This window comes from Aeromonas lacus (genome assembly GCF_000764665.1).
GTDB classification, from domain to species: domain Bacteria; phylum Pseudomonadota; class Gammaproteobacteria; order Enterobacterales; family Aeromonadaceae; genus Aeromonas; species Aeromonas lacus.
The window spans coordinates 1-55,844 of sequence record NZ_JRGM01000022.1 but is presented as its reverse complement, the minus strand read 5'-3'; the positions used below and the strand labels follow the sequence as shown (position 1 = coordinate 55,844).

The 55,844-nt window shown below is 60.7% G+C and carries 56 protein-coding genes and 1 tRNA gene; 37 read left to right on the top strand and 20 right to left on the bottom strand.

What is annotated here, in order from left to right; translation table 11 throughout:
- Window positions 1-398: 398 nt before the first annotated feature.
- Together LG31_RS0103900 and LG31_RS0103895 are read right to left on the bottom strand one after the other, a co-directional pair.
- Window positions 399-662 (bottom strand): hypothetical protein, encoded by a 264-nt coding sequence (locus LG31_RS0103900; protein ID WP_033113193.1) that lies wholly within the window; start codon window positions 660-662, stop codon window positions 399-401.
- Between the two features lie 230 nt (window positions 663-892).
- A complete protein-coding gene (locus LG31_RS0103895; RefSeq protein WP_033113192.1) occupies window positions 893-1,930 on the bottom strand; it encodes a Mal regulon transcriptional regulator MalI in 1,038 nt (345 codons plus the stop codon).
- A 281-nt stretch (window positions 1,931-2,211) separates the two neighbouring features.
- Here LG31_RS0103895 and malX point away from each other — a divergent pair, with 281 nt between their 5' ends.
- The gene (gene malX, locus LG31_RS0103890) at window positions 2,212-3,798 is read left to right on the top strand and encodes a maltose/glucose-specific PTS transporter subunit IIBC (protein WP_033113191.1); all 1,587 of its coding nucleotides are present in this window, start codon (window positions 2,212-2,214) and stop codon (window positions 3,796-3,798) included.
- Window positions 3,799-3,884: 86 nt separating this feature from the next.
- Window positions 3,885-5,075: a MalY/PatB family protein gene (locus LG31_RS0103885; protein ID WP_033113190.1), complete on the top strand. Its 1,191-nt coding sequence runs from the start codon at window positions 3,885-3,887 to the stop codon at window positions 5,073-5,075.
- A 13-nt stretch (window positions 5,076-5,088) separates the two neighbouring features.
- On the opposite strand, the gene LG31_RS0103880 is transcribed toward LG31_RS0103885, so the two are convergent.
- The 12 genes from LG31_RS0103880 to ascN all read right to left on the bottom strand — a co-directional run bounded on the left by LG31_RS0103880 (window position 5,089) and on the right by ascN (window position 16,418).
- Window positions 5,089-5,667 carry a DUF3142 domain-containing protein gene (locus LG31_RS0103880; RefSeq protein ID WP_238567467.1) on the bottom strand — a complete coding sequence of 193 codons (579 nt, stop codon included), beginning with the start codon at window positions 5,665-5,667 and terminating at the stop codon, window positions 5,089-5,091.
- 132 nt (window positions 5,668-5,799) lie between these two features.
- Window positions 5,800-7,932, bottom strand: a complete 2,133-nt coding sequence (locus tag LG31_RS0103875) for a PA5441 family protein (RefSeq protein ID WP_033113189.1) — start codon at window positions 7,930-7,932, stop codon at window positions 5,800-5,802.
- 208 nt (window positions 7,933-8,140) lie between these two features.
- Entirely contained in the window at window positions 8,141-9,322 is a 1,182-nt protein-coding gene (locus tag LG31_RS20105; protein WP_050513396.1) for an anthrax toxin lethal factor-related metalloendopeptidase, read from the bottom strand.
- A 3-nt stretch (window positions 9,323-9,325) separates the two neighbouring features.
- Window positions 9,326-9,754 (bottom strand): type III secretion system chaperone, encoded by a 429-nt coding sequence (locus LG31_RS0103865; RefSeq protein ID WP_033113188.1) that lies wholly within the window; start codon window positions 9,752-9,754, stop codon window positions 9,326-9,328.
- A 116-nt stretch (window positions 9,755-9,870) separates the two neighbouring features.
- Entirely contained in the window at window positions 9,871-10,929 is a 1,059-nt protein-coding gene (ascU, locus tag LG31_RS0103860; protein WP_033113187.1) for a SctU family type III secretion system export apparatus subunit AscU, read from the bottom strand.
- Window positions 10,926-11,714: a type III secretion system export apparatus subunit SctT gene (gene sctT / locus LG31_RS0103855; RefSeq protein WP_033113186.1), complete on the bottom strand. Its 789-nt coding sequence runs from the start codon at window positions 11,712-11,714 to the stop codon at window positions 10,926-10,928. The genes ascU and sctT overlap by 4 nt, the downstream gene beginning before the upstream one ends.
- Entirely contained in the window at window positions 11,711-11,977 is a 267-nt protein-coding gene (gene ascS / locus LG31_RS0103850; protein ID WP_033113185.1) for a SctS family type III secretion system export apparatus subunit AscS, read from the bottom strand. Before ascS ends, sctT begins: the two co-directional genes overlap by 4 nt.
- Window position 11,978: 1 nt before the next feature.
- Window positions 11,979-12,632 (bottom strand): SctR family type III secretion system export apparatus subunit AscR, encoded by a 654-nt coding sequence (ascR, locus tag LG31_RS0103845; RefSeq protein WP_033113184.1) that lies wholly within the window; start codon window positions 12,630-12,632, stop codon window positions 11,979-11,981.
- Complete coding sequence (gene sctQ, locus LG31_RS0103840) at window positions 12,629-13,555, bottom strand: type III secretion system cytoplasmic ring protein SctQ (RefSeq protein ID WP_033113183.1); 927 nt, start codon at window positions 13,553-13,555, stop codon at window positions 12,629-12,631. The genes ascR and sctQ overlap by 4 nt, the downstream gene beginning before the upstream one ends.
- On the bottom strand, window positions 13,552-14,631 hold the full coding sequence (locus LG31_RS0103835) for a type III secretion system needle length determinant (RefSeq protein WP_033113182.1): 1,080 nt from the start codon (window positions 14,629-14,631) through the stop codon (window positions 13,552-13,554). Before LG31_RS0103835 ends, sctQ begins: the two co-directional genes overlap by 4 nt.
- Window positions 14,632-14,637: 6 nt before the next feature.
- Window positions 14,638-15,099 carry a type III secretion protein gene (locus LG31_RS0103830; RefSeq protein ID WP_033113181.1) on the bottom strand — a complete coding sequence of 154 codons (462 nt, stop codon included), beginning with the start codon at window positions 15,097-15,099 and terminating at the stop codon, window positions 14,638-14,640.
- Entirely contained in the window at window positions 15,096-16,418 is a 1,323-nt protein-coding gene (gene ascN / locus LG31_RS0103825) for a SctN family type III secretion system ATPase AscN (RefSeq protein WP_033113180.1), read from the bottom strand. Before ascN ends, LG31_RS0103830 begins: the two co-directional genes overlap by 4 nt.
- Before the next feature lie 191 nt (window positions 16,419-16,609).
- Between ascN and sctW the strand changes: the two genes are divergently transcribed.
- The 30 genes from sctW (at window position 16,610) to LG31_RS0103675 (ending at window position 38,145) form a co-directional block, all read left to right on the top strand.
- On the top strand, window positions 16,610-17,488 hold the full coding sequence (sctW, locus tag LG31_RS0103820) for a type III secretion system gatekeeper subunit SctW (protein WP_033113179.1): 879 nt from the start codon (window positions 16,610-16,612) through the stop codon (window positions 17,486-17,488).
- Window positions 17,469-17,750 carry a TyeA family type III secretion system gatekeeper subunit gene (locus LG31_RS0103815; RefSeq protein WP_033113178.1) on the top strand — a complete coding sequence of 94 codons (282 nt, stop codon included), beginning with the start codon at window positions 17,469-17,471 and terminating at the stop codon, window positions 17,748-17,750. Before sctW ends, LG31_RS0103815 begins: the two co-directional genes overlap by 20 nt.
- Window positions 17,747-18,118 (top strand): SycN family type III secretion system chaperone Acr2, encoded by a 372-nt coding sequence (acr2, locus tag LG31_RS0103810; RefSeq protein WP_033113177.1) that lies wholly within the window; start codon window positions 17,747-17,749, stop codon window positions 18,116-18,118. The genes LG31_RS0103815 and acr2 overlap by 4 nt, the downstream gene beginning before the upstream one ends.
- A complete protein-coding gene (gene ascX, locus LG31_RS0103805; RefSeq protein ID WP_033113176.1) occupies window positions 18,115-18,480 on the top strand; it encodes a type III secretion system protein AscX in 366 nt (121 codons plus the stop codon). The genes acr2 and ascX overlap by 4 nt, the downstream gene beginning before the upstream one ends.
- A gap of 2 nt (window positions 18,481-18,482) precedes the next feature.
- On the top strand, window positions 18,483-18,827 hold the full coding sequence (gene ascY / locus LG31_RS0103800; RefSeq protein WP_033113175.1) for a type III secretion system chaperone AscY: 345 nt from the start codon (window positions 18,483-18,485) through the stop codon (window positions 18,825-18,827).
- Window positions 18,760-20,925: a SctV family type III secretion system export apparatus subunit AscV gene (gene ascV, locus LG31_RS0103795; protein WP_274518911.1), complete on the top strand. Its 2,166-nt coding sequence runs from the start codon at window positions 18,760-18,762 to the stop codon at window positions 20,923-20,925. Before ascY ends, ascV begins: the two co-directional genes overlap by 68 nt.
- Entirely contained in the window at window positions 20,922-21,362 is a 441-nt protein-coding gene (locus tag LG31_RS0103790; protein WP_033113173.1) for an LcrR family type III secretion system chaperone, read from the top strand. The genes ascV and LG31_RS0103790 overlap by 4 nt, the downstream gene beginning before the upstream one ends.
- 36 nt (window positions 21,363-21,398) lie before the next feature.
- On the top strand, window positions 21,399-21,686 hold the full coding sequence (locus LG31_RS0103785) for a type III secretion protein (protein WP_274518910.1): 288 nt from the start codon (window positions 21,399-21,401) through the stop codon (window positions 21,684-21,686).
- Between the two features lie 9 nt (window positions 21,687-21,695).
- A complete protein-coding gene (locus LG31_RS0103780) occupies window positions 21,696-22,556 on the top strand; it encodes a virulence-associated V antigen (RefSeq protein WP_033113171.1) in 861 nt (286 codons plus the stop codon).
- A gap of 9 nt (window positions 22,557-22,565) precedes the next feature.
- Entirely contained in the window at window positions 22,566-23,069 is a 504-nt protein-coding gene (locus LG31_RS0103775) for a SycD/LcrH family type III secretion system chaperone (protein WP_033113170.1), read from the top strand.
- Window positions 23,050-24,222, top strand: a complete 1,173-nt coding sequence (gene aopB / locus LG31_RS0103770; RefSeq protein ID WP_033113169.1) for a type III secretion system translocon subunit AopB — start codon at window positions 23,050-23,052, stop codon at window positions 24,220-24,222. Before LG31_RS0103775 ends, aopB begins: the two co-directional genes overlap by 20 nt.
- 12 nt (window positions 24,223-24,234) lie before the next feature.
- Complete coding sequence (locus LG31_RS0103765) at window positions 24,235-25,125, top strand: YopD family type III secretion system translocon subunit (RefSeq protein ID WP_033113168.1); 891 nt, start codon at window positions 24,235-24,237, stop codon at window positions 25,123-25,125.
- 134 nt (window positions 25,126-25,259) lie between these two features.
- Window positions 25,260-25,703 carry a type III secretion system chaperone gene (locus LG31_RS0103760; RefSeq protein ID WP_033113167.1) on the top strand — a complete coding sequence of 148 codons (444 nt, stop codon included), beginning with the start codon at window positions 25,260-25,262 and terminating at the stop codon, window positions 25,701-25,703.
- A gap of 2 nt (window positions 25,704-25,705) precedes the next feature.
- Entirely contained in the window at window positions 25,706-25,939 is a 234-nt protein-coding gene (locus LG31_RS0103755) for a T3SS regulon translocated regulator ExsE family protein (RefSeq protein ID WP_033113166.1), read from the top strand.
- A complete protein-coding gene (locus LG31_RS0103750; RefSeq protein ID WP_033113165.1) occupies window positions 25,936-26,334 on the top strand; it encodes a YscW family type III secretion system pilotin in 399 nt (132 codons plus the stop codon). Before LG31_RS0103755 ends, LG31_RS0103750 begins: the two co-directional genes overlap by 4 nt.
- A 344-nt stretch (window positions 26,335-26,678) precedes the next feature.
- Window positions 26,679-27,494 carry a helix-turn-helix transcriptional regulator gene (locus LG31_RS0103745; protein WP_033113164.1) on the top strand — a complete coding sequence of 272 codons (816 nt, stop codon included), beginning with the start codon at window positions 26,679-26,681 and terminating at the stop codon, window positions 27,492-27,494.
- 120 nt (window positions 27,495-27,614) lie between these two features.
- The gene (locus LG31_RS0103740) at window positions 27,615-28,430 is read left to right on the top strand and encodes a T3SS regulon anti-activator ExsD domain-containing protein (RefSeq protein WP_033113163.1); all 816 of its coding nucleotides are present in this window, start codon (window positions 27,615-27,617) and stop codon (window positions 28,428-28,430) included.
- Window positions 28,431-28,445: 15 nt separating this feature from the next.
- Entirely contained in the window at window positions 28,446-28,871 is a 426-nt protein-coding gene (locus tag LG31_RS0103735; protein ID WP_033113162.1) for a YscB family type III secretion system chaperone, read from the top strand.
- Window positions 28,844-30,697, top strand: coding sequence for a type III secretion system outer membrane ring subunit SctC (gene sctC, locus LG31_RS0103730; RefSeq protein WP_167334750.1), 1,854 nt, complete (start codon window positions 28,844-28,846; stop codon window positions 30,695-30,697). Before LG31_RS0103735 ends, sctC begins: the two co-directional genes overlap by 28 nt.
- Window positions 30,694-31,995 carry a type III secretion system inner membrane ring subunit SctD gene (gene sctD, locus LG31_RS0103725; protein ID WP_033113195.1) on the top strand — a complete coding sequence of 434 codons (1,302 nt, stop codon included), beginning with the start codon at window positions 30,694-30,696 and terminating at the stop codon, window positions 31,993-31,995. The genes sctC and sctD overlap by 4 nt, the downstream gene beginning before the upstream one ends.
- Entirely contained in the window at window positions 31,958-32,161 is a 204-nt protein-coding gene (locus LG31_RS0103720; protein ID WP_033113160.1) for an EscE/YscE/SsaE family type III secretion system needle protein co-chaperone, read from the top strand. Before sctD ends, LG31_RS0103720 begins: the two co-directional genes overlap by 38 nt.
- 3 nt (window positions 32,162-32,164) lie before the next feature.
- Window positions 32,165-32,413, top strand: a complete 249-nt coding sequence (gene sctF, locus LG31_RS0103715) for a type III secretion system needle filament subunit SctF (protein WP_033113159.1) — start codon at window positions 32,165-32,167, stop codon at window positions 32,411-32,413.
- A gap of 2 nt (window positions 32,414-32,415) precedes the next feature.
- A complete protein-coding gene (locus tag LG31_RS0103710; protein ID WP_033113158.1) occupies window positions 32,416-32,766 on the top strand; it encodes a YscG family type III secretion system chaperone in 351 nt (116 codons plus the stop codon).
- The gene (locus LG31_RS0103705) at window positions 32,763-33,314 is read left to right on the top strand and encodes a YopR family T3SS polymerization control protein (protein ID WP_033113157.1); all 552 of its coding nucleotides are present in this window, start codon (window positions 32,763-32,765) and stop codon (window positions 33,312-33,314) included. Before LG31_RS0103710 ends, LG31_RS0103705 begins: the two co-directional genes overlap by 4 nt.
- Window positions 33,314-33,652 carry a type III secretion system inner rod subunit SctI gene (gene sctI, locus LG31_RS0103700; protein WP_033113156.1) on the top strand — a complete coding sequence of 113 codons (339 nt, stop codon included), beginning with the start codon at window positions 33,314-33,316 and terminating at the stop codon, window positions 33,650-33,652. Before LG31_RS0103705 ends, sctI begins: the two co-directional genes overlap by 1 nt.
- 6 nt (window positions 33,653-33,658) lie before the next feature.
- Complete coding sequence (sctJ, locus tag LG31_RS0103695; protein ID WP_181364199.1) at window positions 33,659-34,396, top strand: type III secretion system inner membrane ring lipoprotein SctJ; 738 nt, start codon at window positions 33,659-33,661, stop codon at window positions 34,394-34,396.
- Window positions 34,396-35,022: a SctK family type III secretion system sorting platform protein gene (locus LG31_RS0103690; protein ID WP_033113154.1), complete on the top strand. Its 627-nt coding sequence runs from the start codon at window positions 34,396-34,398 to the stop codon at window positions 35,020-35,022. Before sctJ ends, LG31_RS0103690 begins: the two co-directional genes overlap by 1 nt.
- Entirely contained in the window at window positions 35,001-35,639 is a 639-nt protein-coding gene (locus LG31_RS0103685) for an HrpE/YscL family type III secretion apparatus protein (protein ID WP_033113153.1), read from the top strand. The genes LG31_RS0103690 and LG31_RS0103685 overlap by 22 nt, the downstream gene beginning before the upstream one ends.
- 95 nt (window positions 35,640-35,734) lie before the next feature.
- The gene (locus LG31_RS0103680) at window positions 35,735-37,744 is read left to right on the top strand and encodes a patatin-like phospholipase family protein (RefSeq protein ID WP_084059525.1); all 2,010 of its coding nucleotides are present in this window, start codon (window positions 35,735-35,737) and stop codon (window positions 37,742-37,744) included.
- Between the two features lie 2 nt (window positions 37,745-37,746).
- Window positions 37,747-38,145: a type III secretion system chaperone family protein gene (locus tag LG31_RS0103675; protein ID WP_033113152.1), complete on the top strand. Its 399-nt coding sequence runs from the start codon at window positions 37,747-37,749 to the stop codon at window positions 38,143-38,145.
- A gap of 140 nt (window positions 38,146-38,285) precedes the next feature.
- Here the strand turns inward: LG31_RS0103675 and ruvC are convergent, their stop codons facing one another.
- From ruvC to psrA, 3 genes are all read right to left on the bottom strand, one after another.
- On the bottom strand, window positions 38,286-38,807 hold the full coding sequence (ruvC, locus tag LG31_RS0103670; protein ID WP_033113151.1) for a crossover junction endodeoxyribonuclease RuvC: 522 nt from the start codon (window positions 38,805-38,807) through the stop codon (window positions 38,286-38,288).
- Between the two features lie 145 nt (window positions 38,808-38,952).
- Complete coding sequence (locus tag LG31_RS0103665) at window positions 38,953-41,277, bottom strand: acyl-CoA dehydrogenase (RefSeq protein WP_033113150.1); 2,325 nt, start codon at window positions 41,275-41,277, stop codon at window positions 38,953-38,955.
- 48 nt (window positions 41,278-41,325) lie between these two features.
- The gene (gene psrA / locus LG31_RS0103660) at window positions 41,326-41,979 is read right to left on the bottom strand and encodes a TetR family transcriptional repressor PsrA (RefSeq protein WP_033113149.1); all 654 of its coding nucleotides are present in this window, start codon (window positions 41,977-41,979) and stop codon (window positions 41,326-41,328) included.
- 472 nt (window positions 41,980-42,451) lie between these two features.
- Between psrA and LG31_RS0103655 the strand changes: the two genes are divergently transcribed.
- Window positions 42,452-43,192, top strand: coding sequence for a phosphatase (locus LG31_RS0103655; RefSeq protein ID WP_033113148.1), 741 nt, complete (start codon window positions 42,452-42,454; stop codon window positions 43,190-43,192).
- An 89-nt stretch (window positions 43,193-43,281) separates the two neighbouring features.
- Window positions 43,282-43,357 (top strand) — tRNA-Thr (locus tag LG31_RS0103650).
- Between the two features lie 159 nt (window positions 43,358-43,516).
- Here the strand turns inward: LG31_RS0103650 and fdhF are convergent.
- Together fdhF and LG31_RS0103640 are read right to left on the bottom strand one after the other, a co-directional pair.
- Window positions 43,517-47,707 (bottom strand): formate dehydrogenase subunit alpha, encoded by a 4,191-nt coding sequence (fdhF, locus tag LG31_RS0103645; RefSeq protein WP_033113147.1) that lies wholly within the window; start codon window positions 47,705-47,707, stop codon window positions 43,517-43,519.
- 431 nt (window positions 47,708-48,138) lie between these two features.
- Complete coding sequence (locus LG31_RS0103640) at window positions 48,139-49,347, bottom strand: ROK family transcriptional regulator (RefSeq protein ID WP_033113146.1); 1,209 nt, start codon at window positions 49,345-49,347, stop codon at window positions 48,139-48,141.
- A 119-nt stretch (window positions 49,348-49,466) separates the two neighbouring features.
- On the opposite strand from LG31_RS0103640, the gene LG31_RS0103635 reads away from it, so the two are divergent.
- The 3 genes from LG31_RS0103635 (at window position 49,467) to LG31_RS0103625 (ending at window position 55,165) form a co-directional block, all read left to right on the top strand.
- Window positions 49,467-52,745, top strand: coding sequence for a DUF5107 domain-containing protein (locus tag LG31_RS0103635; protein WP_033113145.1), 3,279 nt, complete (start codon window positions 49,467-49,469; stop codon window positions 52,743-52,745).
- Between the two features lie 99 nt (window positions 52,746-52,844).
- A complete protein-coding gene (locus LG31_RS0103630; RefSeq protein WP_033113144.1) occupies window positions 52,845-54,299 on the top strand; it encodes a sugar porter family MFS transporter in 1,455 nt (484 codons plus the stop codon).
- Window positions 54,296-55,165 carry an aldose 1-epimerase gene (locus LG31_RS0103625; protein WP_033113143.1) on the top strand — a complete coding sequence of 290 codons (870 nt, stop codon included), beginning with the start codon at window positions 54,296-54,298 and terminating at the stop codon, window positions 55,163-55,165. Before LG31_RS0103630 ends, LG31_RS0103625 begins: the two co-directional genes overlap by 4 nt.
- 282 nt (window positions 55,166-55,447) lie before the next feature.
- On the opposite strand, the gene LG31_RS0103620 is transcribed toward LG31_RS0103625, so the two are convergent.
- Window positions 55,448-55,645 (bottom strand): hypothetical protein, encoded by a 198-nt coding sequence (locus tag LG31_RS0103620; protein ID WP_033113142.1) that lies wholly within the window; start codon window positions 55,643-55,645, stop codon window positions 55,448-55,450.
- Window positions 55,646-55,844 lie beyond the last annotated feature (199 nt).

The following is a 55,844-nucleotide window of genomic DNA, read 5'->3' as shown; positions in this document are numbered from 1 at the left end:
TCCATCTTCAATATAATCCGCTTTAATTTTTATTTCGTAAGGCTTAGCTTAAATTAAGGTTAGCATCCTCAGATTGTTGAGAAGGCGCCCTAGTGACAGGGTCTTAAGCTAAACAATGGCTGAAATAAATGAGCCCCACGCTACCGCCCGTGGATTACAGCCTCCAGCCTGCTGCGGTTATCCGGCGATGTGGTGGATGGCGAAACGGCTGCACAGGGTTATCTCTGCAAGAGTGGTTGCCAAGTGGGGCATATTAATCGAGGGAGGGGCGGGGTAAAACCGCAGTCGGGCAAAAACCTGCCAGAGATCAATAAATTGCTCATTAAGTGGGTGTTATCTGTCCGCTTGGCGCTGTGAGTGCAAGCTGAGCTTCACCTCTTGCCTAGTACTATCGCTACTCAATACTCCAGAAACTTCTCCCCGCACCGCTCACAAATAAGATGTTTTACATGGGTGGTCTGGTAGGCCAGTGTTTCACCAAACGCCCAGTTGGTGATGCTGCTGGAAGTAAAGGCTTGCCAGAAGGCTTTGCGCGGATCCTTGGGCATGATGTCCTGGCTGTGATCGCGGGCGACCAGCACCACGATATGGCGGGTGCGCTCGCCACATTTGTCACAGCGATGGATTTCACTCGGCGGATTCTGGTCGTGCGGGTTGCTCATAAAGAGGCTCGTGAAGAGAAGGAGGCACCCATCATATTCCTCTCCACTTGGCTCTCAATCTCTCCTTGCCGGCGCAGTGAGCAGCCTCACACTTTGCCCCCCCTCTTTGCTACTTGGCCATGACTGCCCTTTGCCTGCGTGCCGCAACCGTGTGCCTCAGGCCGATGCCCGCTTCTGCGGTTTGCTGGTGAGCGGTGATGATATGGCGGCTGCAGGCTTGCCCAGCCAGTTCAGGCCGACTCCCGCTTCTGCAAGTTGGGGGTGATGATATGGCGGTTGGGGGCGAGTTCGGGCTGCTGCATCCTGGTCAGCAGTCGTTTTGCTGCCTGACGGCCGATTTCGCGGGCCGGTGAGCTGACAAAGGTGAGGGCGGGGGAGGTGAGTTCGGCCTCCGCCACGTCGTCAAAACCGAGCAGGGCCACCTGCTGGCCGATGTAGTTGTCCTTGCCCACGGTGCGCCCGCTCGCCTCGACGCCATAGATGGCGCCGAGCGCCACCTCGGGGTAGTGGCAGAGCACGGCGGTCACCTTGGGGTGCTGGTGCAGCAGCTGGGCGATGGTGTCGGCAGCGCTGCGCTGGGTGCGCTCGCACTCCAGTACCCACTCCGGTTTGAAGGGGAGGCCATATTGCAGCAGGCTGGCGCAGTAGCCGCCGATGCGCTCGGCGCGGGTGAGGGAGTCGGCCCGCCCGCCGACGTAGGCGATATGGCGGTGGCCCTGCTCGATAAGGTAGGTGGTGGCCTGCTTGGCGGCGTGGGTGTTGTCGGGGCCGATAAAGTCCACGTCATCGCGATAGTAGGAGCGGGCGGCGCACACCACCGGCAGTTCGGAATCGAGCAGGGTCTCCAGGGTTTTGGCCGCCGCGCCGCGCACCGGATTGAAGATGATGCCCGCTACCCCTTGGCGTGACAGGGAGTGAATGCTCTGCTGCAGCCGCTCCGGGCTGTGGCCGCACTGGGTCAGAAACAGCAGATAGCCCTGCTGCTCCAGCACCTCGCTCACCCCGGCGGTCACCTCGGTATAGAAGGGGTCGGTGATGTCGCGCAGGATCAGCCCCACCAGATTGGAGTGCTGGCTGCGCAGGTTGGCAGCGGCGCTGTTGGGCACGTAGTCGAGCTCTTTTATCGCCTGCTGCACCCGCTCGGCGGTGGCGGGGGAGATGCGCCCCTTGCCGTTGAGCACCATGGAGACGGTGGTGACCGACACACCCGCCCGCTGGGCGACATCGGTGATCTTGGTGGCTTTGGCAGAGAGGGATTTGGGCGACATAGGGCGAACGGACGACGGCATGTTGAGAGCGAGGCCCCAGCATACCTGCTCGAGTACTTAAGTGAAACGTTACATCACCATCTGGCCGATCCGGCTCACAAATTTGGATCCTGCTGCCAGCCAGCCCCCTTATTCTGTGATCCTGTCGGCACTTGTAAATTGATAAAACGTTTTATCATCCAGCAAAACCTGATGCTGACCCGCGCCTCTGCGTCGAGATTGCTACGAGCAGCCACGGGGAAAGCCGCAGATATTGCTGTCTATTCACAAGGAGCCGTTTCATGGCCAAGCCTCAAGCCAAATCCACTATCTGGGAGTTCCTGCAGAGCCTCGGCAAGACCTTTATGTTGCCGGTCGCCCTGCTGGCCTTCTCGGGCATTCTGCTCGGTGTCGGCAGCTCGCTCACCAGCGATGCGGTCAAGCAGAGCATGCCCTTCCTCGACAATACCGTGCTGCAACTGCTGTTCCTCTGGATGACCAAGGTGGGGCTGGTGGCCTTTATCTACCTGCCGGTGATGTTCGCGGTGGCCATTCCGCTCGGGCTGGCGCGGGAAGAGAAGGGGGTCGCGGCCTTTGCCGGTTTTGTCGGCTATGCGGCGCTCAACCTCTCCATCAACTTCTACCTCACCGTGGCCAACGTCATCGGTGACGCGGCGGCGGAGAAGGCCTACGGGGTGAAATCGATCCTCGGCATCAGCTCCATCGACACCGGGATTCTGGGGGCCATCATCGTCGGGGTGATCGTCGCCAAGTTGCACGCCCGTTTCTACACCTACAAGATGCCCGATGCGCTCGCCTTCTTCGGCGGTGCCCGCTTCGTACCCATCATCACCGCGCTGGTGCTGGGTGTGGTCGGCTTGGTCGTGCCGTTCGTCTGGCCCTGGTTTGCTGCCGGTATCAACGGTATCGGAGCGCTGATTTCCCACGCCGGTCCCTTCGGCCCCTTCCTGTTTGGTACCGGTGAGCGTCTGCTGCTGCCGCTCGGCCTGCACCACATTCTGGTGGCGCTCATTCGCTTTACCGAAGCGGGCGGCACCCAGCTGGTATGCGGTCACGAGGTGAGCGGCGCCCTCAATATCTTCTACGCCGAGCTCTCCTGCGCCGATACCAGCGGCTTCTCGGTCTCTGCCACCTCCTTCCTCTCGCAGGGCAAGATGCCAGCCTTCCTCGGCGGCCTGCCGGGCGCAGCGCTCGCCATGTATCACTGCGCCCGTCCGGAAAATCGCGGCAAGATCAAGGCGCTGCTGGTCTCCGGTGTGGTGGCCTGCGTTATCGGTGGTATCACAGAGCCGCTCGAGTTCCTGTTCCTGTTCGTGGCGCCGGTGCTCTACGTTATTCACGCCATCCTGACGGGCCTGGGCTTTATGACCATGGGGCTGCTCGGCGTCACCATCGGCAACACCGACGGCAACCTCATCGATTTTCTGGTGTTCGGCGTGCTGCAAGGCACCGCCACCAAGTGGTATCTGGTGCCGGTCGCAGCCGCCATCTGGTTTGCCATCTACTACAGCGTGTTCCGCTTCGCCATCGTGCGCTTTAACCTGAAAACCCCCGGTCGTGAAAAAGAGAGCCGCGAGATTGAAACCAGCGAGGCTGCCCAGCCCGCGGGCAAGAAGGCCGGCAACAGCGGTTACAACGGTGAAATCATCCTCAACGCCCTGGGCGGCGCTGATAACATCCTGGCACTGGACAACTGCATCACCCGCCTGCGGATGTCGGTGCAGGACATGAGCCGGGTCGATGACAAGGTATTGAAGGCGAACGGCGCCATCGGGGTGATCAAGCTCGACGAGCACAACCTGCAGGTGGTGATCGGCCCGCAGGTGCATCTGGTGAAAAACCAGCTGCAGAGCCTGATGGGGGCCTGAATCGGCCAATAAGATCCGAACGGGGGGCGCAAGCCCCCTTGTTTGCCTCTCCCAATATGTCTCCTGTTTATGGAGGGAGAAACTTCATGCACGATATTTATGACTTCGACCATGTGGTCGACCGCCACGGCACCTACTGCACCCAGTGGGACTATGTGGCCGATCGTTTTGGCCATGCTGACCTGCTCCCCTTTACCATCTCCGACATGGATTTCGCGACCGCCCCCTGCATTCGCCAGACCCTGGCAACCCGCCTTGAGCACGGCGTATTTGGCTACAGCCGCTGGAATCACGACGACTTTAAAGGGGCGGTGAGTAACTGGTTTGCCCACCGCTACGGGGCGAGCCTCGATCCCGAGACGCTGGTCTACGGCCCTTCGGTTATCTATGTGATTGCCCAGCTGGTGAGCCTCTGGTCGGCGCCGGGTGAGGGCGTGCTGGTGCATACCCCCGCCTACGACGCCTTCGGCAATATGCTGGCCGCCAACGACAGGGTGCTGCTGCCCTGTCCGCTCAAAAAAGCAGAGGGGAGCTACCAGATCGACTGGGAATGTTTCGAGCAACAGGCAGCCCGCCCCGATTGCCGGATTTTGCTGCTCTGCAGCCCCCACAACCCCACCGGCCGGGTCTGGACGCGGGATGAACTCGGCCGGATGGCCGCCATCTGCCAGCGCCACGGGGTGAAGGTCATCTCGGACGACATCCATATGGATGTGAGCTTTGCCCGCTACCTGCCGTGGAGCGAGGTGGCGCCGGACGATGGCTGGGCGCTGGTGAGCTCGGGCTCCAAATCCTTCAATATCCCCGCCCTTGGCGGCGCCTACGCCTTTATTGCCAACGGTGAGGCGCGGGCCGCCTACCTGCAGCGGCTCAAGGCAGCCCATGGCCTCTCATCTCCGCCCATTCTCGGGGTGCTGGCCCATATCAGCGCCTATCGGGACGGCGCTGGCTGGCTCGATGCGCTCAAATCCTATCTGCACGGCAACCTCGCCCAGGTGGCGGCGCGGCTCAACGCCGCCTTCCCCGCCATCGACTATCGGGTGCCCGAGGGAACCTATCTCGCCTGGATTGACCTGCGCGGCCTTGGCATCGACTCCACCGAGCGGATGGATGCGCTGCAAACCTTGCTGGTGGAGAAATACCGGGTCGCCATCATGCGCGGCGACACCTATGGCCCGGAAGGTACAGGCTATATCCGCCTCAACGTCGGCTGCCCGCGCTCGAAGGTCGATCAGGGGCTCGACGCCCTGATCGGCGCGCTGGGGGAGGTGGGGTAAGGGATATCCTGGACTAGCGATTGAGCAAGAAGACGACCTCCCCCCGGTAGTGGGGGGAGGTCGCAAGTTTTGCCTGCCACGAGGGTTCCCACTCGCCCTCCTGCACCAGACCAACCTTGAATGGAATGGTGAGCTGCATCATGGCGGGTAGATAGGAGCTGTAACCCGGTACCGTATGTTTGCCCTGATAGGTCTGGATCACTATCTCATCGACCGGAAGGCTGTTGAGTTGCGCCACATCTCCCGTCTTGGCCCAGTCGAGCAGGCCTGTCACGCTGAGCTTGCACTCTGCAGGCAACACTTGTCGCAACTGCCGCAAAGAGGTGGCGTAACGATCCAGTTGGCGGGTGGCTGCATCAAAGTCGATCTGAATACCCGTTACCTTGGCTCCGGCCTTGCGCCACTCCTGATACAGCTTGACCAGCAACTTCTTGTGATCGGCAGAGAGCGGCAGCGTATTCACTCTCACCACAAGCCAGAGTTGTTCGGTCTGAAGTGGTGTTGGAGCGCGCCCCAGTTTGATAAAACGGGGGCCGGATGGCCTGTTCAGGATCTCCCCCTGATGCAAATAGAGGGTTGTTGCCTGTGCCAAGACTGGCTGATGCCGGGTGGCAGACCAGAGCCAGAATGCGTGATAGCTGCTGGCATCGACACTTGCCTTAAGTGGCGCAGCAAGTGTCGATAACAGAATTAGCAGGCTAGGCCCGAGGGGTTGCGGCATGGTTTACCAGTAGTATTTGAGTGATTTGGCCCATACCGAGTTGCCATAACGCTGCTTGAGCGTGTTGAACCAGGCTTGCCGCATGCTCTTGGGGATCTCCTGAGCGTCACACCCGTTGTTGCCTGATGGTGCGTAGCAGTTGATGGCTCTGTAAAGGGCATAACTCTTGTCTTCGGGCTCTGCTTTAGGGTTGGCCATGACTGCCTGATATAGCTTGAGCCTGCTTGGCGCGGTGGCTGACTCAGGTTTTGGCAATCCCCAAACCATCTCTTTTCCTTGCCACAAATTGATCTCGGGATCCTTGTTGCGCAGATATTCACCCAGGCAGTTGAGTGCATGTCCATCTCCGGGGCGTTGCAGCAGTGTGCCGAGAGTGGAGGCCAAATCACGGCAGTAATAGTCCTGCGGTGTGCCTTCACCTCCCCACTTGAATGCTGACAGGGGCACATCTCCGTTGGGTACCGGTTGCCACGGCTCATCCTTGGGTGGGGTAGTCTCCTTGTAGTCGGCCGGAATAAGTGTCACGTCTTTCAGGAATGTTGCGTAATCCCCTGCAATCAGGTCTCTCACCAGCAGGGTATGCAGGGCGATTTGTCTTTCCAAGGCGCTTGTGGCCTGCCGGGCCTGCTGACGAAGCAAGTCCGGATCTGCCGACTGTTTTAACACTATGGTGCGGATCCGCAACTGAGTGACAGGGCTCTCTTGGTTGAAAATGGCCGCAGTATTGCCGGTACGCACCCACTGATCAGCCAGCATGTTCTCCACAAATGCCTGTTGGGCTTGAGTGAGAGGTGCCGTTACCAGCGTCATCAGGGCGTGCTCTGCCTGGTCAAAAGCCTTCATTCCTTGCTGCGCCCAGATGCGCAGCAACTGGCGGCTGAACGCCAGGGTTGATGCGTTTTGTCCTTCTGTTTTGGGTAACAGCGCCAGCACAGCGTCAAACTGTTGGTTCTGCAGCAATCGATAAGCTTGCAGATAGGTGGCCTCTTCCGTTTTACCCATCTCTTGCAGCTGTTTGATGGCGTCATCGAGCTGCTCGTTACTCCAGTTGCGTTTCTGGTCATAGCCAGTTCTGAGGCCACGCAGTGCATTGATAAACAGCAGCTCAGGCTGAGTTTTATCCTCGTAGGCGAGTTCATTTCGATAGGCGTCAGCGCTCAGCAAAGAGAGATCTATTTCGTTAACCAGCGCCTCAAGTTCCGGCAGGGAGTGGTCAGCGGCTATCGCTTCACTATAGGTATCGCGTAATGAAGCCTGATCACCCGCCATCCAGTTGATGCGTCTGAACATCCCCTTGGTCGAGCTGACGTAACGTCCTTGCGGATAGGCGGCCAGATACGCCTGCCCCTGCGTCATGGCCTGTTTCAGCGCTTCTTTATCACTCTTGGTGAAATCGGTATCACCATACTCGCTCTGTGCATCTTTCACCGCTGCATTAAGGTGTGCTCGCATCACCATATAGCTTGCGGTTTCGGCAACCCACTGCGCTTTTGCCCCTTGCAGAGCCATAAAGCCGGTCAATGCCTCGGAGAAATGACCTTGGTAGAAGTGGCGTGCCGCATCCAGATAAGCCTGCCACTCTTTGGCTGACTCGCTCATTGCGACTTCGGAAGGCCAGGGGCTATCTTCCTGTTGGCCAAGGAGCTGTAAGCGGGTTTTGAGCAGAAGCGTGCGTTCGGTAGATGACAGGTCACTCTGCTCAAGGGCATCAAGAAATTGACTGACAGATTGCAGCGAGTTGGAAATGGCTCGGCCGTAAAGAGCATCACGACCAGCATAGTGTTCCAGCAAAGCCGGGAGCGAGGCGTCATGGGCGGTGAGCCGACTAACCAGCTGTTCACGCAGTTCCGGGCTTTCCATCTCGTCTGGAAGTGGCAGGCGTTGCAGAGAGAAGAGCTCCATATCGCGTTCGTTGGCCGGGTCGGCCGGAAGCATAAAGGGAAGGGAGAGTCGCTTCTTGTCAGCCAGCAGCATCAGCAAGTTGCTCTTGGTGTCATTTTCGGAAAGGAAAAGCGGATAAGCAGGCAATGGACAGTCTGTCAGCCAAAAACTGCACCCGTCTTGGTCGAATGAGGCAACCGAAGGAAAAGCAGCAAGCGTGAGTGCCAGTGCCGAACAGTATTTCAAGATCTTCATAAGAGGCGGTATCCACTATCTGCCGAGTGACAACTCCTTGAATCACGAGCCAAGAAGCCTGAAGCACAATGGCTGGCAATAGTACGTAAATGGGCCGCAATCGACAACCTTGCAGTGGTTGACGGGGGGTCATCAAGCAGATGACAACAACGGGGCCATCAATGATGGCCCCGTTCTTTTGGCGGGTCTGTTGGACAGGGGAATCCTGTCAGAGCGTCAACAGTTGTGCCTCGATATGGCTCCAGTGAGCGAAGGCATTGTTGTCGCCATAAAGACGTGCCAGACCTTCGGCAAAGCTCTCCTCCAGTCCCGGTTCGTAGTTCCCTTTTGGGCCCGCCTGCTGAAAGTAGGCATCCCCCAGCTTGTGATAGTCGTTGTACCAGGCCGCATAGAAGGAGCTGTCCTGACTCAGGTTGGCACCTGTGGTGCTGGCACCTACCAGACGATCGATGGAGTGGCCAAATTCGTGCAACACCAGATTGGCCGAGCCGTGATGGCTACCCACTTGCCATTTGCCAGAGCGGTCCTGCTCCATGGCTATAACAGTCTCTTTGCTGCCGCCGAAGGCACCGACGCCCGGCAGCTTGTCCCACCCGCCACCACCATGACCACGGGCGCTCGTTCCGGCCAGATGGGTATGGTAGGTGGTCACATTGTCATGGGTGACCCGGATCGTCAGCCCTTCGGCATCGGCCTGCTTGAGCAGGTTCATGGGCAGCTTGGCCAGTTCGATGGCAACGGCGCGGGCTGCCTGACTGTCGACCGGGCTCTTGGCGTTGAGCGTGACCATGGTGATGGCTTGCTGGAAGCGGGCCACTTCGCCGGAGTTGAGCAGTTGGCCTATGGTCTCGATATGGCGCGGAGTCAGCATGCCCTTGCTGTGCATGAAAGAGGGGAGTTTCTCGTCGAGCAGGGCGAGCGTTTGCTCGCCATGTTGCCGGGTGATGGCGCTACGCAACTGCTCATGGGTGCGAATATCGGGGGCGAGCCCCTGAGCGCGGGTGGCTGAGACGAGCTGCTGTTTGCGCAGGTCGGCGACCTGTTGCAGCTCTTGCGAGCGTTCGCTCTGGTGCCGGGCCCCGAGGGTGAGTTCGTTGTGCAGCTGACGCACATCCGCCACCGTCACTTTGCCGCTATCTGCCTGTACGCTACGCAGCAGGCTACCAGCCTCTTCCGTACTCATGCCATATTCCCGGCTCATGGCGGTGATCACCTGAGCAATGGCGGCGTCCCGGTGAGCCAGTCGATGGCTCTCGACGGAGACCAGCCCCTTGCCCTCCTTGAGGTAGAGGTTGCCATTGCTGGCACGCAGCTCCTGCTGGCTGCCGGCGGAGGATAAGTGGAGGTCACGATAGAGTGACGTCAATGAGGTCGCTGAAGTGGTATTCATGAGTTATCCCTTGATGGCAGACAGCATAGTGAGAGAGCCGGGTTCGGGCAGGGTCGGTTGGCACGGCGCAAGCAGTCGCAACTGCCACTCCCGTATCAGTTGCAGGAAGTTGAGGGTCACGCTGGCCAGTGCATCGTCATCAGCGATGGCGACCGGTAACTGCATCAGCAGGCGCTGGTTGTCGGTCAGCCCCATCACCATGCCTCCCGTGGTGGTCAGCAGGCCGTTATAGCTGAGCAGCAGTGGCATCCAGCGGGGTTCAAGCTCCCGGTCGTCGGGGCGGCAAGCCAGCACCATGCCGGTGTCGGTCCGGGTGATTTGCAAGGCGAGGCCATCCGTGGCAAGCAGCAGCCACTCGTCGGCAGAGAGCTGATTGAGCTGGTCGGCATCGAGCTGTCGGGCAAGCCGGGTCAGTAGAGTATCGAGATCCATACACATCTCTGGGTTGATGATTGTGATGCGCAGGATCGCAAAAAGAGGGATCGGCCGGATATTAACCCGGGTCGCGGTTTTTTAGGTGACGCGCTCTGGTGCTCACCTGCAGGCGGTTACCACTGCGGCCCTTCGCTCTGGCGCCACTGCTCCAGCCAGCGCAGTACCTCGGCGGTCGCCTCGATCTGGTCGGCGGGTATGTAGTTGTTGATCAGCGCATCGCGATAGAGGGCGCGGGCCAGCGGGATGCGCTGCAGCACCGGAATACCCTCCTCCTCGGCAATCTTGCGCACCAGCAGCGCCTGAGCATCTGTGAACTTGAGGGTGACCACCGGCAGTGGCGTTTCTCCCCGCTCGTAGCGAATGCCGATGGCGATATGGGTCGGGTTGGCGACGATGACCGAGGAGCGCTTCACATCGGCGCGCATGTTGCTCGATTGCAACTCCTGATGGAACTGGCGGCGCTTGCTTTTGATCTCCGGGCTCCCCTCCATCTCCTTGTACTCCCGCTTCACCTCGTCCTTGCTCATCTTGAGCTGCTTGATGTGCTGGTAGTGCTCGAAGGCGTAGTCGGCGATGGCAATCACCACAAAACCCATGGCGCAGACCGCCATCAGCTGGCCCAGCATGCCCCCCAGTACCGGAGTGATGCAGCTCATGCCGCAGCCGGGCAACTGGAGCATCGCCTGTAGATTGCCCTTTATGGTGACCCACACCAATAGGCTCAGGAGACTCACCTTGAGCAGGGATTTGACGAACTCCATCAGGCTCTTGATGGAGAAGATCTTCTTGGCCCCCTCCACCGGATTGACATGCTTGATGTCGGGCTTGATCGACTCGCCGCTCAGCAGAAAACCGTACTGGGCGATATGGGAGGCAAGCACCACCAGCGCCGAGACCGCCAGGATCGGGATGCAGAGGTAGGCCATCTCCTGCATCAGGTTCTCCACCACATGGTTGAGCGCCTGGGCAAAGGGGAGGTTGAGGTGGGATTCCGGGATCAGCATCAGCTTGCCCAGATGTTCGAGGTAGTAGTCGGACATCGCCATCAGCATGCCCACCAGACTGAGGATGATGGCGGTGGAGACCACCTCCTTGCTCTTGACCACCTGCCCCTTCTTGCGGGCATCGCGCAATTTTTTGGGGGTGGGCTGTTCGGTCTTTTCGCCGCTCATCGCGCCTCCAGAATGGGGGCCAGCAGTTGCAGCGGATCCATCACCGCCAGCACCTGCCGGTAGGCGTGATCCATCATCAGCTTGATGTAGATGACCAGCAGCAGGCTGGCGACGGCACTTTTTATCGGCATCGCCAGCACGAAGACGTTGAGGGAGGGGGCGAAGCGGCTGATGAGGGCCAGCCCGAACTCCGCCAGAAACATGGCGATCAGCAGTGGTGCCGCCAGCAGGGCGCAGAGCAGCAGCATCTGGCTGAACTGGCTGTAGAAAAAGCTCACCCAGAGATCTCCGATAGCGGGAAAAAAACGGGTCACCGGCCAGCTGGCATAGCTCTGGAACAGGGCCGAGAGCAGGGCGAGAAAGGCGCCGCCGGAAAAGAAGAGGGTGATCAGGGTCTGGGTCAGCAGCAGACCGGTGGGGCTGGTCTGGCTGGCGAGGCTCGGGTTGAACAGCGACGCCATGGCCGCGCCGCGCTGGTTATCCACCAGAAAGCCGCTCGCCTCGACGGCCCAGAAGGGGATGGCGGCAACAAAGCCGATCAGCAGGCCGAGCAGCACCTCCTTGGCCACCAGCAGCGCCAGATCGAGGGCATCGATGGCGGGGGGCAGGGTGTCGGCCACCATGGGGTAGGCGAACAGCGCCAGCGAGCAGACCACGCCGTTGCGGATCATCGCGCCCCCCAGCATCTGCTTGCTGAGCACCGGCAGCATGACGAAGCAGCTGATAAAGCGCGGCAGCAGCAGGGTGTAGGCCAGCATCTGGCCCTGCAGGCTCTCGAGGGTCATTGGATCTGCGGCACCTTGAGCAGCACCATGTCGGCAAAGCTGTAGAGCTCGTTGCCAAGCCAGGCGGTGGTGGCAAACAGGGTGATCACCACGGCGATGAGCTTGGCGACAAAGCCCAGGGTCTGCTCCTGGATCTGGGTCAGCGCCTGCAGCAGAGAGACAAGGGTGCCCACCAGTGCCGCCACCAGTACCGGCGGCATCGAGAGGATCAGCACCAGCCAGAGGGTCTGGCTGGTGAAGTGGAGAATATCGGCGTGACTCATCCTAGCCTCCGTAACTGGTGACCAGCCCGTGGGTGAGGCGGGCCCAGCCATCAAGCAGCACGAACAGCAGCAGCTTGAAGGGGAGCGAGATGGTCATGGGGGAGACCATCATCATCCCCATCGCCAGCAGAATGTTGGAGATGATGAGGTCGATGGCGATAAAGGGCAGATAGATGAGAAACCCGATCTCGAAGGCGCGACTCAGCTCGCTCACGGTAAAGGCGGGCAGCAGGATCAGCAGGCTGTCGGGCTCCAGCCGGTCGGCATATTCGCTGGGCCAGAGCTGCTTGGTGCTGTCGATGAAGAAGGCGTGCTCCCGCGGCTTGATCTGCTTTTTCAGAAAGGCGCGGTAGGGGGCCATCCCCTCGTCGAGAAACTTCTCCACCGATTCGGATTTGGCCAGCGACACCTCGTTCTGGCGCAGGTAATCCTGAGTGGCAAAACCGACCGGTGCCATCACATAGATGGTGAGGATGATGGCCAACCCGTACATCGCCATGTTGGGGGGGATCTGCTGCACCCCGAGGGCGTTGCGCAGCAGCGAGAAGACCACCGCCAGCTTGACGAAGGAGGTGGCCATCACGGCGATAAAGGGGAGTAGGGCCAGCAGCGCCAGCCCGACGATAAGGTTTAGCTCGTCCGGCAGCTGGATCATGACGGCGACTCGCTCTTGAGGTTCTCGACCCGCACCCCGAGTCGCCCCTGGATCTCCACCAGCCGACCGTTGCCGAGCAGATGGCCGTTGCTGATGATCCGCACCTCACCATCGATGGGGGCGCCGAGATCGATGAGTGAGCCCGGTTGCAGGGTGGTGAGGGTGTGCCAGTCCAGGGTCTGACGGCCCACTTCAAAGGTGACCTGCACCGGCAGGTGCTCAAGCAAGGTGGCGTCGAGGGCATCATCGGGGGCGGCGTTGTGCATGGCGGTCAGTTCCAGATGTTGTTGATTGGGTTGGCAGTAGGCATAGGGGCATCCCTCGATGCAGACCAGCAACTGCTGGCCGAGCAGAGGGTGGGGCGGTGGCAACAGCACATCACCACAGGTCAGTGTCTCGAGCTCGCTGATGGCAGCGCGCATCGCCCCCCACTGCAGGGAGAGGGTGAGAGGGAGCGCCAGGCGTTGCTGGCTGGGTCGCGCAGGCAACTTGCCAAGCAGTGGCCCTGGCTCGGCCAGCCAGAGGGCGAGGGTTGTATCCTCCCGCTTGAGCAGCAGTTGCAGCGCAGCGTCACCAGCCGCTTCGCAGGTGGCGTTCGGTATCAGCGCCGAGCAGCTGAGGCCGCCAAGGGGTTGCCCGAGGCGCTCGATCAGTGCCAGTTGCAGCGATTCGGGCAGGCTGAACAGGGCTGCCTGTTGCAGGTCTGGCGCAAGCCAGCGAGCCAGTTCGGCGCCATGGCAGAACAGCGGCAGGGAGAGCCCCTGCCACTGCAGTTGCAGCCGGCAGTCGAGGGACGCCGGCAGCGGTGCGATGGCGAGCGTCAGTTCGCCGCCACTCCAGCCATAGTGGTGGCGGCACTGGCTGAGCCGCTGCTGCAGGGTCAGCTCCGCTGCCGAGGCAGAGGGAAAGGCTATCGATGTCATGCGTCGGCATCCCACTCGTCATAGATGGATCGTTTCTGGCGCGACCCCTGTTCACTGTCGCCCCGGGTAAAGAGGTCAAAGGCGATCCGCTCGCCGGGGTAGAGCCGTTGCAGGCGGTCGATCAGCTCGCCGCGTCCCTGATTGAGCAGCTGGGAACCCTGTTCGCTGGCCAGCATTTCTACCTGCAGCGAGCCCTGATGGTGCTCGATGCGGATGGCAAGCTCTCCGAGCGCGGGCAGGGTGAGCTGGAGCATGGGGGGGCGCTCCGGGCGGCCCAGCTCAAGGTGAATATCCACCGCCAGCTGGCTGAGTAGTTGACCCAGCTCGTGATGATCGACGCGGGGGGCAACCCGTGCCAGCAGCAAATCCCCCGGTGTTGCCGCGAGAGGCAAAACCCGGATGGCCGAGCCGGCAAAACTCTCTTGTGCAAGCGGCTCCTCCTCGTTGGCCACAGGTGCCTGTTCGGTGGGCTCGTCTGCTGTTTGCAGTTGTTCCCCCACCTCAAACCGTGCGGCCAGCTCGCCGCTTTCTTGCATGGCATTCTGATCCTGCCCGGTAAGCTCACCGTCTGACGCCATGGAAGCCGACAGGGAAGAAGTGGGGAGGGCAAATATGAGCTCACCATCTTTGTCATGTGAGGCGTGCTCGGTGGCCATTTGCTGTTCGTGATCCTGCTGCGCAGTGGGGGCCTGCATGCCCTCACGTATCTGCGGCAAGGTCACGGGGAGCGTCTGCGATTCCTGCCGATCGTTTCCCTCCGGCTTGTCATGCTGGGCTTTGCTGCGCGGTGCCGGGCGTGTCAGCCTTCTCTCCGCCAGCTCCTTCTCCTTGTCCGCCACTTTGTTGTTGGCAAGGGGGGCATCCGGCTTTGCCCGGCGGTGCTCATCCCGTTTGCCGATGGGGTTGCCGGTCAGCGCTTTGTGGTCCCGTGCTCTCTTCTGTTGTGCGGACTCGAGGCGCAGGGCCTGCTCGAAGCGCTGCTGCTGCGCCAGGTCCGTCTTGAGCGGTTCGCGCGGCAAGCCTTGCTGTTCGTCAGCAACCCGGGGTTCTGCGCGGGGGGCAGTGAGTCGGTTCATCTCTGGTTACATCCTGATCTGCTGGCGGAACTCTTCCTGTTCCTGCTCTTCGTTGTAGTCGCGCAGGGCTTGCTGTGAGGCCAGCTCCTGACGGTGTAGTTCGGCAAATTTCTGTTGCTGCTGGCGGGCGCGGTGTACCGCTTGCTGGCGCTCCTGCAAGCGGATGCGCTCTTCGGCCACCCGCTCGCCCTGTTCGGCGGCCAGTTGCTCAAGGTGGGCCTCTTTCTCCCGCAGCAGGGCGACCTGTTGTTGCCACGCCTTGAGCCCCTTGCGATCGAGTTGCTCCGCCTGACAGATGGCGAATAGTCGATCTTCTTCGGTCAGGCGCCACTGGCGGTAGTCGAGACTCTCCTGCTCCGCTTCGCGCTGGCGGATGCGGGCGAGTTGCAGCCGTGCCTGCTGTGCGGTGAGCTGTTGCTCGGCTCGCTCCAGCCGCAGGTCTTTGATCCGTTGCAGGCGGCCAATCATCGGGTCAGCGCCTCCAGGGTGGCGAGCGCCTCGGGCAGTGAACTCGGCTCATGGGTGCCCTGTTTCAGCCACTGGCGAATGGCCTCGATACGGGTGATCGCCTCGTCGGCCACCTTGTCCTGCCCCTTCTGGTATTCGCCGATCTGCAGCAGCAGTTCGACCTCTTCGTATTTGGCCAGCCAGCTGCGCAGGCGACCGGCCTGCGCCTGATGCCCGGGCGCGATGATCTGGTTCATCACCCGACTGGCAGAGCGCAGCACGTCGATGGCCGGGTAGTGGTTGGCCGCCGCCAGCTTGCGCGAGAGGATGATGTGGCCATCGAGGATCGAGCGGGTCTCGTCGGCTACCGGCTCGGTCATGTCATCCCCCTCCACCAGCACGGTATAGAGGGCGGTGATGGAGCCCTTGTCCGACTGACCGGCCCGCTCCATCAGGCGGGGCAGGGCGGCAAACACCGAGGGCGGATAGCCCCGTCGGGTCGGCGGTTCGCCGGCAGCCAGACCAATCTCGCGCTGGGCACGGGCAAAGCGGGTGACGGAATCCATCAACAGCAATACCCGCTTGCCCTGATCCCGGAAATATTCGGCGATGGAGGTGGCGACAAAGCCCGCTTTGGCGCGCTCCATGGCGGGGCGATCCGAGGTGGCCACCACCAACACCGCTTTCTTGAGCCCCTCTTCCCCCAGATCTGCCTCGATAAACTCCCGCACCTCGCGGCCCCGCTCGCCGATCAGCGCCAGCACGGTGACATCCACCTCGGCGCTGCGAATAAGCGAGGCCAGCAGGGTACTTTTGCCGCCCCCCGCGGCCGCGAAGATCCCCATCCGTTGCCCCTCGCCACAGGTGAGCAGTCCGTCGATGGCACGAATGCCCAGCGAAATGGGCTGCTCAATCCGCTTGCGACTCATGGGGGCGGGGGCATCGCGATAGACCGGATACCAGGCTGCGGGCTCCTGCTGCTGGCCGCCGCCAAAGGGGTTGCCAAGGCCATCCAGCACCTGACCGAGCAGGTGCTCGCCGACCCCGACCTGATGCATGGCACCGGTTGGGCTCACCTCGGTATTGGAGGAGATGCCGAACATCTCCCCCAGCGGGGTGAGCAGCGCCTGATGCTGGGCAAAGCCGATCACCTCCGCCTGCAGGGAGAGGGTGTTGTCGGGGTTGCGCAGATGGCAGAGCTCGCCGATCCGCACGCCGGGCACCACCGCCTTGAGCAGGGTGCCGGTCACCTGGGTGACCCGGCCACGGATCTGGATCAGGCGGCACTCGTCGATGGCGTGACGCAGCTGGCCGGGAATGTGATCGAGGGAGAGGGACATCGGGAGATCTGCACCATTAAAAACGGTGGCCACTATAGGCGATGGGCGCGCGCGGGGATTTCAGCGCGAGTCGGGACTTTTTAGAAAAGCGTTGCGAGCCGGCTAAAAATTCACGGCCGATTTTGGCATAGGCGCCCGAGGACGATTTTTATAATGCCATCCTCGTCAATCCACTCATTACGGGAGCCGCCATGGCCACTATCCAGAGCAATCCCTATCTCCCCACCGCTCAACCTGAAGCCCGTGGCGCCGAGAATGCCCCCCGTCAGGTGCCCCTGCAGGGAGGACAGTTTCAGGGGGAGCAGGTCGTGCTGGCCAGCGCAACCCAGTCGCTGGGCGACATGGCAGAAGAGCTCACCTTTGTCTTTTCCGAGCGATCCGAGCTCTCCCTGGCCAAGCGCAAGCTGAGCGACAGTCAGGCCCGCATCAGCGAGATAGAGGCGCTGGTGGGAGACTACCTCGACAAGGTGCCGGAGCTCGAGCGCCAGCAGAAGATCAAGGAGATGATCAGCCACCTCGGCAGCGGCCGGCTGGCCAACCTCTCCCAGCTGCTGGCCTACCTCGAGAGCTACTCGGGGGAGGTGAGCGAGCAGTTCGAGGCGCTTACCCAGGCACGCAAGGCCCTCGCCGGTCGCCCCGAAATGCGGGGTACGTTGGCACTTGTTGAACAGGCGCTGGCCAAACTGGCCGACGAGCAGGGCAGCGCCATCGTGCTGGGCGCCCGCATTACCGGCCCGGCGCAGGAGGCTGCCCGTGAGGGGCTCGGTCAGGTGCAGGATCTGCGGGATCTCTATCGCGATGCGGTGCAGGACTATCGGGCTCTCTCCACCGCCTGGCGCGATATTCATAGCCGTTTTGGCAACGGTGCGCTGGAGAAGGTGACCGGCTTCATGATGAAGGCCTTAAGCGCCGATCTCGACAGTCAGCAGCGCTGGCTCGACCCGGTCAAGCTGGAGCGGGTAATGAGCGATATGCACAAGCTGCGGTTGCTCAACACCCTCTCGGCGCAAGTGGACGAGTTGTGGCAGCGGGTGAAGGAGGGGGCGGCCCATGGCATACGGGCCTTCTGATCTGATGGGCGATCTCATTGCGCTGGTGGAGAAGCGCTGGTCTTCGGTGCACGACGTGGAGCAGATCGGCGTCGCTCTGGAGCTGACGCAAACACATCAGCAGGTGCAGCTCTATCAGGAGCTCAAGCGGTTGATCCGCCTGCTGCCGGTGGAGCTGTTCAGTGAGGAGGATCAGCGCCAGAACCTGCTGCAGTGCTGTCAGGGGGCGCTCGATAACGCCATCGAGCGGGAAGAGGATGAGTTGTCCGGAGAGTCGTCATGAACTGGATCGAACCCCAGCTGGTGCAGTTTTGCCAGGATCTGGGCATCACCATCGGGGATAACCCCCACTACCTGATCCAGCTTGAGCTGGAGCAGAGCGGAACCTTGCAACTGGAGCGCCATCAGGGGCAACTGACTCTCTGGTTGGCCCGCTCGCTGCCGTGGCACCAGAGCGGCGAGGCCATTCGCCGCGCCATGAGTTTCACCGCAGCCGCCCAGGCGCCCGCCCTGCCGGTGCGCTGCGGTTGGCTCGGGGAGGATCGGCTGATCCTCTTCGTGACCCTCGATGAGCGGGCCGTGACCCTGCCGCTGCTCCATCAGGCGCTACGCACCCTGACCCGACTGCAACAGGACGTGGTGGCGCCATGAGCCGGATCACCGCGGCCCATATCGGGATTGAGCAGCTCAGTGCCATCCGCCTCGACGAGCAGGAGCAGAGCCTGCCGGGGCGCTACGCCCTGCTGCCGGATGGCCAGTCCATCGAACCCCACATCAGCAGGCTCTATCCCGCCAATCTGGCGGAGCGCACCCTGTATGAGTTCGCCACCCCGGATCGCGGCTTTCACGATCTGCTGCGCCCGCGCGATTTTGCGCAGGCGATGGCGGGGCTGCGGGCCGTGCTGGCCGAAGGCGCCACCCCCGAGTTGCAGGCGGCCAGTGCGCTGCTTGAGCAGCTGCACGGGGATGAACAACTGATGCAGATGACCCTCCATCTGCTGCACAAGGTATGACCATGATCCTCTCGTCACAGCAGCAGGATGCGCTGCTGCTCACCGGCTGGCTGCACCTGCAGTATGGCCACCCCGATCGTGCCAGCACCCTGCTGGTGGCGCTGCTGCAACTGCACCCCGCCAATCAGGCGGCCCGCCGCACTCTGCTGGTGGCCCTGCTCAGGCAGGGTTTTGGCGAGGAGGCGCTCGGTCATGCCGATCTGCTGATGGCACAGGGGGAGGCTGACGGCCCGCTCTGGCTCTGCCGCAGCCGCGCCTGCCAGCTGGCAGGCAGGCTGGATGAAGCCCGTTTCGCCTATCAACAATATCTCGAACTGGAAGAGCAGAATGAACCAACGCTCCCTTGAGCTGCTGCGCCGGATTGGCGAGCGCAAGGACATCATGCTGGCGGTGCTGCTGCTGGCCATCGTCTTCATGATGGTCTTGCCGCTGCCGCCGGTGGCCCTCGATATTCTGATCGCCATCAACATGACCATCTCGGTGGTGCTGCTGATGATGGCGGTCTATATCAACTCGCCGCTGCAGTTCTCCGCCTTCCCGGCGGTGCTGCTCATCACCACCCTGTTCCGGCTCGCCCTCTCGGTGAGCACCACCCGGATGATCCTGCTGCAGGCTGATGCCGGCCAGATTGTCTACACCTTCGGCAACTTCGTGGTGGGGGGCAATCTGGTGGTGGGGATCGTCATCTTCCTCATCATCACCATCGTCCAGTTTCTGGTGATCACCAAGGGCTCGGAGCGGGTGGCAGAGGTAAGTGCCCGCTTCTCTCTCGATGCCATGCCCGGCAAGCAGATGAGCATCGATGGCGACATGCGCGCCGGGGTGATCGATGTTAACGAGGCGCGCGAGCGGCGCAGCGTCATCGAGAAGGAGAGCCAGATGTTCGGCTCCATGGATGGCGCCATGAAGTTCGTGAAGGGGGACGCCATCGCGGGTCTCATCATCATCTTCGTCAACATCCTCGGCGGGGTCACCATAGGAGTCACCCAGAAGGGATTGTCGGCGGCCGATGCGCTGCAGCTCTATTCCATCCTGACGGTGGGGGATGGCATGGTCTCCCAGGTCCCGGCCCTGCTGATCGCCATCACCGCGGGCATTATCGTGACCCGGGTGTCGTCCGAAGAGTCCTCCGATCTCGGTTCCGATATCGGCGCTCAGGTGGTGGCCCAGCCCAAGGCGATGCTGATCGGCGGCCTGTTGCTGGTGCTGTTCGGGTTGATCCCGGGCTTCCCGATGGTCACCTTCTTTACCCTGGCTGCCATCGTCACGGCGGGGGGCTACTTTATCGGACTGCGCCAGCGCAAGGCGCAGAGTCAGCAGAGCCAGGATCTGCCCACCATGCTGGCGCAGGGGGCTGGTGCCCCCGCTGCCCGCAGCAAGCCGAAGGCGGGCAGCAAACCACGCGGCAAGCTGGGTGAAAAGGAGGAGTTTGCCATGACGGTGCCCCTCCTGATCGATGTGGATGCCGCCCTGCAGGCCGAGCTGGAGGCCATCGCCCTCAACGACGAGCTGGTGCGGGTGCGCCGTGCCCTCTATCTCGATCTCGGGGTACCTTTCCCGGGCATTCACCTGCGTTTCAACGAGGGGATGGGGCCTGGCGAATACCTGATCCAGCTGCAGGAGGTGCCGGTGGCCCGCGGTCAGCTGCGGCCGGGTCATCTGCTGGTGCAGGAGAGCGCCTCCCAGCTCGATCTGCTGGGACTTGCCTACGAGGAGGGGACGCCGCTGTTGCCGGGGCAGCCCACGCTCTGGGTGGCCAGCGAACATCAGGCTCGGCTCGACACCTCGCGCCTTGCCGCCCTCACCCCGGATCAGGTGATGACCTGGCACCTCTCCCATGTGCTGCGCGAATACGCCGAGGACTTCATCGGTATTCAGGAGACCCGCTATCTGCTGGAGCAGATGGAGGGGAGCTATGGCGAGCTGGTGAAGGAGGCGCAGCGCATCATTCCGCTGCAACGGATGACCGAGATCCTGCAGCGGCTGGTGGGGGAGGATATCTCGATCCGCAACATGCGCGCCATTCTCGAGGCCATGGTGGAGTGGGGCCAGAAGGAGAAGGATGTGGTGCAGCTCACCGAGTACATCCGCAGCAGCCTCAAGCGCTACATCTGCTACAAGTACGCCAACGGCAACAACATCCTGCCCGCTTATCTGCTCGATCAGCAGGTGGAGGAGCAGATCCGTGGCGGCATCCGCCAGACCAGCGCCGGCAGCTATCTTGCCCTCGATCCCGCCGTGACCCAGGGCTTCCTTGATCAGGTGCGTCACACCGTGGGGGATCTGGCCCGAATGCAGAACAAGCCGGTGCTCATCGTCTCCATGGATATCCGCCGCTATGTGCGCAAGCTCATCGAGGGGGATTACCACGCCCTGCCGGTGCTCTCCTATCAGGAGCTGACCCAGCAGATCAATATCCAGCCGCTTGGCAGGGTCTGCCTGTGAACGGCGATCCGCTCACCCCCTGGCTGCAGGCCCGCGGCGTGACAGTGACTCCTCACCATCTGGGGGCGACCCCGATCCAGCTCGGCCATGCCCTGCATTATCGCCACATCTCTCTCGCCTGGCGGGTCGATAGCGACACGCGCCGGGTCTGGATCCTGCTGGTACGCCGTGAGGGCGAGCGGGATGGTCTTGCCAACCCCTTTGCCGCCTTCTATCTGCTGGCGGAGGCGACGTTGGCGGTGCTGGGCGCGGGTTACGAGCTCTATGGCAACGTCGATGTGTTTCGTGGCAGCACCCTTAGCGCTGAGCGGCTGGGGCGCTTCTATCGCCACTGGACCGGCGCCAGCGAAGCCGAACCAGGCTGGTTTGCTCTTGCGGCCGAGCAGGTCTGCTCCCTGCGCGAGATGCGAAAACGACAAAAGGACGGCCTTGCGTGACAGGCATGCCCAAAAGGGCCTCATAGAATAGGAGCCATGATGAAACAACCCCGTTTTGCCCACCATAGCGATGCCATCGAACGAGCCGAACAGGCCATCGCCGACAGCGAGCAGCGCAATGCCCTGCTGCAAGAGATGCTGGCCGGCCTTGCTCTCTCGGAGCAGACTTGCCAGCTGCTGTTCAATGCACCCGGCGAACAGGTCGCCGTGGCCGAACAGGAGTTGCTGGCAGAGTTTCGCCGCAGGCAGGCGATGCTGCCGGAACAGCAGGGGGAGAGCCGCAAGAGCCGGCGTCCCACCATGATGCGTGGACTGATGATTTAAGGAGACGTGATGAGCATTATCTCTGATTACACCCGCAACAAAAATCATATCCAGATTGAGCAGTGGCTAAACAGCGAGCCAGGCACCCTCAATGCAAAACAGCGGGCACTGGTCGACAAGCTGAAAAACAACGTCTCCATCAGCAAGGAGGACTCGACCGGGCTGACCCTGGCACAACTGGAAAGGCTGGTTGCCCGTTACCTGAGCAACGATGACGTGCTTGACGAGGTCAGCAAGCAAGTCGACACGCTGGTGCTACCGGTGGCGCTCCCCGATGTCGTGGCGCAGATCAGTCGCTATACCGATGATCGTATCGATCAGGAGGTCATCGACGCCTTCACCTGGGTGATGTTTACCCAGAACAACAAGCGTACCGGTATCAACGAAGAGCTCAAGGCGCTCACCGCTGAGCTGAAGATCTACGGGGTTATCCAGTCAGAGATCAACAAGGCGCTATCTTCCTCATCCAGCCAGACCTTCAAGACAGATTTCAATCTGATGGATTACAAGCTTTATGGCTATGAAAACGAAGATAAGTTTCGTGCCGGTCCCGAGTTCAAGCTGCTGGATCAGATGCCCAAGGATGCCTCGGGCCATGTGTCGGTCAAAACGTTTCTCGAGAGTGACAAGAAGCAGAGTGGGTCGATGACAGGGGTCGAGAACGAGTACAAGTACGACAAGGACAACAACAAGCTGGGCAACTTCGCCACCAGCGTGAGTGACCGCTCACGTCCGCTCAACGATCAGGTGAGCGAGAAGACCACCCGGCTCAACGATGTCAGCTCCCGCTATAACTCGGCCATCGAAGCCCTCAACCGTTTTATCCAGAAATACGACAGCATCATGCGCGACATTCTTGCCGCCATTTAAGGAGATCACATGCAGACCGATACCACCCTGGCCCCGGAGTATGAAGCCGAACTGGAGTCCTTCCTCGCCGATGGCGGCACCATCGCCATGTTGAAGGATATCTCCGGCGATACCCTGGAGCAGCTCTATGCGCTGGCATACGGGCAGTACCAGGCCGGCAAGTGGCAAGATGCCCACAAGATTTTTCAGGCCCTCTGCATGCTGGATCACTACGAGCCGCGTTATTTCCTCGGGCTCGGTGCCTGCCGTCAGGCGATGGGTGAGTACGAAACGGCAGTTCAGAGCTACAGCTTCGGCGCCATGCTCGATTTGAAAGATCCCCGTTTCCCGTTTCATGCAGCCGAATGCCGGTTGCAACAGGGGGATTTGACAGGGGCCGAGAGTGGCTTCCACTCGGCCCACCTGCTGGCGGGCGGTGACCCGCAGCTGGCTGATCTGGCGGCAAGCGCCAAGGTCATGTTGGAAGCCATCGCAATCAGAAGGGATCAGCAAGATGAACCCGATCAGCAATGAAAGAAGCATTTCCCCGCAGGGAAATATCGGCAATGTGGCGGGCTTGCAGCCAGCTGCCGAGCCGCGCAGTGAAACCCGGCTCGATGCCGCTGTTACACAGGCGGGCGGCGCAGTCCGCACCGCCGGTGTCGCTCTGACCCCGCCGCTGGCGGCCAGCAATGATCGTCCCGGCCAGAAAGTGATGGCAGAGATCAGCCGGCTGGTTCGCGAGACCGTGGAGAACAGCGGCAAGCTGCTGCCCCGTGTTGGCGCTCTGGTGACGGCTGCCTTTACCTCGCCGGCAGCCTTCGAGATTGAGCTGGGCAAGCTCACCAGCGATCTGGAGCGGACCCAGACCAAGCTGAAGCTCGACGATATCAAGCGCGCTCGTGAATTGAACGAGAAGAAGATTGGCGAGAACCAGGAGAAGATCAAAGAGGCTGAGGAGAGTGCCAAGGAGGCCAAGAAAGCGGGCATCTTCGGCAAGATTTTCGGCTGGCTCAGCGCCATCGCCTCCGTCGTTATCGGTGCCATCATGGTAGCGACCGGGGTGGGTGCCGCCGCTGGCGCCCTGATGATCGCCGCCGGCGTGGTCGGCATGGTCAATATGGCAGTGCAGCATGCCGCCGAGGCGGGGCTTATATCCAAAGAGGTGATGAAGCATTTGGGGCCCGCTCTGATGGGGGTAGAGATTGCCCTTGCCGTCATCTCCATGGTGGCTAGCTTCGGCTCCTCCATCGGTAGCCTCATTACCAAAGTGGGGGCGAAGATTGGCGGGACGGCTGCGGAGATGAGCGCCAAGCTGGTGACCAAAGTGGGTGATCTGGCTGGTCGATTTGCGGCCAAGGGGTCGGTCGAGGCGATGAAACTGACAGGCAATACGGCCAAGGTGATGAAGATGGGCACCCAGGGCACCGACGTGTTGCTCGATGTGAGCGGTGGGGTGACCAAATCGGTTCAGTCATCCAAAGAGTCTGCCGCGCTTTATGCCCAGGCCGATTTGCAACAGAGCAAGAGCGAGATGACCCAGCTGCAGGCCGTGATCGACAAGCTCAAGGAGGCCTTATCCCAAATCCTGGAGGCATTCCAGGAGACCATGGAGATGATCTTCCAGATGATCAGCGCAAGGGGCGAGATGATGAGCAATCTTGCCCGCAGACCGGCCGCCATATAAGGAGATGGACCTATGAACATTAACGACAGCACCTTCAATCCGATCCGTGCCAATGCCCTGTTCAGCGAAGGGGTCGAGCAGCCCCTTGCGGCAGGCAATCGTGAAACGACCCATGCTGCCGGTAGCATCACCTCCGGCAGTGAGGTCAAGCGTCAGGGCGGCCCCGAGTTGCCGGCCCCGACCCAGCGGCTGGACGGTGCCAAGCTGGAACAGGCCCGTGCGGTGCTCAACGATACTCTCGATCTGATGTCGCAGCTCTTCCAGCTCGCTCGTCTGGCGCGCCAGATGGGAGTGACCCAGCGCGACATGGAGAACCAGCAGGTGATCGACAGCCAGAAAGCGCAGGTCGCCGAGATGCGCAGCGGCGCCAAGCTGATGATCGTCATGGCGGTGGTATCCGGTGTAATGGCCGGTTTTTCGGCCATTACCGGAGGATTCTCTCTGAGCAAGTCTGCCAAGGCGATCAAGCAGGACAAGGCACTCAATGCCAATATTGCCGGGCGCCAGCAGGAGCTGAAGCAGATAGGGGATATCAAGAAGTCTGCTGGCCTCGAGATGGGGGACGCGGGACACGAACTGACGGCAAGGATCAAAAACGACAAGGCAACTCTCAAGACGCTGAACAAGTCGTTTGATGCCAATAACAGCCGGCAACAGATTGCCAGTACCGTGATCCAGTCCATCGGGCAGATGAGCAACTCGGCGGTGCAGGTTGCCCAGGGCGAGAGCCAGGCGACGGCCAAGGAAGATGAAGTCAAGGCGACCATCAGCCAGACCGAGAAGCAGAAGATTGAAGACAATATGGCCTTCAACGCCAACTTCATGAAGGATGTGCTGCAGCTGATGCAGCAGTACTCCCAGACCCTCAACCAGACGCTCAAGGCAGCCTTCGGGGTTGCTTGACGCGAGCAGGCAGCAAGGCGCCCGACGGGCGCCTTTTTCGTGTGCCGACCACTTTTCTTAAAAGAGCCGCCTCTGAGTGACAGCCGCCATCGGGATGGCGAGCTACCATCCTCTCCTCTCTGCTGGAGGAAATCATGGACGCCACTGTCATCATCAATCGGCTGCTCGCCGAGTTTGCCACCAAATATGGTTTGCCCTCCCTGACCCTGAACCGGGAGGGGGTGGCAGCACTCTGTTTTGACGAGCACTTGCAGCTCTCCCTCATTCTGGTGCCCGAACGGGATCACCTGGTGATGCAGGTCGATGTGGCCGAATTGCATCAGGTGGGTGAGGGGATCTTTCGCCAGCTGGCCAGCTTCAACCGCAACTGGTATCAGTTCAATCTCCACTTTGGTTTCGATGAAGAGAGCCTGACGGTACAGCTCTACCGCCAGATGTCGGCCTCGCGGCTGACCCTGACCCAGCTTGAAGAGAGTCTGGCCAGCATGCTGGAGCATGCCGAATTCTGGCAGGAGCTGTTGCAGCCACGACCTGGCCCGGTCAGCAAGAGTGACGAGGTGATGGGAGTACGGGTGTGACCATGAAGATCCAGGAATCGAGCGCCAGCCAGCTGGCATCTGCGGCAGAACGCTCTGCGACGGGTTGCTTTGCCGGTAGGGCCGTGAGCGGTCGTGATGCGTTGGTTGAACCTGTGCCGCTGGCGGCGGCATTGCGCCGCACTCTTGCGCTGAGCAGAGCGCAGGAGCAGATGCTGGATCGCCTGCAGCAGGGCGAGCACAAGCCGTTGACCGAGAGAAGGATCCGGTTGTTATGAGAACGCTGCTCTTGCTCGCGCTGCTGACTCTCGGTGGTTGCGTCAGTACCACGGTTGTCCCTCCTGTGTCGCAGAGCCTGACAGGGGAAGTGCACCTCAATGCCGATTTACCCCGCCCTGCCACCGTGGAGGTGACAGTTCTGAGCGTGATGGAAGGACGGCTACTGCAGGTGGCCTCAACCCGTTATGAGCTGACCATGTTACCTCTGGTTTTTGATATGCGGCTGACGCCTCTGCAGTGGGGAGAGGGTGAACTCTATGTGCGTACCCGTTTGCGGTTTATTGGCAATGGAGCGATTCAGGCAACGGGTCAGCAAAAAGTTTTTAAGGTTTTAAATAGTCGCCCATTGGTAATTTCATTGCAGCCACGCCCTTGTTATCCATTGTGTCAATAATAAGGCGTATCTAATAAACAAGCTGGAAATCAACTGGTTATTAATTTATCAACTGGGTTGCAGCGTTTCTTTCTGTAACAAACTATTTAATGACGTAAGGAAAAGGCCTGATAAATGCGTTATCAATTGTATCAGTAGTGTCATGACTCTAATTTTTGGCTGGTTTTTATGCTGGTGATTGTTGTAGGATTTCTCTCTCATTTAAGTGTTGATTAAATTAATGATCATCGCTTAATGATGACATTCATAACTAAGAAAAATAAACACCAATAATAAACCACCCGGACGGAGCCTTTTTCTGCCGAGGTGCTACTTGCAATACACGCAGATTCAGGAAAACAAAAATGAAGGGCATTACAACCACAGAGAAGGGCGATATGGCCCTGCTCCAGTGGTGCATGTCTGCTTTCAGCGTCATTGAACACCACCAGGAGGGCATATATGTTCTCCTGGATGGCGCGATGAGCTGGCAGGACTGCACCGATACCTATGAGTTATCTCCCAACGAGTTGATATTCGTGCGCCGTGGCAGTTATGCGGTTACGACAGGTGACGAGCCTTGCCACCTGCTCTGGATCCCCCTTTCCAACACCTTTTTGCAGGGTTTTCTGCAGCGTTTCGGTTCACTGCTGAGCGAGGTCAGCCGGGTTGAGGGGATTGCTCCCAGCCTGCTGCCCTTTCATGCATCCCCTCTGATCAACCAGTCCATTCAGGGCTTGCAGGGGTTGATGGAGCATGAACATCCTCCCGAATTGGCCCGGTTGCGAACCGAAGAGCTGCTTTTTCTGCTCGCTTTTGGCGAACAGGGACCGCAATTGATGTCCATTTTGCGCCAGCTGAGCAATCGCCAGGTCGAGCGGTTGCAGCAGTTCATGGAAAAACATTATCTGATGGAGTGGAAGCTCAGCGAATTTGCCAAAGAGTTCGGCATGGGGCTGACCACATTCAAGGAGTTGTTTGGCGCAATATATGGCGTATCGCCCCGAGCCTGGATCAGCGAACAGCGGATCCTCTACGCTCATCAGTTATTACTCAATAGCGAGATGAGTATCGTCGATATTGCGATGGAGGCGGGATTCTCCAGCCAGTCCTATTTCACCCAGAGTTATCGGCGCCGTTTTGGTTGTACCCCGAGCCGTGCCCGTCATGGCAAAGATTAACGCCGGACTAAAATAATCTGACGTTTTTTATAAGTCGCAGGGCAGAGCCATGGGTAGAATAGCCAGCATACCGAAACATTATTCCATAAATTGCCCGCAGCAAGATGAGCAAGGCATAGCATGAGTCAGCAAGATCACACATCACCCAATCAGGGCCTCTTCGCAGGTCGCCGGGTTGCCGTTGTCCAGCCAGAGAGCCTGAATCTGGCCCAGCTGGTGGGACGACAGTCCGTGCTCCGTTATCAGGACGCCGGCGTGATCAGCTCCCAGCAGATGGCGTTGCTGCAGCGTCTGCTGCCAAGGACCCGTCTGGAGCGCCTTCTCGGGTCTATCTGGTTTCAGCGCCGTCTCGATATTGCGCTGGCCGTCTCCCGTGAGGAGCTGCAACAGCTGCTGCGCCTCGCGGGCAGTGAGCGTGATGACTGGTTGCAACAGCTGGGGGATAGCATAAATCTGGCCGATCCGCAGCGGCTGTGGCACTGGGTGCTTTATCCCCTCCACCGCTGGTGGGTACAGCGTCTGGAGCCGCTTTATGGCGCCTGCCTCAACGAGTTGGATCAGCTGCAGTTGATGCGCCGTCAGCTCCATGCCCAGTCCATCTTCTGGCAAACCGTGGTCGATGTGCCATCCGGCCTCGAGCGCCGGATTGCCGAACAGCTCGCCAGCGTGAGCGAACGCGAGCAGGAGCTGGCGCAGTTGCAGGTGCAGTGTGAAGCGCGGTTGCAACAGGCCTGGCCGGCCTGGTACGCAGAGCAGGGGCAGATGGTCTCCTTTGAACGGCTGCTGCCGGTGCCGCTTGAGCTTGGTACCTGCTGGCAAGCCCTGCAGGCGCTGCCCCACGATGCCGCTGCTGGCGACACACTGCATGAGTGGCTGACGGGCCGGGGCATCGCCCTCGCTCAGGATCACTTCTACTGGCAGCCTCCTGCGCCCTAGATAGCCCGAGGAACTATGCAAACGCTACTGAATCGATTGGCCGCAACACTTGGCCAAGGGCCTTTTGTTGCCGACGCACAGGGTAGGTACCATCTGCGACTCGATGGTTATCCCCTCTTTTTGACCCCCGGAGCGAGCGAATTGCTGCTCAGCACCCCTCTCACCTCGACCCGTCACGGCGAGGGGGAGAGCCATGATCCGGCCCTGCTCAAGCGCCTGTTGCAACAGGTGGTGGCCTGGGGGCGTCACACCCCGCATGCCCTGGTGCTGGATGAGCTGGGCAACCTGCAGCTGGAAGCCCGGTTGGCGCTGGAGTGGCTCGACGAAGCACAACTGGAGCTCAGGATTAGCCAGCACATCACCCTGCTGGAGCGGCTGGAGCCCCAGCTGACCGAGGCCGCGCTGGCCCCTCAATGGAGACAGATGATATGGCACCCTTGAGCGTGCAAAGAGTGATCCGCCCGCTCTGCTGGCTGGTGCTGGTCTGTATGGCCTGGCAGCGTCCGCTGATGGCGCAGGAGCTCGACTGGGTGCCCATGCCCTACAGCTATGTGGCGGAGGGGGAGAGCCTGCGGGATGTGCTGGTCAACTTCGGGGCCAACTACGAGGTCTCCGTGGTAGTCAGCGACAAGGTCAATGATCAGGTCAACGGCCAGTTCGAGCACGATGAACCGCTCGCCTTCCTGCAGCAGCTTGCCTCTCTCTACAACCTGGTTTGGTACTACGACGGCAACGTGCTCTACGTCTTCAAGAACAGTGAAGTACAGTCTCGCCTCATCAATCTGGAACAGACCGGTGCCGCCGAGCTGAAACAGGCGCTGCAGCGGGCCGGTATCTGGGAACCCCGCTTTGGCTGGCGCCCCGATGCCGATAACCGGCTGGTCTATGTCTCGGGCCCGCCGCGCTATCTCGAGCTCATCGAGCAGACCGCGGTGGCACTGGAGCAGCAGTCCCAACTGCGCAGCGAGAAGACCGGGCCACTCGCCATCGAGATTTTCCCGCTCAAATATGCCTCCGCCACCGATCGCTCCATCCAGTATCGCGACACCAGCGTGGATGCCCCCGGCGTGGCGACCATCCTCTCCCGACTGCTCTCCGATGCGGGTGTGCAGATGGTGAATGGCGAGGGGAGCAAAGGGGGGCAAGTTGCCTCCGGTCAGGCCATCGTGCAGGCCGACCCTTCTCTCAACGCCGTGATTGTGCGCGATGCGCCGGAGCGGATGGCGATGTACGGCAAGCTGATTGCGGCGCTCGACAAACCGGCGGCCCGCATCGAAGTGGCCCTCTCCATCATCGACATCAATGCCGAGGATCTCTCCCAGCTGGGGGTGGACTGGCGAGTGGGGATCCGCACCGGCTCTAACCAGCAGGTGATCATCAAGACCACCGGCGATCGCAAGGGCATTGAAGGGGGCGCCGCCCTCGGCAGTCTGGTGGATTCCAAAGGGCTCGACTATCTGCTGGCCCGGGTCAATCTGCTGGAGAACGAGGGCAATGCCCAGGTGGTCTCCCGCCCGACCCTGCTGACTCAGGAGAATACCCAGGCGGTGATCGACCACAGCGAAACCTACTACGTCAAGATCAGTGGGGAGCGAGTGGCAGAACTGAAGGACATTACCTACGGCACCATGTTGCGGATGACGCCACGGGTGATCCAGATGGGCGACAAGCCCGAGATCAGCCTGAGCCTCCATATCGAGGATGGCAATCAGAAGCCAAACAGCTCCGGCATCGACGGCATCCCGACCATCAGCCGTACCGTGGTGGATACCATCGCCCGGGTCGGCCACGGCCAGAGCCTGCTGATCGGTGGTATCTACCGCGACGAGATGAGTGAAAACCTGAGCAAGGTGCCTTTCCTCGGCGACATCCCCTATCTGGGGGCGCTGTTTCGCAGCAAGGAGACCCAGACCCGTCGTTCCGTGCGGCTCTTTATCATTGAGCCTCGTCTGATCGATGACGGTATCGCCCACTATCTGGCGCTGGGCAATGGCCAGGATCTGCGCGCCGGAGTGCTGGGTGTCGACGAGATTTCCAACCAGAGTCTCTCCCTTGGCAAGGTGCTGGGCGGCGCCCAGTGCCAGCCGCTGGCAGCGGCCAGGGACGTGCAGAAACTGCTGCATCAGGGTGGCAAGAGCTCCGCCCTTACCCAGTGCCGGATGGGCAATGAGCTGGGCTGGCGTCTGGTCGAGATGGCGAAGGATCAAAAATGCACCCCGGCGGCCAGCTGGTGCATGCAGGCGACCCCGGCCGGAGCTGGCCGATGAGCTGGAAGTGCCGCGTATATCGCGGGCTTAACCGAGGGGTAGAGGTAGCCCTGCCGGAAGGGCGTCTGGTCATCGGCTCTGATCCGCTGCTGGCCGATCTGGTGCTGGTGGATGAGGGGATGGCCCCCGAGCATCTGGTGCTGCTGGTGTCGGCCGAAGGGATCAACCTGCAGGGGTGGGCAGAGGGCATCACGCCGACTCAGGATAGTGTGGCACTGGAGACCGGCGCCCAGCTGATGGCCGGTACCCGTCTGGAGGCTGGCCCCCTGCTCTGGAGCTTTTGCGACAGCAGCCGGTCGCTGCCCGAACAGCTGGAGGCGTTGCCAGCCATGGCGGTACCGACACGACCACGGCGGCGTGCCGGCAGTGCCGAGTGGTGGCTGGTTGGCCTCTGCCTGTCGCTGGTCATGGCGGTGGTCGTGATGCTTGGTCACGGCTGGTGGCAGGGGAGCAGCGAGAGCGATACCGCTCGCAATGAGCAGGAGCTCAAGCGCTTTCTGGCTGCCCCCGCTTATCGACAAGTGGTGCTCAACAGCAGCGACCCCGAACTCTGGCTGCTCTCGGGATATGTGGATGAGAACGGCAACCGCCTCGCCCTGCAGCAGTATCTCGATGGCAAGGGGCTCAACTATCGTCTCGATCTGCGCACCATGGAAGATCTGCGTCAGGGCGCCGGTTTCATTCTGCAAAAGCTCGGTTACGAACAGTTGCAGATCCGCAATGGCAAGGAGCCCGGCTGGCTGCGCTTGAGCGGTGCCATCAGTGCACAGGACGCCCGCTGGAACAGCATTGAATCCCTGCTCAAGCAGGAGGTGCCGGGGCTACTTGGCATCGAAAACCGGGTGCAGGTGGCCGGAGCCCATCGCAAGCGACTCGATGCCATGTTGCAGGAGCAGGGACTGGCCGGTTTGCTGCGGGTGAGTGAATCGCGCGACCGGATCGAGCTGTCAGGTCAGCTGGATGAGGCGAGGCTGGCGCAATTTCAGCAATTGCAGCTGCAGTTTCGCCGCGAGTTCGGCTCTCACCCCATGCTGGAGCTGATCAACCAGAGCCGAACGCCCCGTCAGGATGAGCTGGAGTTCGAGGTGCGCAGTGTCTCCCTCGGCCGGGTGCCTTACGTCACCCTGGCGGATAACCGCCGCTATCCGGTCGGAGGGGCGACAGCCAACGGGGTCCGCATCCTCTCTATCCAGCGCGATGCCGTGGTGGTGAGCAAGGGCAAGCAGCAATACATCGTCAGATTGAAAGGGGGCGAAAGCCATGATGACCAGTTTGGAAACGCGACTGTCCGGCGCTGATCCCGCCTTCGCCCGCGCGCTGCAGGAGCAGCTGGTGCAGGCGTTGGGTGAGGTCAAGCGCCAGCTGATGCGCGGGGGATCTCCGCAGCAGTACCGGCAGTGGCAACAGGAAGCGGACGCCATCGAGGCGGGCATGCAGATACTTGAGCAGATCAAAGGAGCATAAGAGATGGCAGAACCCATTTTTAACCCGGGGAATACCCTGGATAACGTCGCCGAGGCGCTGAAGAAGCAGGCTAACGATGCCAACACTGACGTAAAAGCTGCGATTGACGCACTGAAAGATAATCCCGATGACCCCGCCAGGCTGGCCGAGCTGCAACACAAGATCAACAAGTGGTCAGTGATCTACAACATCAACTCTACCGTGACCCGCAGCATGAAAGATCTGATGCAGGGCATCTTGCAGAAGGTGTGACGATGGATCGCCAACTGAAACGGCAGCTGGCCGAACTGGCACTGGCCGGCACCGGTCATCATTGTCACTCGCAGGCCGCCGCCATCGCCGACTGGCTCGCAAGCGATCCGCAGATGAGCGAGTGTGTCACCCTGATCCGCCTCTCCTCCCTGATGAACCGGGGAGATTACGAGGGGGCTCTGGCGCTGGGCAAAGGGTGCGATACCCCCGAACTGGAACCCTGGCTCGCCCTGTGCGAATGGCGGCTGACACGGCTGGATGCACTGCAGAGCCGGTTGGCCCGGCTTGAGCAGAGCGAGCTCTCCTCCTTGCAGCAGTTTGCCGCTGGCATGCGCGAGCAGATCGCCTCATGAAGGTCGATGGTAACGAACAGGGCGTCCGTCCGCTTGCGGTGACGCCGCCGGGGTTGCCCCCGCCTGCAGCGGCAGAGCGGCAACATTTTGAGCGGCTGCTGGCCAAAGAGGAGAGCAGCGCCCTGCTGACACGCTGGAAAGAGGGGACGCCGCTGGAAGCGCTGCTGGAGGGACACTCTGCCGCCACCCGGCGCGAGCTGCTCTGGCAGGTCTATCAGCAGGATGACAAGGCGACCGGGGTAGCCGACCAGCTCTTCAAGCCGGTAGCGAGCAAGCTGATCGAACGCTTTGGCGAGCGCCAGCTGCCGGTGGTGGCTGCCATCGACCTGCCAGAGTTGCGCGCCCTGATGCGGGAGTTTGATCCGCTCTCGTCGCGGCGGGAGACGGTGCTGCTCAAGGTGATGGCTGAACTGCGGGGGCAGGGGGCATTGCCCGGTAACGACTATCTTGCCGAGCTGGCCCGACGCGAACTGATGACCCTGATCCCGCACAACGGCATGGTCAACAATCTGGTGCGTCACGCACACAAACTGGATCTGGAGGAGTGATGGAGATAGCACAAAGCGCGCAGGCCGTGGTGACCAGCCTGGATGAGCTGAAAGCGGCGGATGTTCCCGGTGCCCAGATCGCCACCTTCGAGCAGGCGATGGGCGGCAGCGCTCAGGGGATCGGCGGTACATTGCTTGGCGAAATCGGCGAGATCAAGCAGCAGTTTGTCGAGGCCAAGCAGAGCCTGCAGGCCGAGCTGGCAACGCCGGGCGATGACCCCAACAGTTTGATGCAGATGCAGTGGTCGCTGATGCGGATCACCATGCAGGAGGAGCTCATTGCCAAGACCGTGGGCAAGATGAGCCAGAACGTAGAAACCCTGTTGAAGACCCAGTGAGGTAGTGTGAAGAGATCGATGCTGATGGGGGTGCTGTGCACCTCCCTGCTGCTCAGTGGCTGCAAGGTGGAGCTTTATACCGGGGTGAACCAGAAAGAGGGCAACGAGATGCTGGCGCTGCTGCGCACCGAGGGGATCTCCTCGGACAAGCAGCCTGACAAGGATGGCAAGATCAAGCTGCTGGTCGAGGAGTCCGATGTGGCGCAGGCGGTTGAACTGCTCAAGCGCAAAGGGTATCCGCGCGAGAGCTTCTCCACCCTGCAGGATGTCTTTCCCAAGGATGGCCTCATCTCCTCGCCAACCGAGGAGCGGGCTCGCCTCAACTACGCCAAGGCGCAGGAGATCTCCCACACCCTATCGGAGATCGATGGCGTACTGGTGGCCCGCGTCCATGTGGTATTGCCCGAAGGGAACGAGGGGATCAGCAAGAAGCCATCGCCCGCCTCGGCCTCGGTCTTTATCAAACATGCGGCGGATATCCAGCTCGACACCTACATCCCGCAGATCAAGCAGCTGGTCAACAACAGCATCGAGGGGCTTGCCTACGACCGGATCAGCGTGGTGCTGGTACCCTCGGCCGATGTACGCCAGAGTCCCCTGATGCCGCGCAATACCACCCTCTTCTCCATCGAGGTGAGTGAAGGCTCCAGATGGCGGCTGGGTGGACTGATTGCACTCCTGCTGGCGCTGGTGGTGACCACCAATCTGGCCCAATTCATGTGGCACCGGCGTCGGAGTCGTTGATGGCGGTCGGCCTTACCCCTTATCAACTGCGCTTTTGTCCGGCCAGCTATCTGCACGAGGAGCACTTCCCCGCCTCGTGGCGCTGGCTGCAGGCGAGTGTGCCCGAGTGGCGCACTCTGCCTGCCTGCAATCAGGCCCTGCTCGACGAGCTGGCACTGGCTATCGACTACGAACTGCCCGCGCAGCTTGGCGGGCTGGCGCTCTTTCCGGCCGAGGCGCTGGCGCTTGTGCTGCGCCAGCTTGGCGCCGTGCTCCATGGCGAGGCGATCCGCCACTGCCTGCAAGCGCCTGTGCTGCGCCAAATCATCGCGGTGTTGGGGGAGGAGGGGCACAGATCGCTGCTCGCTCGCCTCGATCTCTTGATCGGCCCCTGGCCTGCCGGCTGGCAGCAACCGCTGCCCGCCACGCTCGATAGTGCCTCGCTGGAGGCGACTGGCTTGGAATTCTGGCTGGCTGCGGCGGGGGCGGCTCATCCCGCCTGGGCCCGTCGCCTCGCACTGCGTCTGCCTGTAACACCCCAGCGCCCAGGCTGGTCACTGGCTGATGCCGAGCTGCCGCTCGCTCGCGCACTCTGTCTCAAAATTGCCAAACAGGTAACGCCACAATGCTGCCATTTGTTGAAATAAAGAGTGAACACCTGCAACTGGCTCCCGGTCAGCGGATCCTGCGCAATCACGACTATCAGGCCTATCTGAGTGCTCAGGCGCTGGTCGATGCCGCCCGGGCACAGGCTGCCGATATCGTCGAAGAGGCGCGTGCCGTCTATGAGGAGCAGAAGCTGCTCGGCTGGCAGGCAGGCATCGAGGAGGCTCGTCGTGAACAGGCTGTGCTGGTGCACCAGACCCAGCTGCAGTGCCAGCAATACTACCGCACAGTGGAGCAGCAGATGAGCGAGGTGGTGCTGCAGGCGGTGCGCAAGATCCTGCACGATTACGATCAGGTGGCGCTCACCCTCAAGGTGGTGCGCGAGGCGCTCTCGCTGGTGAGCAACCAGAAGCAGGTGACGGTGCGGGTCAATCCTGAACAGGTGCAGGCGGTGCGCGATCAGATTGCCCGGGTGCACAAGGATTTCCCCGAGATCGGTTATCTCGAGATCTCTGCCGATGCCCGCCTCGATCAGGGGGGCTGCATCCTCGAAACCGAGGTGGGGATCATCGATGCCAGCCTCGATGGCCAGCTCGACGCGCTCTCGCGGGCGATGGCGGTGACGCTGGAGCGCGCCGATGTTCACGAGAGAAAATAAATCCCCCCATTGACAAAATCGCGGCTTCTGTTGCCAAACGACCACGGGTTGCATCCCTAGAATGGGGACAATTCCATCGTAACAGGAGAAGCGCCATGCAGATTCAGCAAGCCCCCCGCCTTTCACAATCGACAAACACGCCTGCTGTTGAGTCGCAACCGAGCCGACCGCAGGAGAGTGCTCCCAGCCTTGTCGCGACCCTGGGGGGCGTATCTGGCCCCCAGCTGGAGAGTGTGAGCCATGCCCCGTTGGCGGCTTCTGCCAAGAGCGATGTGATCTGTGAGGGCTGCGGCCCACGTCAGGTGACCATCACCCGCCAGCAGGATGGCTCGGCATCCGTTACTCTGGCACGGCCGCCCATCACCAGCCTGGTGCTCAGTGGTGGCGGTGCCAAAGGTGCTGCCTATCCGGGTGCCATTCAGGCGCTGGAGGCACAGGGGAAGCTGGAGGGGATCCGCACTCTCTCTGGCTCCTCGGCCGGTGCCATTACCGCAGCACTGCTTGCTGCCGGTATGAATGCGAGCGAGTTCAAGGCGCTCTCGGACGAGATGGACTTCATCAGCCTGCTTGATTCGCCGGTAAAAAAGATCAGCCTGGCCCAGCACATGAGTGGCGAAGCAGGCAAAGCGATCGCCAGCGTGCTCGAAAAACTCAAGCTGGGTAAACTTGGCAGCTTCGTACAACTGCTGAGCAACATCTTTCCGCGTCTGCAGTCGGATGCCGTCCCGCTCGAAAGGATACTCAAGCAGGAGTCACGCAGTTCGGTTCTTGCGCAATTGAAGGCCCACCCCGAGCTGGCCACCAGACCCGACGTCGCAGCCATTCGTCAGCGCCTCGAACAGGGAGGCGGTGTGACCTTCGGCGATCTGGCTCTGCTTGGTCGCCACATCCCGGCCATCAAGGAGTTGAACATCACGGGGACCGGCATGTTCGATGGCCGTCCCCAGATGATCCTGTTTAACGCCAGCCTGACGCCAGACATGGAGATTGCCCGCGCAGCGCACATATCGGGCTCATTCCCGGTGGTGTTCAGTCGCCCGGAGGAGCAGCATCAACCTTTCCTGGCGCAGGGGGAGAAGCTGTCATTGCAAGATGGCGGCGTCATGCTCAACGTCCCGGTGCCTGAACTTATCCATCCCGAGGCCCGGGGGGCCACCATCGCCGAGCATGAGAACCTGATCCTCAAGTTTGAAGAAGAGGGCGGTAAACCGGCCGATCGCGGTACTCGCAAGGGGGCGATTGCAGACTGGGTAGTTGGAGCTCCCGTCGGCGCACGCTCGGCGTTGCAAACCAGAGGGCTTGACGGGTTGACCGATCAAGTGGTGACTGTACCGCTTAAATCAGAGCGCGGTGATTTCAGCGGCACGTTAAGTGGCACCCTCAACTTCACCATGAGCGATGCGGACAAACAGCATCTGCAGGAGAGGCTGGCCGATGTGGTCGGGCAGCATCTGGAAGGACGGGAGAGAAGCCGCAAGGATTATCAGTTCCAGGATCTGGAGTCGGCGCTGCTGGCGCTCCCGGATCGGGACTTTGCCGCGGTGGCCGAAGAGCGCACCCCGGATGTCCAGACAACGGCCTTTTTTCGTCAGGCAGTTCAGGAGCAACTCTCTATGCTGGTTGCATCTGTGCTGGATCAAGATCCCTCGGCGCGACTCGATCTCTCTGGCTCGCTGGCGCAGGCTCTGGATCAGCTTGGCACACTCGCAGACTCGCCGGCCCGGCAGCAGTGGCTTGTCGCGCAGCTCAATCAGGCAGACAACCCGGCACTGGCCAGGTTGCTCGATACACCGAGCCCGGCAGGGCGTTTCGCCGCGCTGGATCTGGGCAAGGAAGAGGCCAGCCGCCGTCAGGTGGCAACGGTCGCGAACAACATCATTCATGAGGTGATCTACCCCTCCCTGTTCCGTCCCGGTCAGCCGGACAGCAATGTGGCGCTCCTGCGTAAAACCGAGCACGCACTTGTCGGCGCGGCCACGTCGGCCGAGGTCAATGAGGCCCTGCGGGAGCTGGCTGATAACTATGGGGCCCGCAATAAACCGTGGAGCAAGCCTCTCTCCTCTACCACAGTGACTCAGGCTCGCTCCTGGATGATGAAGGAGTAAATATGTTGATTGATTGGTTGGGTTCACTGGGATTGGCTCTACCCGCAGCGGGCGAGAGCCGGGTGATCAGGTTTGAGGATGCGCCAGAGCTATGGTTCGAGAAGATCGATGGGCAATATGTGCTGGCACTGCCGCTCGCCCCGCTTCCCACCAGAATGCTTTCCGGTGTCATGCTGCTGCTGTTGCAGGTCAACAGCCCACTCTCTACCTTGCAACCGGCCAGACTGACGGTGGATGGTCGAGGGCATTTGCTGTTGTGGTGCACTCTGGATGAGCATGCGGATCCAGAAGTATGCCAAGCTGCCTGCGACAAGCTGCATGCCGGTTACCACGAACTGCTGCCTTTATTGCAGGCTCAGGAGGAGAGTATTCCGGTACGCTCTGGCAGTCTGTTCGTCTAGCCAAACGCAGAGTGCCAAGCCGAGCGATTTCGTCTTTAGCGACGTCCCGGCTTGCTGACGGGCCAAACAAAACCGCCCCGGATATCCGGGGCGGTTTTTTATTTGGCGATCCCGAGGTGATCGGGGCGGGTAAACAAGGTTCAGCGATAGCGGCCACGTACCGAACTGCTGGCACGGCCTGCCATCTTGATCAGGCTCTGGCGGGTGTGCAGGTGGCAGAGCGCCACTCCGAGGGCATCCGCCGCATCCGCCTGCGGGGTGGCGGAGAGTTTCAGCAGATGGGTCACCATATGCTGCACCTGCTCCTTGCTGGCGCCGCCGGTACCCACCACCGCCTGTTTGATCTGGGTGGCGGAGTACTCGCTCACTGGCAGATAGGCGTTGACTGCGGCGACGATGGCGCTGCCCCGGGCCTGCCCCAGTTTCAGGGCCGAGTCGGCGTTGCGGGCCATAAAGACCCGTTCGATGGCAAATTCGGTGGGCTTGAACTGGGTGATGATCTCGCATACCCCGTCATAGACCTGCTTGAGGCGCTCGGGCAATTCACCGCAGTCGGTGCGAATACAGCCCGACCCCAGATATTCGGCCTTGCCGCTGACGACCCGGATAACCCCGTAGCCGGTGATCCGCGATCCCGGGTCTATGCCCAAAATAATGCTCATGGGTTGTGCTTGCTCTAAACGCAAATGATGGCCGCAAGATAGCAAACTCCGGCCTGCTTGGCTGTACGCAGGATGTGCGAACGGTCAGTGCGTGGCGATTGCCATAAAAAAAGGCCCCGAAAGGGGCCTTTTTGATTGTCGCTTGTCAGGCGGCGTGATGGATGGGGCTGGCCTGCGCCATTCCCTCCAGCTCGCCCGGGGCGAAGTTGTCTACCTGAATGGCTTCGTAGCGCAGGGCATCGGCGGCCAGGAGCTTGTCCGCTTCGTCCTTGCTCAGCACCGATTTGGCCAAAGCGGCTTCCACCAGTTCCGGCAGCGCCAGTTTGCGGGGCAGCTTGCCCTCTTTCTGGGCCTGCACCAGTTTCTTCTCGTAGGGCTGTACTGCGACCATGGCCTGGAAGGCACGCTCCATCAGGCCGACCGGATCCGCCTCGTCTTTGCCGACATAGCACAGCGCCGTCAGACGGTCGCGGAACTCGCCCGGCTTCATCATGGCCAGACAGATGGCGTGGCAGCGATCGTCGGCAGGCATCTTGTAACCAACGCCGAACGGGAACACCACCCGCTTGAGTACGGCACCCACCACCTTGTTCGGGAAGTTCTGGACGAAGCCCTCGAACGCCTCGCCAATCAGGTAGAGGTTGCGCTCCACCGCGTACTGCACGAACGGCAGATCGGAGACCATGCGGCCCTGATCCTCGTAGTGCTTGAGGGTGGCGGAGGCCAGATAGAGGTGGCTCAGCACGTCACCCAGACGGGCGGAGATCATCTCCTTGCGCTTGAGATCGCCGCCCAGCATCAGCATGGAGACGTCGGCGCACAGGGCCAGCCCTTTACTCATGCGGGAGAGCTGTTTGTAGTAGCGAGCGGTTTCACCGGCCACCGGCGCGCTGTTGAACTGGCCCAGAGTCAGCCCCTGGAACAGGGAACCGAAGAAGTTGCCGGCGCCGAAGGCGATGTGCTTCATCAGCAGGGCGTCAAACTTCTCGAGACCGCGCTCCACGTCGGTATCAGCCGCCGCTTCCAACTCGGCAAAGACGTACGGGTGGCAGCGGGTGGCACCTTGCCCGAAGATCATCAGGTTGCGGGTCAGAATGTTGGCCCCTTCCACCGTGATGGCGACCGGAATGCCCATGTAGGCGTAGCCGGTGTAGTTTTTCGGGCCCAGCTGGATGGCACGACCGGCATGGATATCCATGGAGTCATCCATGATCTGGCGCGCCATTTCGGTCATGTGGTACTTGGAAATCGCGGTGACGATGGCCGGTGCCTGACCCAAGTCCAGAGAACCTGCGGTCATGCGACGGGCCCCTTCCAGCTGATAGGTGAGGCCGCCGATACGGGCCAGCGCTTCTTGCACCCCTTCAAACTTGCCGATGGACATGCCGAACTGTTTGCGCACGTAGGAGTAAGCGCCCACAGTGCGGCTCGCCATGTGACCACAGGCGGTACCAAGTGCAGGCAGCGAGATGCCGCGCCCGGCGGAGAGGCACTCCACCAGCATGCGCCAGCCGCGGCCGGCGTAATCCGGGCCGCCGATGATCCAGTCGAGCGGGATAAACACATCCTTGCCGAAGGTCGGGCCGTTCATGAACGCCAGACCCATGGGGTAGTGGCGATCGCCGACGCGCACGCCCGGGTGGCTGGTGGGGATGAGCGCGCAGGTGATGCCCAGCTCTTCCTTGTCACCCAGCAGTTTTTCCGGGTCATAGAGTTTGAACGCCAGCCCCAGCACGGTTGCACGGGGGGCCAGGGTGATGTAGCGCTTATTCCAGTTGAGGCGAATACCCAGCACCTCTTCACCCTTGTGCATCCCCTTGCAGACGATCCCCTTGTCAGGGATGGCGCCGGCATCGGAGCCCGCTTCCGGCCCGGTCAGGGCGAAGCAGGGCACCTCTTTGCCATTGGCCAGCCCCGGCAGCCAGAAATCTTTCTGGGCTTGGGTGCCGTAGTGCATCAGCAGCTCGCCCGGGCCAAGGGAGTTCGGCACCATGACGGTGACCGCCACGCTCAGGCTCTTGGTGGCAATGCGGGTGACGATGGTGGAGTTGGCAATCGCCGAGAATTCGCGGCCGCCGTAGGATTTCGGGATGATCAGGGAGAAGAAGCCTTCCTTCTTCAGATAGTCCCAGACCGGTTCCGGCAGGTCTTTGGTTTCGTTGACGATCTTGAAGTCATCAACCATGGCGAGCAGGGTTTCGACCTGATTGTCGATAAAGGCCTGCTCCTCTGCGGTCAGCTCGGCCTTGCCGTAGCCATGCAGTTTTTTCCAGTCGGGGTTGCCGCGAAACAACTCGCCATCCCACCAGACGGAGCCGGCTTCCATGGCCTCCCGCTCGGTAGCTGACAAGGGCGGCAGTATCTTTTTGAAGATGCCGAACACCGGACGGGTTACCACCTTTTTACGGATGGAGGGCATGCCGAGCACAACGGCTATCGCCAGCACCAGCAGGACAAGCAATGTGATCATACCGAAGTTCCTTCTATTTCACTGTTTCCGTTGATTTGTTGTTGGTTGTTACACAGCCAGGGAGAGCCTGGTCGACTCCACGGGCGCCCCGACTCCGGACGCCAGATAAGGAATAACGTTGCGCACCAGCCCTTCCACATCGAGCTGCTGGCCAAAGTCGGCCAGGGCGATGTCGCGTAGCGCATCGGCGGAGGCCATGGTGAATACGACGGTGCCCAGGGTGAAGTGCAGGCGCCAGAAGAGATCTGCTGGCGACAGGGCCGGATTGGCCTTGGAGATCGCCTGGGTGATCCGCAGCAGAATGGGGCCATAGTGGGCGGTGATAAAGCGGCGCAGGTGGCCCTGGCTGTCGATATAGCCGCGTCCCAGCAGTTGCATGAAGATGGCCGGGCCGTTGGCGCGCACTGCCGAGAGTTTCATCAGCGGCTCGACAAAGCTTTCAAACAGTTGCAGCAGGGTAAGCTGCTCCTGCTCCATCAGCACCCGCAGGCGGGCATCGAGATCAGGCATGAACAGGCTCATGTAGCGGTCGAGCACCGCCTGGATCAGCTCCTTCTTGGAGCCGAAGTGATAGTTCACCGACGCCAGATTGACGTCGGCCTCACTGGTGATCAGACGCAAAGAGGTATCGGCGAATCCCCGCTCGGCAAACAGCACTTCAGCGGCATCGAGAATACGGTTTTTGGTATCGATTTTACTCACTGGACACCTCACTTAAACGAATGTTTAAAAAGTACGTTTCATAACGCGAAGTGTCAAGATATTGTGAACGGGTGTTAGCGGAATGTTTTTTGTGAAAAAGCGCAAAAAGGTCGGAACTAACTCTACAGCGCGAGACTCTATATCTATGCCACTGCAATTAAACATTAAGTCTCGCCCAACCTGCTTCTTGCTAGTTGGGCATTTTTTTGCCCGGTTGACGGTGGCAGAGGGTAACAAACAGGCAAAAAAAACCGCCGCGGGGAGCGACGGTGGGGAAAGTGAGTTTGCATCATCCTGATGGCAAACTGTCGATGCGAGTTCAGGCATGTATCGACGGGGGCAGTATGCCAGCCTGGGCTGCCCAGACTATGTCAGTTCCTCGGTATTTTGTGACAAAGTGTGGCAAGTGCCGGCGTGGCCCAATTCCCCCTACTTTGTTATGCTGCCCCTTCAAAATATGAGGGGAGAGAAGATGAAGTACCCGGTCGATACCCACACTCACACCATTGCCAGCACCCATGCCTACAGCACCATCCACGACTATCTACCCATCGCCAGAGCCAAGGGGATCAAGCTGTTCGCCACCACGGATCACGGCCCCGAGATGGCCGATGCCCCTCATGTCTGGCATTTTGCCAACTTGCCGATTTTGCCAAGAGTGGTGGACGGGGTGGGGATCCTGCGGGGTATCGAAGCCAACATCAAAAACTTGGACGGGGAGATCGATTTTCCCGAGCGCTATGAGTCGCGCCTCGACATGGTCATGGCGGGTTTTCATGAGCAGGTATTCCCTCCCTGCGATCAGGCAACCCATACCCAGGCGATGATCAACGCCATCAAGAGCGGTCGGGTCGACATGATCAGCCACCCGGGCAACCCCGCATTTCCCATCGACATTCAGGCGGTGGTCAAGGCGGCGGCGGACTATCGGGTGGCGCTGGAGATCAACAACTCCTCCTTCATTCACTCGCGCCCGGGGAGCGAAGGCAACTGCCGCGCCATCGTTGAAGCGGCGCGAGATCTGGGGGCCTACCTTACTTTCGGCTCCGATTCCCACGTCGCTTTCAGCCTCGGTGATTTTGACCATTGCCACCGTCTGGTGACCGAAGCGGGCTTTCCGCTGGAGCGGATCCTGGTGCGCTCCCCCCGGGCCCTGCTCGATTTCCTCGAGAGTCGCGGCCGCGCCCATATCCCCGAGTTTGCCGACCTGTAAATCGGGCTCTAACACCATGAGCCAACTCATAAAATCGAGTTGGCTCGATTGACACGCCAGCCATTTTTCATGAATCTGACTGGCAACAAGCCGGTATAGCTCAGTTGGTAGAGCAGCGCATTCGTAATGCGAAGGTCAGGAGTTCGATTCCCCTTATCGGCACCATCTAAAACAAAGGGTTAGCTTCTCAGCGAAGCTAACCCTTTGTGCTTTTTGGCTGGTGACCCCTTCTCATCCCCCCCTCTTTTACTATTGCAACACCAAGGGGAAAGGTCAGCGGGCCAACCCTCCAGGCTGGCGGCTACTCAGGTTTTGCTATTCCCCTCAGGCAACTTCGATGTCTGGCTTGGCCGGTTCCTTCGGCATGGATAGCCGTCCAGCTTGCGACGGGGATTCCAGCTTGTCGATCCGCACTGCTGCCACCTTGAACTCGGGGATCTTGGCGTGGGGATCGGTGGCATTGATGGTGAGCCGGTTGGCCGGGGCTTCGGCAAAGTGGAACGGGATAAAGACCACACCCGGCTGCATCCGTTTGGTGACGAAAGCGGGCAACTCGATATGGCCGCGGCGGCTGGTGACCTTCACTCGCTCACTGTTGCTGATCCCCATCCGCTCGGCGTCCACCACGCTCATCATCACCCGCGGGCCAGCCAGCTTGTCGAGCCCCTTGGTCTTGCGGGTCATGGTGCCGGTGTGGAACTGCTCCAGCAGGCGGCCGGTGGTGAACACTATGGGATAGGTCTCGTCGGGCAGCTCGGCGGCATAGCGGAACGGGGTGGCGACCATCTCCCCCTTGCCACGGGTGAACTGCTTGCTGTGGAGCAGGCGAGTGCCTGCGGGGGCCGCGTCGTTACAGGGCCACTGCAATCCTTCCGCCCCCACCTTGTCCCACTGGATGCCAGCGTATTGCGGGGTCACCTGACAGATCTCGGCGGTGATCTCCTGTGCGTTCTGATAGTGCCAGTCGCTGCCCATGGCGTTGGCGATCTGCTGGATGATCCACCAGTCATCCCGAGCCTCGCCTGGTGCCTTGAGGGCCGGAGTGAGGCGCTGTACCCGCCGCTCGGTATTGGTGAAGTGGCCGCTCTTCTCGGCAAAGGAGCTGGAGGGGAGTACCACATCGGCCAGTTGGGCGGTTTCAGAGAGGAAGATATCCTGCACCACCAGAAACTCCAGCTGCTTGAGCCCTTCTATGACGTGGTGTTGATCCGGATCGCTCAGCACCGGGTTTTCCCCCATCACATAGAGCCCCTTGATGCTGCCCGCGCAGGCTGCATCGATGGTCTCGGTAAGGGTGAGGCCGGGTGTGCACGGCAAGTCCGGCTGCTGCCAGGCGGCCGCGAAGCGGGCATGCACCTCGGGGTTGGCCACCTTCTGATAGCCGGGCAGGCAGTTGGGCAGCGCCCCCATGTCACAGGCACCCTGCACGTTGGACTGGCCCCGCAGCGGGTTGATGCCAGCCCCTTCGATGCCGATGTTGCCGCACAGCAGTTGCAGGTTGGCGATGGCCCGCACGTTGTCGTGGCCGGTGGTGTGCTGGGTGATCCCCATGGAGTAGTAGATGGCGGTGCGTTCGGCGGTGCCGATGAGGTGGGCGAGCTCAATCACCTGCTCGGCCGGTACGCCGGTGACGAGGGCTACTTTGTCTGGCGCATAGGTGGGGGAGAGCACCTCCGCTTGCAGCGCCTCGAACCCCTCCACACGTGCGGCGATGTAGGCCTTGTCGTGCCAGTCGTGCTGGATGATCTGTTGCATCAGGCCGTTGAGTAGCATCACGTCGGTGCCGGGGCGATGGGCCAGATAGAGGCTGGCATGGTCGGCCATCTCGATCCGCTTCGGATCGGCTACCACCAGCCGCGCCTTGCCCGTGGTGACCGCCCGCTTGATATGGGAGCCGATGATGGGGTGGGCCGCCGAGGTGTCGGAGCCGATGATGAAGATGAGATCCGAGTGGTCGATGCTCGGGATGTCGTTAGTCATGGCGCCGCTGCCGAGTGATGCCTCCAGCCCGGTGACGGTGGAGGCGTGACAGAGCCGCGCGCAGTGATCCACGTTGTTGGTGCCCAGCTCCCGACGCATGAACTTCTGGAACAGGTAGTTCTCTTCGTTGGTGGTTTTGGCAGACGAGAAGCCCGCCAGCGCATCGCTGCCATAGCGCTGGCGCAGGGTAGTGAAGCGCTCGGCGACCAGTGCGATGGCCTCCTGCCAGCTGGCGGGCACCAGCTCGCCATCCTTGCGGATGAGCGGGGTGGTGAGGCGCTCCTCGCTCTGGATAAAGTCAAAGCCGAAGCGCCCCTTGACGCAGAGCAGCCCCTGATTGACCGGTGAGTTGCGATTTCCCTCCACATAGCGGATGCGGTTGTGCGCCTTATCGACATAGAGGGTGACGCCGCAGCCGACCCCGCAGTAGGTGCAAATGGTATTGACCGGCGTGAGCAGTTCGGTGCGCCCCTGTGACTTGTCGCGGGCATCCACCAGAGCGCCGGTGGGGCAGACCTGTACGCAGGCACCGCACTGCACGCAGTGGGAGTCTCCCATCGAGAGTCCCGTGTCGAACTGCGGCCGGTTCGATAGGGTGCCATCGCTGTGCTTGGCAAAGCGCAGCACACCCTGTACCGCTTGCTCACCACAGGTCTGCACGCACTGGCCACAGCCGATGCAGCGGTTGGCATCAAAGACGATAAATTCGCTGCTGTTATCCACGGCAAACTTCTGGCACTGGCTGGTATCGAGAGCGCTCTGCTCGACCTTGTATTCGGTGGCGTAGTCGCGCAGGGCACAATCGGTGTCGGCCTGACAGCCGCACTCGAGGCAGCGGCTGGCTTCGCTGCGGGCATCGGCATCACTCAACCCGCGCTCCACCTCGGCAAAGCTCCCCTCCCGCTCGGTATCTGCCAGATGAGGCATGATGCTGCGGGCGACTTTTTTCAGGTGAGCAAACTGGGCGGGATCGACCTGCTTGAGTGTGGGAGCCTTGCAGGCGTTGAAGGGCCGCACCGGGTCGATCATGTCACCGTGAAGGAACTGATCGATGGCCAGCGCCGCCTTGCGGCCATCGGCAACCGCCTCGATAGCGGTGGCGGGGCCGCGGCGCAGATCGCCGATGGCAAACAGGTTGCCGTGGCCGCTGTGCATGGTCTCGGGGTGGGACTCCAGCGTCTGCCAACGGGTGAAGGGGAGGGTGAGGGGCTCACCTTCCATAAAGCTCAGATCCGGCTGCTGCGACACAGCCGCAATCACGGTATCAAACTCTTCAATGAGGTACTCGCCGGTGGGCTCCGGGCGGCGGCGACCGGAGGCATCCGGCTCGCCGAGGGCCATCTTCTCGAGGCGCACCTGACAGACGCGACCACGGCTGTCCGGCAGGTTTTCCACCGGATTGGTCAGCATCATGAAGCGCACCCCTTCGTGCTCCGCTTCGTCGATCTCATACGCTTCGGCAGGCATCTCGGCGCGGGTGCGACGATAGATGAGGGTGGTTTCCGCCCCCAACCGCACCGCCGTGCGGGCGCAGTCGATGGCTGTATTGCCGCCACCGATCACCGCCACCTTTTTGCCGGTAGTGAGCCGCTTGGCCAGCATCTGATCCTTGAGGTAATCGACCCCGAGATAGCAACCAGCCAGGGTGCTGCCCGGGTAATCCATCGGCACCGCCTTGGACGCGCCGACGGCCAGACAGACCGCATCATAGTCGCGGCACAGGGCCGAGAGGGTGATCTGGTGGCCCAGTCGCTGTTTGGTGTGGATCCGCATGCCGCTTTGGCACATCAAGGCGATTTCCTGATCGAGGATCGCCTTGGGCAGCCGGTACTCGGGGATGCCGTAGCGCAGCCAGCCACCCGCTTCGGGCATCGCCTCGAACAGGTCGACCTCGAACCCTTCGTAACCCAGATAGTAACCACAAGTGAGGCCGCCCGGGCCGCTGCCGATAATGGCAACCCGCTTGCCCTTGGCGGGCTTCTTTGGCGGTTGATAGGGGGCCACCTCGGCCAGATCGAGATCGGCGGCATGACGCTTGAGCTGACGAATGGCCAGCGGCTCATCCACCAGCGCGCGGCGGCACTCTGCCTCGCAAAATGCAGGGCAGACCCGGCCGATGGAGAGGGGCATCGGCAGGGTCTGCTTGATGACGGCCATCGCTGCCTCGTGTTCCCCCATGGCGATATGGTGCAGATAGGATTGAATGTCCACCCCGGCCGGGCAGGCGCGTTGGCAGGGGGCCTCGCAATCGGCGTAGTGATCCGAGAGGATGCGGCCGAGTGCCTGCTGGCGGTGCGCGCTCAGGGCATCGCTCTGGCTGGTGATCACCATCCCTGCCTCGGGGCGGGTCTCGCAGGCTCGTCGCATGCCAACGTCAGTGATCTCCACCACGCAGAGATCGCACGGCGTCTTGGGGGCGCTGGTGTTGTCACCGCACAGGGAGGGAATATCGATTTGGTGCTGTTTGGCTATCTGGAGCAGAGTCAGGGTCGGATCAACCGTCAACTGAGCCCCATCGAGGATGATGGTGAGCATGGTGTCATAACTCGGTTTTAAGGCGCAGAAAATGCTGCATCTGGCGGAGCCAGCAGGGAAGCGATAGAGAGGATCGCTTGGTATCTCCTCACCATACCAAAGATGATATGCAACTTTATTTGATTTTACTCAGGTTCTTTGTCCAAAAAGAAAACGATTTCACTTGTGATGGCGCTCTGTGGAACGATAACCCGGTTCTGGCTACCTATATCGATTTAAAACATGGTGTTGTATTGACATTTATAGCTATTTAAGCAGCTTTAAACTGTATTTTTAATGGTGTTTATCCGTGATGGGATGATTAAGTACATCATAAAATGTGCAACTTTTGTTTCGGTTTGTGGGGGCTGGTCAAGCGACATTGGGAGTAGCCGACCAGCAGTGCTGGCTACTCCTGTTTTGTGCGCTCAATTTGTTGCGCGGGCGTAGCGCTATCTGGCGGCGGGCTGATTCGCCCCCAGCTCGCGCTCAACGTAGAGATAGCCAATCCCCATCACTTGCTGGGCACGGCTGAGCTGGCCGAAACGGATGTGGGTGGCATTGACCGCATCGCTGCAGTCGAACGGGTTGGCGCCGGTCTGGCTGACGATAGTTTGCAGCCAGGTTTCACCAAAGTCGCAGCTGCGGCCATAGAGCCAGATGCGGTTGATGTTGAGGATATTGAGGAAGTTGTAGAGGCTCCGGCCAATGGCGCGGGCCCCTTCGTCCACCAGGGCGCGGATCATGGCATCACCCTGATGGTAGAGCGCGAGCAGTTGGGCGGTATCCAGCTCCACACCCGCCTGCGCCGGGTTGTCGGCACTGGCTTGTTGCTTGAGAAAGACCCGGGCCCGTTTTTTGATGGCAAACAGCGAGGCGACCGTCTCCAGGCAGCCATAGCGGCCGCAGGCACAGGCGCTGCCGTCCGGATTGATGATGGTGTGGCCTATCTGGCCGCTGCCAAACAGGGCACCCCGGTAGATCTGGTCGTTGATGATAAAGGCCGATCCGATGCCGTAATCGACGTTGATGACGCAAAAATCCCCGTTTCCTTCCCGGCCCTGCCACTTCTGGGCCAGTGCCAGCATGATGCAGTCGTTATCCACCATCACCTCGCAACCCAGCCGCTCCTCCAACAGGTACTTGAGCTCGACCGGTGCGTGCCAGGGGGCTTGCGGCATGGTTTGCGACACCCCGGTCGCCGGGTTGACCTGACCGTGTACCGACAGGGCCAGCCGGATCGCCAGCCCCTTGTGGCGGCGTTTGTGCTGGTAGTAGTGCGCTTCAATCAGGCGCAGCAGCTCATCGGGGGTTTGCGGGGCAATCTTCTGGTCGCTGAACTCACCCTGCGGGGTGATCAGGTTATCCACCAGGATGCTCTCCAGACGGGTGGGGCTGATATTGAGGCAGAGGATGGCCCCCTGGCCGCTGGCAATGCGGTAGCTGCCGCCATTGATGCCGCGCTGGGAGAGGTTCTGTTCACTGTGGCTGATGGCGCCATCGGCAACCAGTTCGTCGAGGATCTTGCTGACCGCCGGGATGGAGAGTTCGCAGTGGCGGGCCAGGGTGGACTTGCTCGCCTCCTTGAGCTGATAGAGCAGGGCCAGCAGCACCTGCTTGTTGTGGTGGCGCACCTTCTGGTTGTTCAACCCTATGTTCATCTATTCACTAAACTCCGCTTACTGTATTGCGTGATCTTTCGGCAATTAATGCAGCTTTAACCATTCTAATCTGGTCTCACTGAAAACTTTACTAACAAATGTTGAGTGAGGCGAGATTAATGAGAGCTGATGTAAAGGTCTGGGTAGAGACCATCTCACTGCCGACCTACGAGGTGGGCGCCGAAGATCCCAACCCCATGTTTCTCGAGAAGCGGGTCTATCAGGGCTCCTCGGGGGCCGTCTATCCCTATGGGGTGATCGACACCCTGACCGGTCAGAAGCAGATGAAGTCCTATCAGGCGGTCTGGCTGGAGAACGACTTCATCAAGGTGATGCTGCTGCCGGAGTTGGGCGGCCGTATCCACCGTGCCTACGACAAGGTGATGCAGCGGGATTTCGTCTATTACAACGAGGTGATCAAACCGGCGCTGGTGGGGCTGGTGGGGCCCTGGATCTCCGGCGGCATCGAGTTCAACTGGCCGCAGCACCACAGGCCCACCACCTTTATGCCGGTGGATTTCACCATTGCGGAGCGCGAGGGCGGCGCCAAGACCGTCTGGCTGGGCGAGGTGGAGCCGATGCGCGGTCTGCAGGTGATGGCGGGCTTCACCCTCTATCCCGACAAGGCGCTTATCGAGATCACCGGCAAGGTGTTCAACGGCAACGACACGCCGCGCCACTTCCTCTGGTGGTCCAACCCGGCAGTGAAAGGGGGCGATGCCCACCAGAGTGTCTTCCCCCCCGATGTGACCGCCGTCTATGACCACGGCAAGCGCGACGTCAGTGCCTTCCCCATCGCCCGTGGCACCTACTACAAGGTGGACTACTCCGCCGGGGTCGATATCTCCCGCTACCGCAACATTCCGGTGCCCACCTCCTATATGGCGGACAAGTCTGACTACGACTTCGTCGGCGCCTACTGTCATGACGAGCAGGGCGGCCTGTTGCACGTGGCGGATCACCACGTTTCGCCGGGCAAAAAGCAGTGGAGCTGGGGCAACTGTGACTTCGGTCTGGCCTGGGATCGCAACCTGACCGACGACAACGGCCCCTACATCGAGCTGATGACCGGGGTCTACACCGATAATCAGCCCGATTTTACTTGGCTGGATGCGGGGGAGGAGAAGGTGTTCGTGCAGAACTTCCTGCCCTACAACACCCTCGGTACCCTGCAAAATGCCAACACCCGCGCCGCCATCAAGCTGGAGCGTACCGACGATGGTTTGCTGTGCGGTGCCTACGCAATCGCGCCGCTGTGCCACGCCCGCTTCGAAGTGAGTGACGAAGGCGGCGTGCTGTTCACCCAGACGCTGGATCTGCAACCGGGTCAGGCCTGGCTTGAGCCGCAGGCCATCACCAGCGAGGGACGTTTGCAGGTACGCCTGCTGGATGAGCAGGGCCAGACGATCCTCAGCTATCTGGAGCATCAGCCTGCGGGCGAAGCCCTGCCGGATCCGGCCACGGCGCCGGAACCTGCCGTCAATCTTGACTCGGTCGACGAGCTCTACTTCATCGGCCAGCATCTTGAACAGTATCTGCACGCCAGCCGCTCGCCCTTTGATTACTACCTGCGAGCGCTGGAACTTGACCGTGGCGACTACCGCTGCAATCTGGCGCTGGCAACCCTGGAGTACAACCGCGCCAACTATGAGCAGGCGCTGGCCTACGTCAATCAGGCGCTGGTCCGTGCCCATCGCCTCAACAAAAACCCCCAGTGTGGCAAGGCGAGTTTGCTGCGCGGCCACATTGAGGAGCGTTTGGGCCAGTTTGATGCCGCCTTCGATGACTTCTACAAGGCGACCTGGAGCGGTAACTGCCGCGACAGTGGCTTCCTCGGGCTGGCCCGCATCGCCATGGTGCGCCGTGATCCGCTGCAGGCGCTGCCCTTTGTCGAGAAGAGTCTTGCGGTCAACGGTACCCACTATGGCGCCATCGCCCTTAAAGGGTTGGCGCTGCTGGAGTCTGGCCAGCGGGAGGAAGCCATCGCCTATATCGACGAGCAGCGAGTCCGTTATCCGCTCCACTATCAGCTGGCCTTCCTGCGCTGGCTGGCAAGCGAGCAGCCGAGCGATCTCGAGGCGCTGCGCACCCTGTGCAACGGGCGCGGGGTGAACCTCTGTTTCCTGGCCAGCAATCTGCTGGCATTGGGACGCCCCGAGCTGGCGCAGCAACTGCTCTCAACACTGCCGGTGGAAGAGACCCTGCCGCTGCTGTTCCAGGCTGCGCTACTGCCGGAAGGTGAGGCGCAAGATGCCCTGCTGCAACGGGCCGAGCAGGCCTTTGGCCGCAAGGTACGCTTCCCCAATACCCTTGGCGAGGTGGCCATGCTGGCGCAACTGCCCCACAGCTGGTTTGCCAGCTATCTGCTGGGCTGCTTTCACTACAGCAAGCGCAGCTACCCGCAAGCCATCGCCCTGTGGCAGCAGGTGTGCGAGCAGGCACCCGGATTTGCCCCGGCCTGGCGCAACCTTGGCATCTATCACTTCAACAAGAGCGGCGATCCGGTTGCGGCCGAGCAGTGTCTGAGCCGGGCCTTTGCCCTCAAGCCGGACGACGCCCGTCTGCTCTTTGAACTGGATCAGCTGCACAAGCGCTGCGTCATGGCCCCCGCAGAGCGGCTGGCGCTGCTGGAGGCGCATCGTGAGATAGCCCTCAAGCGTGACGACCTGACCGCCGAACTGCTCAGCCTCTATCACATCACCGGCCAGCTGGATGCGGCGGCCGAGATCTTGCGGCTGCGCGAATTCCACCCCTGGGAGGGGGGCGAGGGCAAGGTGACCGGTCAGTACCTCATTAATCAGCAGCGCCGGGCACTGGTGTTGATGACTCAGGGACGCCATGAGCAGGCTATTCCGTTGCTGCAACAGGCGCTGCACTACCCCCTCAATCTGGGGGAGGGGCGTCTGGTGGGGCAAACCGACAACGATATCCACTACCTGTTGGCGCTCTGCCATCTGGCTTGTGACAACCAGAGTCTGGCGGCCCAGTGCCTGCAACAGGCCTGTCTCGGTCAGGGGTCGCTGGGGGCCAGCCGCTACTACAACGATCAGCCGGTGGATTACCTCTTCTATCAGGGCATGGCGCTGGCGCGTCTTGGCCGGGTTGCGGAGGCGCAGCGTCTGTTCGAGGGGATGGTCGGCTGGGCCGAGCAGGCGATGGGCGAGTTGGTCGAGGCGGATTTCTTCGCCGTCTCACTGCCCGACCTCATCGTGCTGGATGACGATCCGCAACACAAACATCGCCAGCACTGTCTGCTGGTCAGGGCGCTCGGCCTGTTGGGGCTGGGTCAGCGGGATGGTTGTGAACAGAGCTTGCGAGAGCTGCTCACTCTTAACCCGGCTCACGACAAGGGGCACCTCTTTGCCCTGATCTGCCGCGAGCTGCCACTCAACTCATAACACTCATAACACTCATAACACTCATAACAAAAACCGGCGCCCCGCCACGGTGAGGGGCGCCACTGCACCTTACAATCGACAAGATAGAAAGGATGAGACATGGAACGCACGAAAAATCAATTGGATACGAATGGGCTCAATATGAGCTACATCTGGATGATCTGCTTAGTGGCCGCCTGCGGTGGCCTGCTGTTTGGTTATGACTGGGTCGTGATTGGCGGGGCCAAGCCCTTCTATGAGGCCTATTTCGCCATCACGGATCCGGCCCAGTCCGGCTGGGCCATGAGCTCGGCGCTGGTGGGCTGCGTGCTGGGGGCCGCCATCTCCGGCTGGTCTTCCGACCGCTTCGGTCGCAAAAAGCCGCTGATCCTGGCCGCCATCCTCTTCACCATCTCGGCGTGGGGCACGGCTGCAGCCAGCAACTTCGATCTGTTTGTGGTCTATCGCATCATCGGTGGGATCGGCATCGGTCTGGCTTCTGCGCTCTCGCCCATGTACATCGCCGAGATCAGCCCGGCCGACAAGCGCGGCAAGTTCGTGGCCATCAACCAGCTCACCATTGTCATCGGCGTGCTGGCTGCTCAGCTGGTGAATCTGATGATCGCCGATCCGGTGGCAAGCAATGCGACTCAGGCCGATATTCTGGCGACCTGGAATGGTCAGTCCGGCTGGCGCTGGATGTTCGGTGCCGAACTGGTACCTGCGCTGGCGTTTCTGGTGTTGATGTTCTTCGTGCCGGAGTCGCCGCGCTGGTTGGCCAAAGATGGTCAGTATGAGAAAGCCTCCCGCATGCTCGGCAAGATTGGCGGTGATGCCTATGCCAAGCAGACCCTGGCCGATATTCGTCAAACTCTGGTGGGGGAGTCGGCACACAAGGTGTCGCTGGCGGAGCTGGGCAAACCTTCGGTGCGGCCGATCCTCATCATCGGGATTGTGCTGGCAGTCTTCCAGCAGTGGTGCGGCATCAACGTCATCTTCAACTATGCGCAGGAGATCTTTGCCTCCGCCGGGTTTGACATCAACAGCACCCTCAAATCCATCGTCGCCACCGGTCTTATCAACCTGCTGTTTACCCTGATCGCGCTGCCCATGGTGGACAAGATTGGCCGTCGCAAGCTGATGCTGATTGGCTCGGCCGGTCTCACCATCATCTACGGCATGATGGCTGCGGCCTATGCCACAGGCGTACTGGGGCTGCCGGTGTTGCTGCTGGTATTGGCGGCCATCGCCATCTATGCCCTGACCCTGGCGCCGGTCACCTGGGTGCTGCTCTCGGAGATCTTCCCCAACCGGGTGCGGGGGCTGGCGATGTCGGCCGGTACGCTGGCACTCTGGATCGCCTGTTTCGTGCTGACCTACACCTTCCCGCTGCTTAATGCCGGGTTGGGTGCTGCAGGCAGCTTCCTGCTCTATGGCCTCATCTGTTTCGCTGGTCTCATCTTCATCTATCGCAAGGTGCCCGAGACCAAGGGGGTGACGCTGGAGGCACTGGAGGCTCAGCTGGCCCAAGGCAAGGTGGAGCTGACGCCGACCAAGGCGAGCGCCTCGGCATGACGGTATACACATTGAGCAACCCGCATCTTCGGATGCGGGTTTCTGCACAAGGGGCCTGTCTGCTGGGGCTGGAGGATGATAAAGGGCGCCCGCTGCTGCGAGACACTGACCCTGATGTGCCGTGGTATCCCGGGCAGAGCGCGCTGTTTCCCATGGTGCCGCTGGCCAACCGGGTGGCAGGAAACCGTTTTGAGTTGTGGGGGGAGGAGCATCGTTTGCCAGAAAGCCCCGTCGATCCCGATTTCTTCCTGCACGGAGATGGCTGGTTGCTGCCATGGCAGAGGGTGGCGGGCTCAGCCAGTTCGGTGACGCTGCAACTTGCTAGCCAGTGTGGCCCTTTTCACTATCTGGCCGAGATTGACTATCGGCTGCAGGGTGTGAGCCTAGTGGCACGCATCAGTCTGACGCATCTGGGGGAAGCGCCCTGTCTCTACGGCGCCGGTTTTCATCCCTTCTTCTGGCGCGACGAGCAGACCAAGATTCGCTTTCTGGCGAGCGGTGTCTGGCAGGAGGGGACGGAGCATCTGCCGACCGACTGGGCGAGCCGGCTGGCGCCCAAGCTCGATTTTCGCCAGTGGCAGTGCCCGCAAGGGTGGCTCAACCATTGTTATGGTGGCTGGCATGGTACGGCTGAGCTGGAGCACCCAGCCCGTCGGCAGCGGTTGAAGGTGGCCAGCGACGCCCCCTTCCTGATGCTCTATCAGCCGGATGAAGCGAGCGGTTTTGTTTGCCTCGAGCCTCAGAGCCACGCCGCCAATGCCCATCACATGGCCGGCCACCCCGGTTTGCGGCTGCTGCAGCGTGGCGACATCATGAGCATCGCCATGACCATTACCCTGATGTCTGAACCGACAATATTTTGTTAGCCATAGCGGGATAAGCGGGAGATTGTTCAGGTTGGGTGTTTGCCGAAAACGGAGAAATAAAAAGGGCCACCTCTTGCGAGGTGGCCCTTTCCAAACGTTTGGCTGGGGGAGGCTGAACTAAGCTTGCATTTATATGATATTAAAGAAAATTGTAAATAATTGTCTGACTATGATGTAACTAGTGGTGTTACTCTTGCACCAAACGATCACGTTCTTCTGCCTCAGAAGGGTTGTGCTCAACAGTATCTGCATATCAGATTTAACTATCCCTACAAGGGATGTCTAGTCAAAGTCAATTCCAGCATCAATGAACCTTTGTCTCCATGGATCAGCAGGTAGATGCGCATTGTATAGTCCTCCCTCGATACAAAAGTAGCTACCAAAATCAAGCACTCGCATATCATCCATATCGGCAGCTGGTTGATCATTCTCATACAGCCACAGACTGCCTTTATACTCTTTCAGTTCGAATTCGTTCATGCCATCCTCCTTCCAGAAAGGGTACTGCAGGATACTGCCATTCACCCTACACCAACTACGTTCATGCGCCCATGCGCAGAATCAAGTGTCCAAAGATAAGTTTTCACTGTGATGGTTCGGCTTAGTTCTACAGCTTTTGATACCGCATCGTTTATTGTTTACAATTCATAATTGATACGTATGTCACATCATTATTAGC

Coding starts and splice junctions, on each gene's coding strand:
- LG31_RS0103900 (WP_033113193.1), bottom strand. CDS start 662: ATGAGCAACCCGCACGACCAGAATCCGCCGAGTGAAATCCATCGCTGT.
- LG31_RS0103895 (WP_033113192.1), bottom strand. CDS start 1,930: ATGTCGCCCAAATCCCTCTCTGCCAAAGCCACCAAGATCACCGATGTC.
- malX (WP_033113191.1), top strand. CDS start 2,212: ATGGCCAAGCCTCAAGCCAAATCCACTATCTGGGAGTTCCTGCAGAGC.
- LG31_RS0103885 (WP_033113190.1), top strand. CDS start 3,885: ATGCACGATATTTATGACTTCGACCATGTGGTCGACCGCCACGGCACC.
- LG31_RS0103875 (WP_033113189.1), bottom strand. CDS start 7,932: ATGAAGATCTTGAAATACTGTTCGGCACTGGCACTCACGCTTGCTGCT.
- LG31_RS20105 (WP_050513396.1), bottom strand. CDS start 9,322: ATGAATACCACTTCAGCGACCTCATTGACGTCACTCTATCGTGACCTC.
- LG31_RS0103865 (WP_033113188.1), bottom strand. CDS start 9,754: ATGGATCTCGATACTCTACTGACCCGGCTTGCCCGACAGCTCGATGCC.
- ascU (WP_033113187.1), bottom strand. CDS start 10,929: ATGAGCGGCGAAAAGACCGAACAGCCCACCCCCAAAAAATTGCGCGAT.
- sctT (WP_033113186.1), bottom strand. CDS start 11,714: ATGACCCTCGAGAGCCTGCAGGGCCAGATGCTGGCCTACACCCTGCTG.
- ascS (WP_033113185.1), bottom strand. CDS start 11,977: ATGAGTCACGCCGATATTCTCCACTTCACCAGCCAGACCCTCTGGCTG.
- ascR (WP_033113184.1), bottom strand. CDS start 12,632: ATGATCCAGCTGCCGGACGAGCTAAACCTTATCGTCGGGCTGGCGCTG.
- sctQ (WP_033113183.1), bottom strand. CDS start 13,555: ATGACATCGATAGCCTTTCCCTCTGCCTCGGCAGCGGAGCTGACCCTG.
- LG31_RS0103835 (WP_033113182.1), bottom strand. CDS start 14,631: ATGAACCGACTCACTGCCCCCCGCGCAGAACCCCGGGTTGCTGACGAA.
- LG31_RS0103830 (WP_033113181.1), bottom strand. CDS start 15,099: ATGATTGGCCGCCTGCAACGGATCAAAGACCTGCGGCTGGAGCGAGCC.
- ascN (WP_033113180.1), bottom strand. CDS start 16,418: ATGTCCCTCTCCCTCGATCACATTCCCGGCCAGCTGCGTCACGCCATC.
- sctW (WP_033113179.1), top strand. CDS start 16,610: ATGGCCACTATCCAGAGCAATCCCTATCTCCCCACCGCTCAACCTGAA.
- LG31_RS0103815 (WP_033113178.1), top strand. CDS start 17,469: ATGGCATACGGGCCTTCTGATCTGATGGGCGATCTCATTGCGCTGGTG.
- acr2 (WP_033113177.1), top strand. CDS start 17,747: ATGAACTGGATCGAACCCCAGCTGGTGCAGTTTTGCCAGGATCTGGGC.
- ascX (WP_033113176.1), top strand. CDS start 18,115: ATGAGCCGGATCACCGCGGCCCATATCGGGATTGAGCAGCTCAGTGCC.
- ascY (WP_033113175.1), top strand. CDS start 18,483: ATGATCCTCTCGTCACAGCAGCAGGATGCGCTGCTGCTCACCGGCTGG.
- ascV (WP_274518911.1), top strand. CDS start 18,760: ATGAAGCCCGTTTCGCCTATCAACAATATCTCGAACTGGAAGAGCAGA.
- LG31_RS0103785 (WP_274518910.1), top strand. CDS start 21,399: ATGATGAAACAACCCCGTTTTGCCCACCATAGCGATGCCATCGAACGA.
- LG31_RS0103780 (WP_033113171.1), top strand. CDS start 21,696: ATGAGCATTATCTCTGATTACACCCGCAACAAAAATCATATCCAGATT.
- LG31_RS0103775 (WP_033113170.1), top strand. CDS start 22,566: ATGCAGACCGATACCACCCTGGCCCCGGAGTATGAAGCCGAACTGGAG.
- aopB (WP_033113169.1), top strand. CDS start 23,050: ATGAACCCGATCAGCAATGAAAGAAGCATTTCCCCGCAGGGAAATATC.
- LG31_RS0103765 (WP_033113168.1), top strand. CDS start 24,235: ATGAACATTAACGACAGCACCTTCAATCCGATCCGTGCCAATGCCCTG.
- LG31_RS0103760 (WP_033113167.1), top strand. CDS start 25,260: ATGGACGCCACTGTCATCATCAATCGGCTGCTCGCCGAGTTTGCCACC.
- LG31_RS0103755 (WP_033113166.1), top strand. CDS start 25,706: ATGAAGATCCAGGAATCGAGCGCCAGCCAGCTGGCATCTGCGGCAGAA.
- LG31_RS0103750 (WP_033113165.1), top strand. CDS start 25,936: ATGAGAACGCTGCTCTTGCTCGCGCTGCTGACTCTCGGTGGTTGCGTC.
- LG31_RS0103745 (WP_033113164.1), top strand. CDS start 26,679: ATGAAGGGCATTACAACCACAGAGAAGGGCGATATGGCCCTGCTCCAG.
- LG31_RS0103740 (WP_033113163.1), top strand. CDS start 27,615: ATGAGTCAGCAAGATCACACATCACCCAATCAGGGCCTCTTCGCAGGT.
- LG31_RS0103735 (WP_033113162.1), top strand. CDS start 28,446: ATGCAAACGCTACTGAATCGATTGGCCGCAACACTTGGCCAAGGGCCT.
- sctC (WP_167334750.1), top strand. CDS start 28,844: ATGGAGACAGATGATATGGCACCCTTGAGCGTGCAAAGAGTGATCCGC.
- sctD (WP_033113195.1), top strand. CDS start 30,694: ATGAGCTGGAAGTGCCGCGTATATCGCGGGCTTAACCGAGGGGTAGAG.
- LG31_RS0103720 (WP_033113160.1), top strand. CDS start 31,958: ATGATGACCAGTTTGGAAACGCGACTGTCCGGCGCTGATCCCGCCTTC.
- sctF (WP_033113159.1), top strand. CDS start 32,165: ATGGCAGAACCCATTTTTAACCCGGGGAATACCCTGGATAACGTCGCC.
- LG31_RS0103710 (WP_033113158.1), top strand. CDS start 32,416: ATGGATCGCCAACTGAAACGGCAGCTGGCCGAACTGGCACTGGCCGGC.
- LG31_RS0103705 (WP_033113157.1), top strand. CDS start 32,763: ATGAAGGTCGATGGTAACGAACAGGGCGTCCGTCCGCTTGCGGTGACG.
- sctI (WP_033113156.1), top strand. CDS start 33,314: ATGGAGATAGCACAAAGCGCGCAGGCCGTGGTGACCAGCCTGGATGAG.
- LG31_RS0103690 (WP_033113154.1), top strand. CDS start 34,396: ATGGCGGTCGGCCTTACCCCTTATCAACTGCGCTTTTGTCCGGCCAGC.
- LG31_RS0103685 (WP_033113153.1), top strand. CDS start 35,001: ATGCTGCCATTTGTTGAAATAAAGAGTGAACACCTGCAACTGGCTCCC.
- LG31_RS0103680 (WP_084059525.1), top strand. CDS start 35,735: ATGCAGATTCAGCAAGCCCCCCGCCTTTCACAATCGACAAACACGCCT.
- LG31_RS0103675 (WP_033113152.1), top strand. CDS start 37,747: ATGTTGATTGATTGGTTGGGTTCACTGGGATTGGCTCTACCCGCAGCG.
- ruvC (WP_033113151.1), bottom strand. CDS start 38,807: ATGAGCATTATTTTGGGCATAGACCCGGGATCGCGGATCACCGGCTAC.
- LG31_RS0103665 (WP_033113150.1), bottom strand. CDS start 41,277: ATGATCACATTGCTTGTCCTGCTGGTGCTGGCGATAGCCGTTGTGCTC.
- LG31_RS0103655 (WP_033113148.1), top strand. CDS start 42,452: ATGAAGTACCCGGTCGATACCCACACTCACACCATTGCCAGCACCCAT.
- fdhF (WP_033113147.1), bottom strand. CDS start 47,707: ATGCTCACCATCATCCTCGATGGGGCTCAGTTGACGGTTGATCCGACC.
- LG31_RS0103640 (WP_033113146.1), bottom strand. CDS start 49,347: ATGAACATAGGGTTGAACAACCAGAAGGTGCGCCACCACAACAAGCAG.
- LG31_RS0103635 (WP_033113145.1), top strand. CDS start 49,467: ATGAGAGCTGATGTAAAGGTCTGGGTAGAGACCATCTCACTGCCGACC.
- LG31_RS0103630 (WP_033113144.1), top strand. CDS start 52,845: ATGGAACGCACGAAAAATCAATTGGATACGAATGGGCTCAATATGAGC.
- LG31_RS0103625 (WP_033113143.1), top strand. CDS start 54,296: ATGACGGTATACACATTGAGCAACCCGCATCTTCGGATGCGGGTTTCT.
- LG31_RS0103620 (WP_033113142.1), bottom strand. CDS start 55,645: ATGAACGAATTCGAACTGAAAGAGTATAAAGGCAGTCTGTGGCTGTAT.